The 57,467-nt window shown below is 43.2% G+C and carries 50 protein-coding genes and 1 tRNA gene; 34 read left to right on the top strand and 17 right to left on the bottom strand.

What is annotated here, in order from left to right; all coding sequences use genetic code 11:
* Positions 1-133: 133 nt before the first annotated feature.
* Positions 134-724: an RNA polymerase sigma-70 factor gene (locus tag NBH15_RS21080; protein WP_244051200.1), complete on the bottom strand. Its 591-nt coding sequence runs from the start codon at positions 722-724 to the stop codon at positions 134-136.
* Positions 725-1,806: 1,082 nt separating this feature from the next.
* On the opposite strand from NBH15_RS21080, the gene prmA reads away from it, so the two are divergent.
* From prmA to kdsA, 7 genes are all read left to right on the top strand, one after another.
* Positions 1,807-2,658, top strand: coding sequence for a 50S ribosomal protein L11 methyltransferase (prmA, locus tag NBH15_RS21075; RefSeq protein WP_250823464.1), 852 nt, complete (start codon positions 1,807-1,809; stop codon positions 2,656-2,658).
* An 88-nt stretch (positions 2,659-2,746) separates the two neighbouring features.
* Entirely contained in the window at positions 2,747-2,968 is a 222-nt protein-coding gene (locus NBH15_RS21070; protein WP_007652933.1) for a YtxH domain-containing protein, read from the top strand.
* 6 nt (positions 2,969-2,974) lie between these two features.
* Complete coding sequence (locus tag NBH15_RS21065; RefSeq protein WP_048317187.1) at positions 2,975-3,382, top strand: phage holin family protein; 408 nt, start codon at positions 2,975-2,977, stop codon at positions 3,380-3,382.
* A complete protein-coding gene (locus NBH15_RS21060; protein WP_233567493.1) occupies positions 3,327-3,707 on the top strand; it encodes a hypothetical protein in 381 nt (126 codons plus the stop codon). Before NBH15_RS21065 ends, NBH15_RS21060 begins: the two co-directional genes overlap by 56 nt.
* Before the next feature lie 235 nt (positions 3,708-3,942).
* Positions 3,943-4,944 carry a type I glyceraldehyde-3-phosphate dehydrogenase gene (gene gap, locus NBH15_RS21055; RefSeq protein WP_007652928.1) on the top strand — a complete coding sequence of 334 codons (1,002 nt, stop codon included), beginning with the start codon at positions 3,943-3,945 and terminating at the stop codon, positions 4,942-4,944.
* 72 nt (positions 4,945-5,016) lie between these two features.
* Positions 5,017-5,937 (top strand): tRNA (adenosine(37)-N6)-dimethylallyltransferase MiaA, encoded by a 921-nt coding sequence (miaA, locus tag NBH15_RS21050; RefSeq protein ID WP_250823463.1) that lies wholly within the window; start codon positions 5,017-5,019, stop codon positions 5,935-5,937.
* A gap of 323 nt (positions 5,938-6,260) precedes the next feature.
* The gene (gene kdsA / locus NBH15_RS21045) at positions 6,261-7,064 is read left to right on the top strand and encodes a 3-deoxy-8-phosphooctulonate synthase (protein ID WP_007652920.1); all 804 of its coding nucleotides are present in this window, start codon (positions 6,261-6,263) and stop codon (positions 7,062-7,064) included.
* A gap of 80 nt (positions 7,065-7,144) precedes the next feature.
* Here kdsA and NBH15_RS21040 read toward each other — a convergent pair whose 3' ends face one another.
* Complete coding sequence (locus NBH15_RS21040) at positions 7,145-7,783, bottom strand: Crp/Fnr family transcriptional regulator (RefSeq protein WP_154278289.1); 639 nt, start codon at positions 7,781-7,783, stop codon at positions 7,145-7,147.
* Positions 7,784-8,005: 222 nt separating this feature from the next.
* Between NBH15_RS21040 and NBH15_RS21035 the strand changes: the two genes are divergently transcribed.
* Complete coding sequence (locus tag NBH15_RS21035) at positions 8,006-10,186, top strand: DUF5686 family protein (RefSeq protein WP_250823462.1); 2,181 nt, start codon at positions 8,006-8,008, stop codon at positions 10,184-10,186.
* Here the strand turns inward: NBH15_RS21035 and NBH15_RS21030 are convergent.
* The 5 genes from NBH15_RS21030 to NBH15_RS21010 all read right to left on the bottom strand — a co-directional run bounded on the left by NBH15_RS21030 (position 10,183) and on the right by NBH15_RS21010 (position 17,127).
* Positions 10,183-11,034, bottom strand: a complete 852-nt coding sequence (locus tag NBH15_RS21030) for an N-acetylmuramoyl-L-alanine amidase-like domain-containing protein (RefSeq protein WP_250823461.1) — start codon at positions 11,032-11,034, stop codon at positions 10,183-10,185. The two genes, NBH15_RS21035 and NBH15_RS21030, sit on opposite strands and share 4 nt — an antisense overlap.
* A 401-nt stretch (positions 11,035-11,435) precedes the next feature.
* Positions 11,436-13,457, bottom strand: coding sequence for an excinuclease ABC subunit UvrB (gene uvrB, locus NBH15_RS21025; protein ID WP_128135295.1), 2,022 nt, complete (start codon positions 13,455-13,457; stop codon positions 11,436-11,438).
* Complete coding sequence (locus tag NBH15_RS21020; protein WP_128135296.1) at positions 13,457-13,663, bottom strand: PspC domain-containing protein; 207 nt, start codon at positions 13,661-13,663, stop codon at positions 13,457-13,459. Before NBH15_RS21020 ends, uvrB begins: the two co-directional genes overlap by 1 nt.
* Positions 13,664-13,723: 60 nt before the next feature.
* Positions 13,724-16,381, bottom strand: a complete 2,658-nt coding sequence (locus NBH15_RS21015; RefSeq protein WP_250823460.1) for a DUF5916 domain-containing protein — start codon at positions 16,379-16,381, stop codon at positions 13,724-13,726.
* Positions 16,382-16,389: 8 nt separating this feature from the next.
* Complete coding sequence (locus NBH15_RS21010) at positions 16,390-17,127, bottom strand: copper homeostasis protein CutC (RefSeq protein ID WP_044245777.1); 738 nt, start codon at positions 17,125-17,127, stop codon at positions 16,390-16,392.
* 198 nt (positions 17,128-17,325) lie between these two features.
* Between NBH15_RS21010 and NBH15_RS21005 the strand changes: the two genes are divergently transcribed.
* Entirely contained in the window at positions 17,326-18,207 is an 882-nt protein-coding gene (locus NBH15_RS21005) for a HEPN domain-containing protein (protein WP_244051201.1), read from the top strand.
* 124 nt (positions 18,208-18,331) lie between these two features.
* Here the strand turns inward: NBH15_RS21005 and NBH15_RS21000 are convergent, their stop codons facing one another.
* Entirely contained in the window at positions 18,332-18,580 is a 249-nt protein-coding gene (locus NBH15_RS21000; protein WP_128135300.1) for a hypothetical protein, read from the bottom strand.
* 365 nt (positions 18,581-18,945) lie between these two features.
* Here NBH15_RS21000 and NBH15_RS20995 point away from each other — a divergent pair, with 365 nt between their 5' ends.
* The 7 genes from NBH15_RS20995 (at position 18,946) to thrC (ending at position 28,794) form a co-directional block, all read left to right on the top strand.
* Entirely contained in the window at positions 18,946-19,869 is a 924-nt protein-coding gene (locus NBH15_RS20995) for a DMT family transporter (RefSeq protein WP_250823465.1), read from the top strand.
* Between the two features lie 91 nt (positions 19,870-19,960).
* Positions 19,961-20,980, top strand: coding sequence for an HlyD family secretion protein (locus NBH15_RS20990; protein WP_250823459.1), 1,020 nt, complete (start codon positions 19,961-19,963; stop codon positions 20,978-20,980).
* Positions 20,980-22,542 carry a DHA2 family efflux MFS transporter permease subunit gene (locus tag NBH15_RS20985; RefSeq protein WP_250823458.1) on the top strand — a complete coding sequence of 521 codons (1,563 nt, stop codon included), beginning with the start codon at positions 20,980-20,982 and terminating at the stop codon, positions 22,540-22,542. The genes NBH15_RS20990 and NBH15_RS20985 overlap by 1 nt, the downstream gene beginning before the upstream one ends.
* Positions 22,543-22,796: 254 nt before the next feature.
* Positions 22,797-23,090 (top strand): nucleotidyltransferase family protein, encoded by a 294-nt coding sequence (locus tag NBH15_RS20980; RefSeq protein ID WP_250823457.1) that lies wholly within the window; start codon positions 22,797-22,799, stop codon positions 23,088-23,090.
* Between the two features lie 355 nt (positions 23,091-23,445).
* Positions 23,446-25,887, top strand: coding sequence for a bifunctional aspartate kinase/homoserine dehydrogenase I (thrA, locus tag NBH15_RS20975; RefSeq protein WP_128135622.1), 2,442 nt, complete (start codon positions 23,446-23,448; stop codon positions 25,885-25,887).
* A 394-nt stretch (positions 25,888-26,281) separates the two neighbouring features.
* Positions 26,282-27,484: a cofactor-independent phosphoglycerate mutase gene (locus NBH15_RS20970; protein WP_250823456.1), complete on the top strand. Its 1,203-nt coding sequence runs from the start codon at positions 26,282-26,284 to the stop codon at positions 27,482-27,484.
* A complete protein-coding gene (gene thrC, locus NBH15_RS20965; protein WP_250823455.1) occupies positions 27,481-28,794 on the top strand; it encodes a threonine synthase in 1,314 nt (437 codons plus the stop codon). Before NBH15_RS20970 ends, thrC begins: the two co-directional genes overlap by 4 nt.
* Positions 28,795-28,962: 168 nt before the next feature.
* Here thrC and NBH15_RS20960 read toward each other — a convergent pair whose 3' ends face one another.
* A complete protein-coding gene (locus NBH15_RS20960) occupies positions 28,963-29,331 on the bottom strand; it encodes a DUF488 domain-containing protein (RefSeq protein ID WP_250823454.1) in 369 nt (122 codons plus the stop codon).
* A 144-nt stretch (positions 29,332-29,475) separates the two neighbouring features.
* On the opposite strand from NBH15_RS20960, the gene NBH15_RS20955 reads away from it, so the two are divergent.
* Together NBH15_RS20955 and NBH15_RS20950 are read left to right on the top strand one after the other, a co-directional pair.
* Positions 29,476-29,889, top strand: coding sequence for a DUF5856 family protein (locus NBH15_RS20955; RefSeq protein WP_186960565.1), 414 nt, complete (start codon positions 29,476-29,478; stop codon positions 29,887-29,889).
* A gap of 135 nt (positions 29,890-30,024) precedes the next feature.
* On the top strand, positions 30,025-31,338 hold the full coding sequence (locus NBH15_RS20950) for a MutS-related protein (protein ID WP_250823453.1): 1,314 nt from the start codon (positions 30,025-30,027) through the stop codon (positions 31,336-31,338).
* Here the strand turns inward: NBH15_RS20950 and NBH15_RS20945 are convergent.
* Positions 31,335-31,772, bottom strand: coding sequence for a DUF695 domain-containing protein (locus NBH15_RS20945; RefSeq protein ID WP_128135625.1), 438 nt, complete (start codon positions 31,770-31,772; stop codon positions 31,335-31,337). The two genes, NBH15_RS20950 and NBH15_RS20945, sit on opposite strands and share 4 nt — an antisense overlap.
* A 158-nt stretch (positions 31,773-31,930) precedes the next feature.
* Between NBH15_RS20945 and NBH15_RS20940 the strand changes: the two genes are divergently transcribed.
* A complete protein-coding gene (locus tag NBH15_RS20940) occupies positions 31,931-33,100 on the top strand; it encodes an acyltransferase (RefSeq protein WP_128135626.1) in 1,170 nt (389 codons plus the stop codon).
* 73 nt (positions 33,101-33,173) lie between these two features.
* On the opposite strand, the gene NBH15_RS20935 is transcribed toward NBH15_RS20940, so the two are convergent.
* The 5 genes from NBH15_RS20935 to NBH15_RS20915 form a co-directional block, all read right to left on the bottom strand.
* Positions 33,174-34,148 carry a transporter gene (locus tag NBH15_RS20935; protein WP_250823452.1) on the bottom strand — a complete coding sequence of 325 codons (975 nt, stop codon included), beginning with the start codon at positions 34,146-34,148 and terminating at the stop codon, positions 33,174-33,176.
* A 42-nt stretch (positions 34,149-34,190) separates the two neighbouring features.
* A complete protein-coding gene (locus NBH15_RS20930) occupies positions 34,191-37,256 on the bottom strand; it encodes an ATP-binding protein (protein ID WP_233567267.1) in 3,066 nt (1,021 codons plus the stop codon).
* 297 nt (positions 37,257-37,553) lie between these two features.
* Complete coding sequence (gene gcvT, locus NBH15_RS20925; protein ID WP_128134375.1) at positions 37,554-38,639, bottom strand: glycine cleavage system aminomethyltransferase GcvT; 1,086 nt, start codon at positions 38,637-38,639, stop codon at positions 37,554-37,556.
* A gap of 13 nt (positions 38,640-38,652) precedes the next feature.
* Positions 38,653-39,873, bottom strand: a complete 1,221-nt coding sequence (gene pepT / locus NBH15_RS20920) for a peptidase T (RefSeq protein ID WP_250823451.1) — start codon at positions 39,871-39,873, stop codon at positions 38,653-38,655.
* A gap of 158 nt (positions 39,874-40,031) precedes the next feature.
* Positions 40,032-41,435 carry an amidophosphoribosyltransferase gene (locus NBH15_RS20915; RefSeq protein WP_128134377.1) on the bottom strand — a complete coding sequence of 468 codons (1,404 nt, stop codon included), beginning with the start codon at positions 41,433-41,435 and terminating at the stop codon, positions 40,032-40,034.
* A 558-nt stretch (positions 41,436-41,993) separates the two neighbouring features.
* On the opposite strand from NBH15_RS20915, the gene NBH15_RS20910 reads away from it, so the two are divergent.
* From NBH15_RS20910 to NBH15_RS20880, 7 genes are all read left to right on the top strand, one after another.
* Positions 41,994-42,067: transfer RNA gene (locus NBH15_RS20910), tRNA-Thr, on the top strand.
* A 111-nt stretch (positions 42,068-42,178) separates the two neighbouring features.
* Entirely contained in the window at positions 42,179-42,709 is a 531-nt protein-coding gene (locus NBH15_RS20905; RefSeq protein ID WP_250823450.1) for a DUF4199 domain-containing protein, read from the top strand.
* Positions 42,710-42,727: 18 nt separating this feature from the next.
* Positions 42,728-43,678 (top strand): glycosyltransferase family 2 protein, encoded by a 951-nt coding sequence (locus NBH15_RS20900; RefSeq protein WP_250823449.1) that lies wholly within the window; start codon positions 42,728-42,730, stop codon positions 43,676-43,678.
* Positions 43,679-43,707: 29 nt separating this feature from the next.
* Entirely contained in the window at positions 43,708-44,271 is a 564-nt protein-coding gene (locus tag NBH15_RS20895; RefSeq protein WP_007652875.1) for a manganese efflux pump MntP, read from the top strand.
* A 14-nt stretch (positions 44,272-44,285) separates the two neighbouring features.
* On the top strand, positions 44,286-46,013 hold the full coding sequence (gene ilvD / locus NBH15_RS20890; RefSeq protein ID WP_250823448.1) for a dihydroxy-acid dehydratase: 1,728 nt from the start codon (positions 44,286-44,288) through the stop codon (positions 46,011-46,013).
* Between the two features lie 62 nt (positions 46,014-46,075).
* Positions 46,076-47,101, top strand: a complete 1,026-nt coding sequence (locus NBH15_RS20885; RefSeq protein ID WP_186960585.1) for an FAD:protein FMN transferase — start codon at positions 46,076-46,078, stop codon at positions 47,099-47,101.
* A 9-nt stretch (positions 47,102-47,110) separates the two neighbouring features.
* A complete protein-coding gene (locus NBH15_RS20880) occupies positions 47,111-47,488 on the top strand; it encodes a cyclic nucleotide-binding domain-containing protein (protein ID WP_250823447.1) in 378 nt (125 codons plus the stop codon).
* Between the two features lie 31 nt (positions 47,489-47,519).
* Here NBH15_RS20880 and lpxZ read toward each other — a convergent pair whose 3' ends face one another.
* Together lpxZ and rbp are read right to left on the bottom strand one after the other, a co-directional pair.
* Positions 47,520-48,773: an LpxZ family protein gene (gene lpxZ, locus NBH15_RS20875; protein WP_250823446.1), complete on the bottom strand. Its 1,254-nt coding sequence runs from the start codon at positions 48,771-48,773 to the stop codon at positions 47,520-47,522.
* A gap of 106 nt (positions 48,774-48,879) precedes the next feature.
* Positions 48,880-49,125 (bottom strand): RNA-binding regulator, encoded by a 246-nt coding sequence (gene rbp, locus NBH15_RS20870; protein WP_007652869.1) that lies wholly within the window; start codon positions 49,123-49,125, stop codon positions 48,880-48,882.
* A gap of 433 nt (positions 49,126-49,558) precedes the next feature.
* On the opposite strand from rbp, the gene NBH15_RS20865 reads away from it, so the two are divergent.
* The 8 genes from NBH15_RS20865 (at position 49,559) to NBH15_RS20830 (ending at position 57,349) form a co-directional block, all read left to right on the top strand.
* Positions 49,559-50,851, top strand: a complete 1,293-nt coding sequence (locus NBH15_RS20865; protein ID WP_007652868.1) for an inositol-3-phosphate synthase — start codon at positions 49,559-49,561, stop codon at positions 50,849-50,851.
* Between the two features lie 112 nt (positions 50,852-50,963).
* Complete coding sequence (locus tag NBH15_RS20860) at positions 50,964-51,665, top strand: nucleotidyltransferase family protein (protein ID WP_250823445.1); 702 nt, start codon at positions 50,964-50,966, stop codon at positions 51,663-51,665.
* A gap of 32 nt (positions 51,666-51,697) precedes the next feature.
* Entirely contained in the window at positions 51,698-52,555 is an 858-nt protein-coding gene (locus tag NBH15_RS20855) for an ATP-grasp domain-containing protein (RefSeq protein ID WP_250823444.1), read from the top strand.
* Positions 52,555-53,472 carry a CDP-alcohol phosphatidyltransferase family protein gene (locus tag NBH15_RS20850; RefSeq protein WP_250823443.1) on the top strand — a complete coding sequence of 306 codons (918 nt, stop codon included), beginning with the start codon at positions 52,555-52,557 and terminating at the stop codon, positions 53,470-53,472. Before NBH15_RS20855 ends, NBH15_RS20850 begins: the two co-directional genes overlap by 1 nt.
* A 4-nt stretch (positions 53,473-53,476) precedes the next feature.
* On the top strand, positions 53,477-54,199 hold the full coding sequence (locus NBH15_RS20845) for an HAD family hydrolase (protein WP_007652863.1): 723 nt from the start codon (positions 53,477-53,479) through the stop codon (positions 54,197-54,199).
* An 87-nt stretch (positions 54,200-54,286) separates the two neighbouring features.
* Positions 54,287-55,117, top strand: coding sequence for a metallophosphoesterase family protein (locus NBH15_RS20840; RefSeq protein ID WP_186960589.1), 831 nt, complete (start codon positions 54,287-54,289; stop codon positions 55,115-55,117).
* Entirely contained in the window at positions 55,098-55,769 is a 672-nt protein-coding gene (locus NBH15_RS20835) for a hypothetical protein (protein WP_250817689.1), read from the top strand. The genes NBH15_RS20840 and NBH15_RS20835 overlap by 20 nt, the downstream gene beginning before the upstream one ends.
* 470 nt (positions 55,770-56,239) lie before the next feature.
* The gene (locus NBH15_RS20830; protein ID WP_250823442.1) at positions 56,240-57,349 is read left to right on the top strand and encodes an MraY family glycosyltransferase; all 1,110 of its coding nucleotides are present in this window, start codon (positions 56,240-56,242) and stop codon (positions 57,347-57,349) included.
* The last annotated feature ends 118 nt before the right edge of the window (positions 57,350-57,467 follow it).

The following is a 57,467-nucleotide window of genomic DNA, read 5'->3' as shown; positions in this document are numbered from 1 at the left end:
AACATGAATCTTATTCCATTTTTTTACTGGTTCACTCTTTGTCTTCCTTTCTTTCAATGGTTTGACATATTACAAATCTATCTTTTTTATCTTATCGAAATTCTATCTGCCAAAACTAAGGTTTTTTTTAATTTCACTGACGAAAAAAATAAAGAAGAGATAATATATAGAAATCATTTTTAGATAAATGTGCCCTAAGATACTTAATAGCCAGGTAAATATGACTTTCTACCGTACGCTGTGGGATTTGGAGACGCTCGGATACTTCCTTTGCCTTTAAGCCTTCAATATAAGTAAGAATAAATACCTCACGCCGCTGGGTTGGCAATTTTTCTAGTAAATTATGTAGTTGCTCGTAAAAATCTTTTGAATAAATTTCTTCCAAGACAGACGCATCTGAACGTAACAGGACATTATACTCTTCCAGATATGCGCTCTCTATCTGAAGATTATATTTGTCGGCAGACTGTGTTTTTCTATAATAATCAATACAGCGGGTATAAGCCGACTGAAACAGATAAGAATGAAACCCTTCTCCGGCGTATAGCTTTTTTCGATTTTCCCAAACATGCAAGAAAACATCCTGAACGACATCTTCCGCTACTTCCTGTTCCACCATAGCTGCGACATACGCCATAACACGGGGATAGTAATGACGAAACAAGCTGTTGAAAGCCTCACGGTTCCCTTCTCTTAACTGACTTAATAAAGAAACATCAAACATAAATATATTCAATTTATAAAGAAAGCTCTAAGTTTGCAGTAGCGTGAAGCATACTGGATAATATATAACACTTCTACGTTTTTAGTACGCCTGACAAAGGTAATATCAAAATAAATAAAAATAAAGGTTGCATAAAAAATATTCAGAATCTGTTTTGAATTTATTGTCAGGTTTCATTGTAGAAAGATTTGGACTATCAAAACGTGTATTTCATGCAACTCTTCTTAAACTTACATCTCCCCAAAATATCAATTTGATCTATTAATCCACAACAATCTATCACAAAGTTCATTATATAGCCATTTCTATATCTGATGTATTTGATAGATTGATTGAATCAGGAAAAGAATAGTTACAATATTTAACACATTTACTATTAATATCAATTCCAAGATCTCGTTTTAAATAAATTTGAACTTCGTTTAAAACGAGATTATTTTCCTTTTAAACAAAATTGAGGTTCGTTTAAAAGGAAATTTTTGTTAATTACAGTTGAATTTAGCCGTTTTTGGATGGTTTTATCACTTGAAATGCATGTTTTTTAGCAGAATTATTTTCTGGAAGAGATAAAAACATACATACAATTCAAACAACACATTCACATGTATACAACTTCATTCACTCACTTTATCTATTTTATATCGATGAAACAAAGCAAAAAGGCACACCAAAATCATAAAAATCAAAATAAAGACACTTTCAATCTTCTTTAGAATCGAATAAAAAACAATATACCCAAGCCCTGATACATACAACCTGCTGGCGACAGAGGTAAAATGACATTTTGATAAACAGAGTCAAGGATGACGGTAAAGACAATTGAATCTGGATATAAAGGATATTATACAAAAGATCATTTAACCTATTAAGAAAAGACGATATTTGTCATAACAAAGAAAGATGATATGGAAAGAATTTCAGTTACTGATTTTGGGCCTATCCAACATGCGGAGATAAAGCCGTTCTGTATTTTGATTGGACATACTTCAAGTGGGAAAAGCACAATGGCCTTTCTTATCCTGATTATATTTTCTTAAATATATTCGATACCTTTGTCCCCAAACGAATAAAAAGCAAAGAATATGAATTATTACGAACTGAAATTCACCTATGAATCGCCTATCGAGGCAACAATCATCAGTGATGTACTGGCGTCCGAACTGGGCGAAATCGGTTTCGAGAGTTTTACCGAAGACGAAGACGGCTTGCTGGCTTATGTATCCGACCAATTATATAATGTAAAAGCATTACAGGATAAACTGAATGAATTTCCGCTGGAAAACGTAACCATCCGGTACACCGAACAACTGGTGGAAAGCAAGGACTGGAACGAAGAATGGGAAAAAAACTATTTCAAGCCCATCCGTATCGGTAACGACTGCATCATCCGCGCTTCTTTCCACGAACCGGAACCGGGCTATACATATAATATTATAATAGACCCGAAAATGGCTTTCGGTACAGGCAATCACGAAACGACTTACCTGATGATCAGCGAAATGCTGAAACTCGATCTGGAAGGCAAAGACCTGCTGGATATGGGATGCGGAACAGCCGTACTGGCCATCCTGGCAAAAATGAAACACGCCAATAAAGTAGTCGGAATCGACATCGACGAATGGGCTTACAACAACGCGCTGGAAAATACTCGGTTGAACCATACGGAAGATATACAGATTGCCTTGGGCGGCGCCGAACAAATCCCCGCATTCGGTACATTCGATATTGTATTCGCCAATATCAACCGCAACATCCTGCTGAACGATATTAACCGGTATGCCGCCTGCATGAAACCGGGAGCCACCCTTTTCATGAGCGGATTCTATACTGAAGACATTCCCGCCATCCAGGCAGAGTGCGAACGCAACGGATTGAAATTCACTTTCCACGCAGAGAAAAACAATTGGGTTGCCGTTAAGACACAGAAGCTATAACTTTATTTAACAGTAAAAGTTAACACAGAAGTAAACTATCATTCGAATAAAAGCGTTATTTTAGTAAACACATTTAAATGTAAGAGTTATGAAAAATGTAGATTCTAAATTATTACTAGGTTTGGTAGTTGGTGCAGCAGTTGGTGCAGCAGTTGGATATCTGGCAGCTACCGATAAGAGAGAACAGTTACTGGAAGAATTGAACGGTGTAGTTGGAAAAGTAAAAGAAGGCTTTAATTCCGCTCTCGCCAAGTACAAAGAAGGTAAAACTGAAGTTGTAAAAGCTACCGAAGAAATCGTAGCTGAATAATTATTTATGGAAAAAGATTCAGGAAAAATCTTTCGTGAGCTGAAAGATGATGTTTCAACTTACGTAGAATTAAAGCTTGAACTTTTAAAGTTAAGCACATACGAAAGAAGCGGCCAACTGATCGCCATTCTTTCGTATGGCCTAATTTTATTGTTTCTGGCTTTCTTTGCCATCCTGTTCATATTCCTGGCATTAGGGTTCTTTATGGGTGATATCTTCGGTTCGATGGGAACCGGCTTTGCTTTCGTGGCAGTGTTATATCTCCTATTGATCGGGCTCATTATAATGAATAAAGGCAGAATCTGCAACACGGTATTGAACGTAGTGATTGCAGCATTAAACGGTAATGACGAAAAAGATGATGCAACAGATACAAAACAAGCCACTGACGCCACTGGAGAAACTGATTTCTGACAAGGAAAGAATCCGGAAGCAATGTGTTATACAGGAACAAAAGCTGAATGACGACTTTTCTTATATCCAGGAAAATGCAGGCAGCCTTTTGATATCCGGTTTCACCACCTTACTATTTCCCAACACTAAATCAAAAAAAACAGAATCTACAGAAACAGCAACAGCCAGCCAGCCGGTAACCCCGATCGGTTTCTCGGATTATCTGAGTATCGCACAAGGCCTGCTGCCCGTAGCCTGGGATGTAATCCGCCCATTCTTGCTGACATGGGGAATCAGAAAGGCTCAAAGCTGGTTTACAAACCTTCTGTTTAAGAAAAAGAAATAACTCCTAACATTTAATTTATGTTAGAGGGCATATTTTTCTCACATTAATAAAGGTAGAATAAAAAAACATGACTAAATTTGCAGTCGTTAAAAACAAGGATAAAATGAAACGTAATTTGATTCTCTTTATGGCATTCACCGCAATGCTGACGATATTGGCTTCATGCGCAACTCCTTGTGGCTGTTAAATGGATTTTATGTAATATTTTTAATAAACCCATAAAAGTTTTATTACAATGATTAAAGTAGGTATTAACGGTTTCGGCCGTATCGGACGTATGGTGTTCCGCGCTGCAGTTAAAAACTTCGGCAATGATATTCAGATCGTAGGTATCAACGACTTGTTGGATGCTGATTACTTGGCATACATGCTGAAATATGACTCAGTACACGGTCGTTTCGATGGTACAGTTGCTGTAGAAGGTAACAACCTGGTTGTAAACGGTAACAAAATCCGTTTGACTGCAGAAATGGATCCTGCTAACCTGAAATGGGACGAAGTTGGTGCTGAAGTTGTAGTTGAATCTACAGGTTTCTTCCTGACAGACGAAACTGCTCGCAAACATATCCAGGCTGGTGCTAAGAAAGTTATCATGTCTGCTCCTTCTAAGGACGCTACTCCTATGTTCGTTTATGGTGTTAACCACACAACTTACGCAGGACAGGACATCATCTCTAACGCTTCTTGTACTACTAACTGCTTGGCTCCTATCGCTAAAGTATTGAACGACAAGTTCGGTATCGTTAAAGGTTTGATGACTACAGTTCACGCTGCTACTGCAACTCAGAAAACAGTAGACGGTCCTTCTAAGAAAGACTGGAGAGGTGGCCGTGGTATCCTTGAAAACATCATCCCTTCTTCTACAGGTGCTGCTAAGGCTGTAGGTAAAGTTCTGCCGGTATTGAACGGTAAACTGACTGGTATGGCTTTCCGCGTTCCGACTTCTGACGTTTCTGTTGTTGACCTGACAGTAGTTCTGGAAAAGGCTGCTACAATGGACGACATCAAAGCTGCTATGAAAGAAGCATCTGAAGGCGAATTGAAAGGTGTACTGGGTTACACAGAAGATGCAGTTGTTTCAACTGACTTCCGTGGTTGCTCTAACACTTCTATCTTCGACGCTAAAGCTGGTATCTCTTTGGATGACAACTTCGCTAAGATCGTTTCTTGGTATGACAACGAATGGGGTTATTCAAACAAAGTTTGTGAAATGGCTCGCGTTATCGCTGGTAAGTAATCAAATACAAATCAGTATATGGAAGCCGTCCTCCGCAAAGGGGACGGCTTTTTTTATTATCTTTGCTCCATAATGAGAACATATCAACTTATAACGATACTAGGCCCGACCGCTTCCGGTAAAACGCCTTTTGCCGCAGCGCTGGCCGACCGGCTGGATACGGAGATCATCAGTGCCGATTCACGCCAGATTTACCGTGGCATGGATATCGGTACCGGGAAAGACCTGGCCGATTATACAGTGAACGGTAAAGTAATCCCCTATCATCTGATCGATATCTGCGATCCGGGATATAAATATAATGTATTCGAATATCAGCATGACTTCTTCCGTGCTTACCAGAACGTACAAGAAAAAGGCAAGCTCCCTATCCTTTGCGGTGGAACCGGCATGTATATCGAAGCGGTATTGAAAGGATACAAGCTGCTGGATGTTCCCCAAAATCCGGAGTTAAGGGAGTCTTTGCAAGGCAAGTCGCTGGAAGAACTGGAAAAAATACTAGCCGGTTACAAAGTATTGCATAACAAGACAGACGTAGATTCCGCACAAAGGGCGATACGGGCCATCGAGATTGAAGAATATTATAAAACCGAGGCCCCCGATGCAAACGAATATGATCCGATCAACAGCCTGATCATTGGCATAAACATTGATCGGGAACTGCGACGCGAAAAAATATCCAGACGTCTGCGTGCCCGTCTGGAGGAAGGCATGGTAGACGAAGTAAAAGGCATCATTGCCTCCGGCGTCAAACCGGAAGACCTCATTTATTACGGATTGGAGTATAAATATCTCACACTATACATCATTGGTGAACTTTCTTACGAAGAAATGGTTTCCCAATTAGAAATAGCCATCCACCAGTTTGCCAAACGTCAGATGACCTGGTTCCGCGGAATGGAACGCCGGGGTTGCACGATCCATTGGATAGATGCCACATTGCCGACAGAGGAAAAGATCAGGCAGACATTAGAGTTGTTGGAACAGGGATAATTCTATTTTGGAAATAATTGAACCAATATGGCAATGTGACAATTTAGAAATAATTGAACTATCCAACTGTCAAAGTGACTCATCTGTTACAGGTTCATTTGCCGTCTGCTTTAGCTGACGGTTTACAAGCTGATTCTTTTTTGGCTTTAGCCACATTTCTCTCAGATAGAAAGCTTTAAGAAATGGGACTAAAGTCCAGAGAGATAGATTCTTTACTAGTCCGTCAGCTAAAGCAGACGGCAAATAGACCTGTAATAGTCAAGTGAGGTTGATGACAGGATAGTTCAAATTTGATAAATTTTGAAACATAAACTCAAACAATTATGATAACAGTTAACGATTTTAAGAATAAAGATAATTTCTTCCTGATGGCGGGTCCTTGTGTGATCGAAGGGGAAGACATGGCGCTACGTATCGCCGAAAAGGTTATCGGCATCACCGAGAAGCTGAATATTCCATATATCTTCAAAGGTTCATACCGCAAGGCAAACCGTTCCCGCCTCGATTCATTTACCGGGATCGGCGATGAGAAAGCCTTAAAGATTTTACGCAAAGTAAGCGAAACATTCAACGTCCCGACCGTTACAGATATACATGAAACCCATGAAGCTGCCATGGCTGCCGAATATGTAGATGTCTTGCAAATCCCGGCTTTCCTTTGCCGTCAAACGGACCTGCTTGTCGCCGCCGCACAAACCGGAAAGATCGTCAACATCAAGAAAGGACAGTTTCTTTCTCCCGGAGCCATGCAATTCGCCGTACAAAAGGTTGCCGATGCAGGAAATGACAACGTCATGATTACCGAGCGGGGAACCACATTCGGCTATACAGACCTGGTTGTCGATTACCGGGGCATCCCGCAAATGCAGGATTTCGGTTATCCGGTCATCATGGATGTAACCCACTCATTACAACAGCCCAACCAGACATCCGGCGTAACAGGCGGTCTGCCGGCATTGATAGAAACAATAGCCAAAGCCGCTATTGCTGTCGGCACCGACGGTCTCTTCATCGAAACCCATCCGGAACCGTCCAAAGCAAAATCCGATGGAGCCAATATGCTACAATTAGATTTGCTCGAAGGCTTACTGACACGTTTAGTTCGCATCCGTGAAGCAATCAAATAAATGTCATGACTTTTAAAAACAAAAGAAGGGACCTTCGTAACTGAAAGTCCCTTCTTTTGTTTTCAAAAGTCATATCTTCGTTATCCCATCTTACTTATCTTTCTCAGCTTATCCTCATCTATCAACTTGATCTTTCTACCGTCGATAGCAATGATACGCTCAGTTACAAATGTCGATAAGGTACGGATAGCATTGGAAGTAGTCATATTCGACAAGTTTGCCAAATCTTCACGAGACAGGTAAATACTCAATGTAGCCCCGTCTTCTTCCAGACCGTAACTATCTTTCAGGAATAATAAAGATTCCGCCAGACGACCCCGAATATGTTTCTGGGTAAGATTAACGGTACGTTCATCCGCCACTCCCAAATCAAACGATAACTGACGAATAAAAAACATTGCCAGATTGGGATTACCCATCAGCAAGTCCGTAACTATTGTCATCGGTATCAGACAAACAACAGATGCTTCAAATGCAGAGGCATTTGTCAGGTAATTCTCCTGAGCGAAATTAGCACGGTAACCGAAATACTGTACAGGTTTAATCATCCGGATGATCTGGCTGCGACCGCCGACACCTTCCTTAAAAATCTTTACCTTACCTCTCAGTAAGCACATCATGTCCCTTGGTTCGTCGCCCTCGCAATAGATCAACTCGTTACGTTTGAAATGCTGGATCGTCGAATTATTACGGAGAACTTCCCGCTCTTTGTCGGTCAGTACTCTCCATACTTCTGCTAAACTGGCCGATAGATCGACCTCTTCTTTTTGTTGCTTAACCACGACTGTTTTATAACATACTTATGAAGCACAAATGTACAACTTTTCTTTTGAAATAATAAAATGTTTAATACGATAAATTGTATTTATAATTACATTTTACTTTCTTTTACTACTAATTTGAATTTTATTCGTTACGTTTGCAGCAAAAGGGGTGATAATTTGTTGAAAAGATACGTTTTGATATTTGCTCTGATTTTATTGACTGTAAATGCTGCCGCCAAACAGGAAAGCACTTATAGAAGTAAAGTGTTGCCTGATTTAAAAGAAAAAACGGAATCGTCCGTAAAAGCGGATTCCATTATGAAAGAGGTAATTAAAAACGCCGAAAAATACCAGCATGTCCTTTCAAAGTACGAAGCGGAAATATATATAAAAGGGCGTACGGAAATACTGAAACAGAACTTTCTGATACGTTTCGCACATCATCTCTTCCCGGTCGACAGGAAAAACAAGGATATGATCTTCGAAATGGTAAGTGAATCGAAATTCAATGCCCCCAACAATTTCCTACACAACTTCCAGGCCGTAAACGGGAACAGTATCCCCAACAACAAGAAGCAGCAGGAAGCATTGAGTTTTCTGAACCTCAATGTCTATTCTTCCACCATATATAATGAAGGCATTATCACTCCTATGACCAACCAGGCTTCCAAATTCTATACATTCGACCTGGAAAGTGTCAGTGACACCAGCGGGCTCAGGATCTATAAGATACGGTTCATGCCTAAATTATGGAGCCAGAAGCTAATCTGCGGCGACCTGTATATCCGCGACCAATCCTGGATCATCGACAAGATAGATGTGAACGGACGTTTCGATTTTGCCGAATTCAACCTGATCATGACTTTCGGACGCGATTACCGCCGCTTTATCCTTCCGGATAAAGCCAGCCTGTATCTGCGCTACCATGTCCTGGGGAATGCCATTGCCACCAGCTACCATTCTTCTTTCAAATACAAAGCGGTGGAATGGGTGGAAGAAGATAACGAAACGCAAAGAAAAAGATCACTGGACCTGACCGGATATTATAAATTATCCTCAGATACGGTTCCCATCATTTCAGACACGACATTCTGGAACAAAGAACGCGATATTCCTTTGACAAAGGAAGAAGAGAGGTTATATCATGTCGCCAACAATACGAATGAACAGAAAATAGATTCTGCGAATATCACCAAATACCTGAAGCTGACAGAAAAGTTCACAAATACCATCAGCATGGACTATAAAACGACCCGCCTCAAATATTCAGGAATATTCAACCCGTTCCAACTGGGGTATTCAGGGCATAACGGAATAACGTACAGGCAACGTCTGCGCATCAGCAAGACTTTCGACAAAGACCGCCAGCTCCGTTTCCGCCCAGACGTCGGTTTCGTATTTAAGCGGAAAGAAATCTTTTTCACCGTGTCCGGAGACTGGGAATATCTGCCGGAGAAAAAAGGCATATTGAGCCTCTCGGTCGGTAATGGTAACCAGAGTTATTCTTCAGCCATTATGAAAGAGATAAACGAGCAGTTGAAAGATTCTACATTTAATTTCGATGACCTAAATCTGGAATATTTCAAACACTACTATGCTGAAATACGCAACAACATCGAACTGTTCAACGGATTCCAACTATGGACCGGCGTTTCCTACCACCGCCGGATACCGGTAAAAAAGAAAAGTGATATTTCAAATCCCGGAGAAGGGATAGAAGAAATCATCAACGATAACTATCATGATTTTACTCCCGTCGTCGGCTTTTCCTATACGCCACGCCAGTATTACTGGATGGACGGATATCGCAAAGAATATTTGTATTCCTATTATCCGACCATTTCAGTCGAATTTGCCCGTGCAATCCCCGGAGTAGGTAAAAGTTCCGGTGATTACGGACGGATCGAAGCGGATATTCACCAAAGCATTGCACTCGGTTTGTCCAGAAAACTCAATTATCACATCAGTGGAGGCATTTACCTGAATCCCAAATCTATTTACTTTGCCGATTTCCGTTATTTCTCACGCCGCCAGTTCCCTGAATCGTGGGGAGATGAATTCGGAGGAGTATTCAACCAACTAAGGAGTTTCTGGTTCAATGCATCCGACAAATATGTGCAAGGACATATTATGTACGAAAGCCCCTTCATCTTGTCACAACTTTTCAAGAAGAAAACATCTAAGTACATTCTGTCTGAACGCTTTTATTTCAGTCAACTGTGGACACCCGTTTTACCGAGTTACACAGAAGTAGGATATGGTTTCGGTAACCATATTTTCAACGTTGCCGCCTTTGCCGGATTCGATAGATGGAAATACCAGAATATCGGCCTCAAGTTCGCCTTCGAATTATTTTAATAGGACATTTGTGGGCGAACGATCATTATACCGCTGTTACGCTTGATACTTTCCACGTATTCCTGTAAAGGGGCTTCATTGACTATCACTTTCTTTTGCGTAGTAGATGCATGGATAAAGGTTAGTTTATCCCCTACCCGGCAAACGACACCGACATGGGATATATCTAGGCCTTTGATCGTTGTGACAAAACAAACGATATCTCCGTCTTTTATGCCTGTTGCGTTCCGGTTTATCTCGGTTTCCGGTATATAATAATAAGGACGGGCGTTGATCTCTTTCTCTTTCACGGCAATCCGGGCTGTCAATTCCGGATTTTCTTTCAATGGCTTATAACTATCGGGGTGCGTCGACATAAAAGAGACATTCACCGGCAGGGAGACGCCTCCGGCCGCTGAAGTAACATCCTCCACTATTCCTTTGCGCTGGTTCTCGAAAATCCAGTCGGTGGTATAATGCAAGCGATCGGTATAGTCATGAATCTCTCCATTCCGGTAACGAAGTGCCTGTAAATTCTTACAAAAGGTTTCAAACGAAGGGTTCTCACTTTGAATTGTCCGTGTCAAGGCAACTACATTCTCCACCAATGTCATGCAATCCATCTCACGCAGGTTTACAACCAACCTTTCCGGCTCCATCTCCAATGTTGCAGCCACATAAGGAGTGCCCAAAAAGAAACGGGCCGTTTTAACCATCAATTCACCGGTGGACAAAGATTTATTTGCTTTCATCTCTGAAACATACCGGTCAAAAACAACCCGGTCAGCCTCTGTATAAGAGACCTTATCCGCAGCCTGCCCCCGAAAAAAGAGAAAGCAGGAGAAAAAGAGTAGCCAACTTGTTTTCATAAATTCATTTATTAATCAGATGTGAGTGTTTGTTTATAGTAACTGGTTGTAACTGGCTCCCCTCTCGAGAGGGGGAAGGGGGTGTGTCATATCCTCGCCTATCAACTATCATAATCAGAGTCGCTTGACTATTACAGGTTCATTTGCCGTCTGCTTCAGCTGACGGTTTAAAGTTGTTTCTTTCTTTCGGCTTCAGCCACATTTCTCTTAGATAGAAACTTATAAGAAATGTGACTAAAGTCTGGAGAAATAGATAATTTACTAATCCGTCAGCTGAAGCAGACGGCAAATAAACCTGTAACAAAGTATGTTTTTATTGACTGGCTTTAACACACCCCCTGCCCCCTCTCAAGAGGGGAAGCTGTTACTCCCGTCACTATAAACAGATAGGTCAATTATTTCTACACTTTCGTTTTCAACAATTCCTCCAACTTAATCAACTCGTCCCTGAACTGAGCGGCCTCGATAAAATCTAGTTTCTTAGCAGCTTCCGTCATTTGCTTTTTGGTACGTTCGATTGCTTTTTCCAGCTGCGGACGATTCATATACTTAACAACAGGATCGGCAACCAGACTTGGTTCCGGTTCGACATAAGCATACGGTTCGGCTGTAGCCGGCTGTTTCTCACCCAAAAGAGAGACACTGGTCTTGATAACCTGCCGGGGAGTAATGCCATGCTTTTCGTTATAGGCAAGCTGCTTTTCTCTGCGACGGGTCGTTTCGTCCATTGTCAGTTGCATACTGGCGGTTATCTTATCCGCATAGAAAATAACCTTTCCATTCACATTACGGGCAGCACGTCCGGCTGTCTGCGTCAGGGAACGGTGAGAACGAAGGAACCCTTCTTTGTCTGCGTCCAGAATAGCCACCAGAGAGACTTCCGGTAAATCCAGTCCCTCACGAAGCAAGTTGACCCCGATCAGCACATCGAACAGACCTTTCCGCAAATCATCCATAATCTGGATACGTTCCAGAGTATCCACATCGCTATGGATATAATTACAACGTATTCCCATCCGGGTCAGATAAGCAGTCAACTCTTCCGCCATACGTTTAGTCAACGTCGTGACCAGGACACGTTCATCTTTAGCCGAACGCTGCGTTATCTCTTCCATCAGGTCATCGATCTGATTCAATGTCGGACGAACCTCGATAACCGGATCGAGCAATCCGGTCGGACGAATCACCTGGTCGACAACAATCCCCTCGCTCTTCTCCAGTTCGTAATCGGCCGGAGTCGCACTGACATAAATAGCCAACGGGGTCATCGATTCGAATTCATCAAACATTAGCGGACGGTTATCCATCGCCGCCGGCAGACGGAAACCATATTCCACCAGGTTCTTTTTACGGGAATAGTCTCCCCCGTACATGGCCCGTATCTGTGGAATCGTGACATGGCTTTCATCGACTACCAACATAAAATCTTTCGGGAAATAATCGAGCAGGCAGTAAGGACGTTCACCGGCCATCCGGCCGTCAAAATAACGGGAATAGTTTTCTATACCCGAGCAATGTCCCAACTCGCGAATCATCTCCAGGTCGAAGGTTACACGCTCATATAAACGTTTCGCCTCATAATGCTTGCCAATCTCTTTCAGGAAATTCACCTGCGTACCGAGGTCGACATCGATCTGGCCGATAGCCATATTTATACGTTCCTGGGTCGTGACAAATAAATTGGTCGGATAAATATTCAGTTCATCCTGCTCGTCAATCTCCTGTCCGGTCTTCGGGTCGAAAGAAGACAAACGATCTATTTCATCCCCCCAGAACTCAATACGGTAAGCCACTCCGTCAAACGATTCGATTGCCGGAAATATATCGACTGTATCTCCGTTTACCCGGAAACATCCACTGTTAAACTCTAACTTATTATTTACATATAAAGCATCGACAAAGCGCCGTAACAACTTGTCGCGGTCAATCTGCATTCCTTTTTCCAGATGGGTCACCTTTTCGGCAAATGCCGTCGGGTCGGCCATACCATACAGGCAGGATACGGAAGAAACAACAATCACATCCCTTCTACCCGACAACAAAGAAGCTGTCGTACGAAGACGAAGTTTATCTATCTCTTCATTAATCTGCAAATCCTTCTCGATATAGGTATCCGTAGTAGGCAGGTAAGCCTCCGGCTGATAATAATCGTAATAGGAAACGAAATATTCTACGGCATTATTTGGAAAGAAGGCTTTAAACTCGCTATACAACTGCGCAGCCAGCGTTTTGTTATGACTTAATATCAAAGTAGGACGCTGTACCTCCTTAATCACATTGGCAATAGTAAATGTCTTTCCCGAACCTGTTACTCCGAGGAGCGTCTGGAAAGGTACACCACTCTGGATGCCCTCCGAAAGAGCCGCTATTGCTTCCGGCTGATCTCCCGTCGGGCTGAATGGTGAAGATAACTCAAAATTCATTATTCGTATAGTCCTTTTTTAGGTATAACTATCCAGAGTATCAAATAAGCTATAACCCCGGAAAACACAGTAAATATACTCAGCAGTATATAGCCGACACGTACCAGTGTCGGGTCCCAACCAAAGTAATCCGCAATACCGCCGCATACTCCGGCAATCATTCCATTATTTGAACGATAAAGTCTTTTTGGTGCTTCTTCTTCCATGATGTCTTATTTTTGTTTTGTAAAGATAGTATATATATCTATATGGCAGAAGTAATCCGGTTACAAATTGAACCAGTAATTCATCTTCAGCATAAAAGTATTCGTTGCCGGAAGGCCGAACATACGGTCCAGGTTATTCCCCCAGCCTGTCACCCGGTGGTTGTCCTGATTGGACATGCGATGCTCCCAGACAAAATAGATCGTGGAACCCGGCAAATATTCCCAACGGGCCACCAGGTTGGAACGGAACTCATTAAAACTAAAGTCCGGATTTCTGAAAGATGCTTCCCTTCCCCCACTTTTTAGATGATAGCTTCCGTCCGAATAACCGATTTCATCCCCGGAAAAGACATGGAAACGTTTGTCATATGTACGGGATTCCGTATCCGCAGCCTCTTTAAAATCAGAGAACTTCGCAGTCGAGGTAAACGGGGAACCATAGAACTGTATGGAGATATCCGGAGTGAGATTGACCTGCAAACGCATTGTCAGGCCATACGTTTTCTGGTCCATATGTCCCATCAGATAGATCAGCGAAGGGTCGGTCTGAGCGGGAGATGCCGCTGCCGTTAATGTTCCGACATATTGCATATTGTCCGTATTCCAGGCATAATCCACCTGCCCCGACAAATACACATGGTTTCCTAAACGGAAAGTCAGGCTGGGCGACAACGTATTAAAACGGTTATACCCGTCCAGATTATGATTTCCTTCATATTTCAACATGAACATCATCCGCTTTGCCTTATCCGTATTCACTTTAACCGAAGTCTGGAAATAAGGATTCAACCGCATATCCCAGCCTCCGCGAAGCAAACGGCTATCCAGCCGGTTCCAGACGAAAGTTTCCTTCATATCCATTTCATAACGGCTCATTGTCATACTCTGCCAGCGAAGGGCGACATCGTTGCTGAAAGGAGTTCCCCCATAATTCCATTGGTTTTTCTGGGTAAGTGTAAAAGCATTATAACGGAATAACTTCCAGATATCCGTTTGGCGGTACACCACTTCCGTTTCATTCGTCCGGTTATCCGCTTCTTTCATATACCCCATGTCATTCAGGTCGAAACCGGGAGACGACCAGCTAAAGGTTTCCGAGAAAGCCCACTTGGCATTCCCCTTCCGTCCGACTTTCACATAACCGCCGGTTCCGTTCAGAGAACGGCGGTCTGGGTCCACTCCCAGATAACCGGATGCCGATGCACGCTGATAATAATGAACCGGACTGGTTTGCCGGACAGCTATCGCCTCTTTGCTTCCATTCAGGGAACTGAACATTCCCTTTACATCTATATAATAAAGACGGTTCTTGAAATACTGGGTAAAATCTATTCCTGCCGTAAAGGCGTTACGAACCATAAAGTCTTCCAGATAAGGCTGGTCCAATACCCGGTTGACGGATGTGACCATTCCTCCGAGCAGGCTATTTCCTTTCCAGTTTTTCTGTACGCGGGCTACTGTATAGTTTGTCAGCGGCTCCACTACTTCAACATCTTCAACCCCGTTACGGGTCACGTTGGCGGAAGAACGGGCCGTTACGCTCTGCACAACGCCTACTGTCACTCCGCGTCTGTTCGTCCCTGTCAGCTTCAGGGCACCGATGATAGGAACATTGTCTTTGCTGTCTGCAAAACTGTTGATATTGTCGATTCCCTGCGGAGTATATGACGGAGCGGCACCGATACGACGGGTATAAAACATCATGTCACTGCCATTGGCAAAATCAAGGATATGTTTTCCCTCCAGAAAGAAAGGACGTTTCTCGTCATAAAATGTTTCGTAAGCCGTCAGGTTCATCACCGAAGGGTCCAACTCCACCTGGCCGTAGTCCGGATTGACCGTCAGGTCCAGCGTAAAATCCGAAAGGGCGAACTTCGCATCCAGGCCGACATTTCCACCCCAGCTATGTCCTTTCTGGTAAGGGCTTCCGGCAACCTTCGGTTCATTCCGGTATTTTCCCATCACATATGGGAGAAATTCGATGCCACGAGGCTTCGGCAAATCGTCCATCCCGTGCATCTCTCCGAAAGAAAAGACGTGGCCGTTATTCTTCAGAGGAATCATGCTCCAGTTCTGAACCTCATTATTCTGACGTCTGATACGGCGGACATGAAGTCCCCAGATGCCATCATCGGAATGCTGGTTATATCGTAATTGGCTGAACGGGATACGCAATTCCGCCGTCCAACAGGAATCGGCCATGTCGATATAGGTCTTCCCTTCCCATACGGCATTCCAGCTTAAATTGACATTCAGCTTATCGGTCACGACCAGGTCAGTCTTGTTTCCCCCCAGATTGATATTAAACTCCGGAGCGGCCCGGTAATCATGATACGTATCAAAGGCTACACTGATAAGGTCGCCCATGCTGTTATCATCCCTGTTACCGATAAAGCGGTTCATCTTTTCCGGATGGCTTTCCTTACAATAGACACCGACATAGATATACTTATTGTCATAGAATAGTTTCACACGGGTAGGCGCATCCGGCATTTGCCGTTCATAAGGAATAATCTGGACAAAACGGTCGGACCATTCGCCCTGCTTCGTCCAGAAATCTTCATCCAGGCGCCCATCCATAACCGGCTTCGCCCCTGTCACTTTCGTTATATTATAAACACGTTTGTATGCCGCTTCAAAAGGGACAATAGAATCTTGTTGCGCCTTACCCAAGGCACAAGACAACAACAAGGCAACAAAGGACAATCGGTATTTCATCTCATCAGTTACAAATAAGCAGCCACTTTATTCCGGTCGGTTTCTACCGTTTCAAACTCCGAAGAGACAATACTGCTTCCCATCGGCACATTTTCATTCCGGTACTCCATTTTACTGTAAACGATGCTACGGGCGGAAGTATGAAACTCCTTCGCTCCTGTTTCCGCTTCGAGTTTCGCGATATTGTTTTCACGGACACCGCATCCCGGCATAATAATGATACGTCCGTCAGCACGCCTCACCAATTCCGCAATCAGAGGAATACCTTTAACGGCATCCGATTGCTGGCCGGAAGTCAGGATACGGTCGCATCCGAGTTCAATCAGTTGTTCCAGTGCCGCAAACGGGTCACGGCAGACATCAAATGCCCGGTGGCAGGTTACCGACAACGGTTTGGCAGCCTCCATCAGTCTGCGCATCAACGGAACATCTATATCTCCCTCTTTAGTGAGGCATCCGAAAACGACACCGTGTACTTTCAGTTGTTTACATAATTCAATATCCAGCAACATAGCATCTATCTCCGCCGGAGTATACAGAAAATCACCGCCGCGCGGACGGATAATGACATTTATATCAATAGTAGAAGTCAATGCCTGCGCTGTTTTAATCTCACCATAACTGGGAGTCGTTCCCCCTTCCGGAATGCCGGCACAAAGTTCTACACGCTTAGCTCCCCCTGCCTCTGCTTCCACACAGCTTTGTGCCGAGTTGGCACATATCTCGATTATACGGGTTGGTTTCATAGGTTTGTCTTTATGTTTGTTTTCTTCCATACATTAATATAATGATACAAAGGTACGATAATTTCATAAGACGATTGGTTTTGTAGGTGTCATTATTTATCCTGAAACAACTCCCCACCATAAATACCAGCAACGGGAATAAGAAAAGAAAAAATCGCGTATCTTTACCGATGTATAACATAAAACTTGGAGTGTCTAATGAAAACATCTTGTTCCCATTTACCCGAATACGCTAAGAACGATTTGAAACAGATCGTCAACTTAGTACTGGAAAAAGTACCTCATTGCGAAATGATTATCCTATACGGGAGTTATGCCAGGGGTACATTTGTGGAATATGATGAACGGGATGAATTCGGTATCCTTACTTCATTTATGAGTGACTACGATCTGTTGGTAGTTACCAGCAATGAAGATGTACGAGAGGTGGGACATATACTGGATACTGTGGACGACAAATATTACAAACGCCCTGACAACCAAGTCCCTATTCAATTTATCAACGATGATATAGAGAAGCTGAACTCAGACCTGTCGGAAGGAAGATATTTCTATACAAGCATCCAAAAACAAGGAATTATGCTATACGATAGTGGAAATTACAAACTGGAACAACCCCGAAAACTAAACTTTGAGGAGATTAGACAGCAGGCACAAGAATATTTTAACGAAAGTTTCAATAGTGCGAATGAGTTCTTCGAAAACGCAAAATTCAACTACTCAAAGGAGTGGTATAAAAAAGCATCTTTCATGCTGCACCAAGCCTGTGAGAATTACTTCTATGCGTTACGCTTAGTTCACACCCTGAAAAATAGCAAACAACACAATTTATCTAAATTATTGGGCTCTACTCACAAATATTCACCCGAACTGCAAAAGACCTTCCCTCGAAACACAAAGGAAGAAAAACGATTATTTGAACTACTCCGGCTTGCCTATGTAGAAGCTAGATATAATTCTAAATTCGTTGTGACTAAAGAAGATATAGATGCTTTGTTTCCTAAAATAGAGAGACTACGTGACATAACCGAACAAATCTGCCAGTCTCAAATCGAAGCGTATCGGCAGATGGATAAGTAGAATAAAGTCACTCCTTTCCTTCGCAAGAAGCCTATAAACAAACCTCCCCCTTAACCAGCTCATATAATGAACAGGTTAAGAGGGAAAAATGACAAAGCGTTATTTTATCACTATGCCAGATGAATCATATCATTTTATCTATTATCAGATCAGCCTCATCTTCCTTAATACCGATCCCTGCTATTGCATCTGACTCTGTTTGTTCGAGTCGTTGTTTTACCTCCTCCAGCGTATAGGAACAAGGAACATTTTCACTAACGGATAGCCATTTACGAAGTTCTCGCCGTACTCTATCCAATACTTCACTATTATCAATGTTAAGTATTTCCCGGATAAGTTCAGTTTTACGAGCTTCCAATTCAAATGCTGTCATATTCAATCCTCCTGCTTTTTAGATAGATACAAAGATAGTTTTTTGCATCTAACAACAAACATTTTCCTTCTTAATTACAGGTAAGGGGCATATACTGATTTACAAGTTCAAAGACTACGCCCAATAATTATTTTTCGTTTGAAAGTAACATCATGATCATTTTCGGTAAAGATAGCAGAATGTTCCATTGCAGGGGTATTATAGAGATATATGTAGTTGATAGAATCCGGAAGATATGTTTTCTATCAAACTACAGTTAGTATTTTGTTTTTGGCGTCCTCATAAATATTAATGAGGCCCTCGTGAACAGAAAACTACCGAATAAGTCCTATCTTTACTACCAGAAACAAATTGAAAATAAAAGAATGCTTAACGGAGAGAAGCTGAAAGGGCATATACTCATTCTGATAACAAATATATTGTTTGCTATCAATATGCCCATATCCAAATATCTGTTACCTTCCCATGTGCAACCCGAGGCACTTACCATCATGCGGATGGGGTCTGCCTGCCTGTTGTTTTGGTTAACTTCGTTATTTATCAAACGGGAAAAGGTGACGATAAAAGATCTGGGACTGCTTTTTATCTGCGCCATGTGCGGGGTAGGCATCAATCAGGGACTGTTTATTGTAGGGCTGAACCGTACCTCGCCGGTGGATGCTTCCATCATCGCAACAGGCGTCCCTATCTTCGTCATGCTACTGGCAGCCGTTATCCTGAAAGAGCCGATCACCAAGATGAAAGCCTTCGGCGTATTGATGGGATGCACCGGAGGGATTTCTTTGATCCTGGCATCCACCCATGCTACGGGGCAAGCCAGTAGTCTGGAAGGTAATCTGATGATCATCGTCAGTGCTTTCGTATATTCCATCTACCTCGTTTTATCCAAGCCATTGAGTTTACGTTATTCAGCGGTAACGATGATGAAATGGATGTTTCTTTTTTCCACGTTGGTATTATTGCCTTTTACCTACCGACATGTCCTTGACACACCCGCTTTCCAGCGGGAGACACTCAATATGCAAGAGCTTGGAGCCATCAGTTTCGTACTGATCGGTGCGACATTCATTCCTTATTTATTAATACCTATGTCGCTGAAACGCATCCGCCCGACAACGGTGAGCATGTATAATTATATACAACCGATTATCGCTTCACTGATTGCGGTCATGGTAGGGCAAGATACTTTCTCTTTACAAAAGGTATTATCGGCAGCCCTTGTTTTTGCCGGTGTTTATCTGGTTACACAAAGTAAAAGCCGGGCAGATTTGGAAAAGGAAAGCCGTTGAAAAAGCTATTGTACAAACTTGTTAATCACCTTTATAGCCAGAACCTTTATATATTTTATTTGTTTTAAGCAGAAAAATATACGTCACAACTATGGATAGTGTAAGTACCTCTAACAAAACACCCAACAAAAGTATGATATGGCTTATTGCCATATTGGTTATCGCCGTCATTATTGCCTTTCTATGGTGGTGGAACTATCGCAAATATATTTCGACCGATGACGCCAACCTCGACAGTTACCGGGTAAGCGTCGCATCACAGGTCATGGGACCGATGGTCAGGCAATATGCCTGGGAAGGCGATACGGTCAAAGCCGGCATGCTCCTTGCCGAACTTGACAGCAGCAGTATCGTTGCAGAGTTACAGGAAACCATTGCCCGCCGTGAACAGACGATAGCCAACCTGAAACTGGAAAAAGAGAATCTCAACACAGCCATCAAGAACCTCCAACTGGCAGAAATCGCTTACCATCAGGCAGAAGTGAACTACCAACGCGACAAAAAACTATACAGCACCAGTGCCGTTTCGCAGGAAACATTCCTGGATGCGGAAGACTCCTGGAAAAGTACAGGCATAAAAGTAGAAGTAGCCAAAGATCAGATCAAGGTCTCACGGGCACAGATCGCATCCGGTGAAGCGGCAATTGCCTCAGCTGATGCAGCGATAGAATCCACCCGTGTTTCATTGGGATATTATCGCATCACAGCTCCGGTCGACGGCGTGATTGCCAAACGGTGGTCGCTTCCGGGTGACATGATTCAACCCGGGCAGACACTCTTTACAATCAATGAAGGAAAAGACCTTTGGGTAGCCGTTTATCTGGAAGAAACCAAGTTCCGGACGCTCCGCCTCGGACAGAAAGCCGATTTCACGCTGGACGCCTACCCCGGACTCTCCTTTTCCGGAAAGATATTCTATATAGGTACAAACACAGCCTCGGAGTTTTCATTGATCCCTCCTAATAATGCTTCCGGCAATTATACCAAAGTTGCCCAGCGCATCCCGATAAAAGTCTCCGTCGACCAGGTAAAAAAAGGAAAAGAAAATACCCGAATGCCGAAACTGGTATCAGGCATGTCTGCAACCGTTAAAATTATCAAGGAGCAATAATGGGTAAGAACGGAAATACAAATGATAATGCCTACAAATGGCTGGTGTTGGGCAACATCATGATCGGGACATTTATGGCCGTGCTCGACTCCACCGTCGTGAACACCGGACTTCCGGCCATCATGGGGACGCTCGGTGCCAGTATCAACACTGCCGAATGGGTTCTGACAGGATATATGCTGGCTATTGCGAGCATCCTTCCCGCGGCCGCCTGGCTGTCCGACCGGTTCGGATACAAACGGATTTATTTCCTTTCTTTATTGGTATTTACCTTCGGTTCGTTCATGTGCGGAAACTCCACCTCAATCGAAGAACTTATTTTCTGGCGTGTAATCGAAGGCCTTGGATGCGGAGCAATCATGCCTGTCGGAATGGCGATTGTCAGCAATGTTTTTCCTCCGGAGCAGCGGGGAACGGCACTCGGTTTCTGGGCCATCGCTTCGGCAGCATCCGTCTCGTTCGGTCCTTCCATCGGCGGTTATCTGGTCGATAATCTGAACTGGAACTATATATTTTATGTAAATGTACCGGTCGGGGCTATCGCTCTCTTTGTAACAGCCATCCTGCAAAAAGAATATAAGGCGGAGACTGTACAGCCTTTCGATATTCCGGGATTCATCACTTCCGGCATCTTCCTGCCTCTGTTCATGTACGGGTTGTCGGAAGTCAATTCATCTACCAACACACAAGGCTGGAACAGTCCTGTCGTATTAGGTTCGATGTGGATTTCCGCACTTATGTTCATACTCTTTATTTATATCGAACTGACGGTGAAGCATCCGTTAATCAACCTGCGTATATTCAAAGACCGCAATTTCACCCTGGCAAACGTGATGATGTTCATCTTCGGGGTCGGCATGTTCGGAAGCACTTTCCTTATCCCCCTTTATTTACAGAATAATCTGGGATATTCAGCCCTCCAGGCCGGCATGTTCTTTATTCCCGTAGGAATCATCCAGAGATTTTGTTCTCCCACCGCCGGAGCACTGGGGCAAAAGATAAACCCTAAAATTCTGATTGCAGGCGGACTGATTCTGATGGCACTCAGTTTCTATCTCAACATCTTCCTCTCCTTCCTGACCGAAAAATGGTATATCATGATGAGCCTCTATCTTCGCGGCATCGGCATGGGAATACTTTTCACCCCATTATTAACTTTATCATTAGCTCGTATCAGTGTCGTACAGATGGCACAAGCATCGAGTATCACCAATATCGTCCGCCAGATGGGTGGCAGTTTCGGTGTCGCCATCTTCAGCCATATGCTTACCCAACGCACCAGCTACCACACCCAACGCTACAGCGAAGCATTAAATTATACCGGTGAAGTCTACCAACAAACCATCGACCACTTGAGCTCCTTCGCTCAACAGACCGCCGGGGCAACCGGTCATATGGCAAAATCGCTGGCCGAACAGTTAATCATCAAACGGCTCGAACTGGAAGCGTACATAGGCGGCATCAACGATGATTTCTACATCGCGTTCATAGTTACCTTACTTTGTCTGCTCCCGGTGTTCTGGTTACGACAAGTAAAAAAACGAAATAACACTTCAAGTTAGAAAGATTTGAGCTATCTGCTAATTATAGGATGAGCCAGTTGGCGACGGTGTCTTCAGGCTGTAAGCCTGTAACAAATTAGCCCAGGGTTCTAACCCTGGGTCCCCTTGAATCCTTCTCTTCCAGAGGCACCCTGTAGGGGTGCGACAAGGTAGAAAGGGTTGATATTTATCTTGTTCCGCCCCTACAGGGCGGACTTTCTTTTATCCAAACTAAATCATACCTTTGTTTACACAAACGCAAATAGATTGTCAAAATGGAAACTACCCAGGAAATCCTCAATAAACTACGCGACTTCAAAGCCGCTTTTGCTGAGAAATACGGGATCGAACGTCTCGGCCTGTTTAATAGTTGTGCCCGTGGTGAACAAGATGACCGAAGCGACATCGATGTAGTAATTAAAATGCAAAAACCTAGTTATTTCACACACTTCTATATCCAAGAAGAACTTGAAAAAATTTTCCATCGTAAAGTTGATATCATAAGTTTACACGAAAATCAAACCCCTGCTTTTCGTAAAAATGTAGAACAAGATGCGATCTATATCTAAAATGTAATCCCAAGTAACCATTTTCCTATCAAGTTTCCACTATTTTATCACTTTCTACTGAAAAAATGCTTGCATTTGAAAAATAATGTGTAATATTGCCCCTGCAATAAGATATGAAAACTAGAAAAGTAAAAGAATGATTGCAGGTATAGCATATTATACATGGGCATTGATGACCCCTTGGGGGGTTAGAATTTACAAATAAACAAGAGCAGCGGCCACGTCCTGCATTGTTGCAATCATTTGTATTGCATCCTTTATGCCGGTTCTTTCCGGTTCTTTTTATCAATTAATTTAGTTACAAATATATTGTCAGTTGTCAACCGTCAGCTGTCAATTAAAATAATACATACCGATGAAAGTATTGAAATTCGGCGGAACATCCGTAGGTTCCGTGAATAGTATTTTGAGTGTTAAGAAGATAGTAGAGGCCATTGAAGAGCCTGTAATCGTTGTCGTATCTGCATTGGGCGGCATCACGGATAAGTTGCTGGCAACCTCATCCATGGCTGCCAAAGGGGATGTCGGATACGAAAGGGAGTTCTCCGAAATCATAACACGTCACCTGGATGTGATTCAGGGTGTTATCCCCGATAAGATGCAGCGCATCGAAGTGCAGAAAAAGGTCATGAGCCTGCTGGACGAACTGGGTAATATCTTCAAAGGTGTGTACCTTATCAACGACCTGTCTGCCAAGACTTCCGACACAATCGTCAGTTACGGCGAACGCATTTCTTCACTCATCGTGTCGAATGTCATTGAAGATGCCAAGCTGTTCGATTCCCGTAAGTTTATCAAAACGCTCAAGCAGTTCAACAAACATATCGTTGATTTCGAACAGACAAACCAGCTCATCAAAGAGACTTTCAACCCGCTACCTAAAGTATCGCTGGTTCCCGGCTTTATCTCTTCCAGTACGGAAAACGGAGAAGTAACGAACCTGGGACGTGGCGGTTCCGACTATACTGCCTCTATCCTGGCTACTGCGCTCGATGCCAACGTTTTGGAAATATGGACGGACGTAGACGGTTTCATGACTGCCGACCCGCGCGTCATCAGTTCAGCCTATGTAATCGACCGGCTGACGTTTACCGAAGCGATGGAGTTGTGTAACTTCGGAGCCAAGGTCATCTATCCGCCGACAATTTATCCGGTATATCATAAGAATATTCCTATCCGTATCCTGAACACATTCAATCCGGAAGCGCCGGGAACTTATATCTCCAAGGAAAAGGTAAAAGAAGAAGGAAAAGCCATCATCAAAGGTATTTCCTCTATCAACGACACCTGCCTGATTACCGTTCAGGGACTGGGCATGGTTGGTGTGATCGGTGTAAACTACCGTATCTTTAAGACATTGGCAAAAAGCGGTATCAGCGTATTTATGGTATCACAGGCCAGTTCCGAAAACAATACGACTTTCGCTGTCCGCAACGCTGACGCCGACCTGGCTGTGCAAGTGCTGGATGAAGAGTTCGCATTGGAACGTGCCCAGGGTGATATGAACGATACGGTTGCCGAAAAAGACCTGGCAACAGTCGCCATCGTCGGTGAAAATATGAAACGTACGCCGGGTATTGCCGGCAGGTTGTTCGGTACGCTGGGCAGTGCCGGTATCAGCGTGATTGCTTGTGCACAAGGTGCTTCCGAAACAAACATATCATTTGTTATCAAGCTCAAATATCTGCGCAAGGCTCTGAACTCTATCCATGATTCATTTTTTCTGTCACAATATAAGGTGTTGAACCTGTTCATTGCTGGTGTCGGAACGGTAGGCGGTAACTTACTGGAACAAATTCGCATCCAGCAACCTAAACTGATGGAACAAAACGGCCTGAAACTAAATGTTGTCGGTATCGCCAACAGCAAACGTGCTCTTTTCCTGCGTGAAGGACTAAACCTGGAAAACTGTATCGACGAACTGAAAAAGAACGGCGAAGAGAGTTCTCCCGAACATCTGAAAGAAGAGATTCTGAAAATGAATATCTTCAACTCCGTATTTGTGGATTGTACGGCAACCCCGGCTGTCTCCGACCTGTATGAAACGCTGCTCAACAACAACGTTTCAGTGGTAGCCGCCAATAAAGTAGCCGCCTCATCCTCTTACAGCAATTATATCAAACTAAAAGAAACGGCCCGCCATCGTGGCGTCAAGTTCCTGTTCGAAACGAACGTCGGAGCCGGACTGCCTATCATCAATACGATGAACGACCTGAGAAACAGTGGCGACCATATCCTGAAACTGGAAGCTGTTCTTTCCGGTACATTAAATTATATATTCAATACGCTCAGTGCCGATATACCTTTCAGCAAGGCAATCCTGATGGCAAAAGAGGAAGGTTACTCGGAACCCGACCCCCGCATCGACCTGAGTGGAAAAGACGTATTGCGTAAACTCGTCATCCTGGCGCGTGAAGCAGGTTACAAGGTAGAGCAGGAAGATGTAAAACGCAACCTGTTCGTGCCGGATAAATATTTTGAAGGTTCGCTCGACGATTTCTGGTGCAAGGTGAAAGAACTGGATGCCGAATTCGAAAACAAACGCCAGCAACTGGAAGCCGAAGGCAAACGTTTCCGCTTCGTTGCCAAAATGGATAAAGGTGTTTGCGAAATCGGCCTGCAAACAGTCGACAGCCATCACCCGTTCTACGAACTGGAAGGCAGCAACAACATCATCATGATTTCCACCGAAAGATACCACGAGTATCCCATGATAATAAAAGGCTACGGAGCCGGAGCCGATGTAACGGCCGCAGGCGTATTCGCCGATATAATCTCTATAGCCAATATTCGGTAAGAAAAGGAATGACTGGTTGTAACCGATTCCCCTCTCGAGAGGGGGTAGGGGGTGTGTTAAAGCCAGTCAATAAAAACAGACTTTGTTACAGGTTTATTTGCCGTCTGCTTCAGCTGACGGATTAGTCAATTATCTATTTCTCCAGACTTTAGTCACATTTCTTATAAGTTTCTATCTAAGAGAAATGTGGCTGAAGCCAAAAGAAAGAAACAACTTTAAACCGTCAGCTGAAGCAGACGGCAAATAAACCTGTAATAGTCAAGTAACTCTGATTATGATAGTTGATAGGCGAGGATATGACACACCCCCTTCCCCCTCTCAAGAGGGGAATCGGTTACAACCAGCTACTATAAACAGACTCACTCCTATAAAAAATGAATTAAGTTAATACGAAATGAAAAGTATAATAATCCTGGGCGACGGCATGGCCGATGAACCCATTGAGGCACTTGGAGGTAAGACTCCCATGCAATATGCAGATACCCCTTATATGGATAAGCTGGCTGCATTGGGTGTTACCGGACAAATGAAAACTGTTGCCGACGGGTTCCATCCGGGCAGCGAAGTTGCCAACATGGCCGTATTAGGATACGACCTGCCGAAAGTTTATGAAGGACGTGGCGTACTGGAAGCTGCAAGCATCGGTGTCACCCTTCAACTGGGTGAGATGGCGATGCGCTGCAACCTCATTTGTGTCGAAGGAGATATCCTGAAAAACCATTCGGCCGGCCATATCTCCACCGAAGAGGCCGACGAGTTAATACAATTCCTCAACGAGAAATTAGGCTCCGACAAAGTAAAATTCTACACCGGCGTCTCCTACCGTCACCTTTTGGTTATCAAAGGAGGCGATAAACGGCTGGATTGCACGCCACCTCACGACGTCCCCCTCCACCCCTTCCGCCCGCTGATGGTCAAACCGGAAGTACCGGAAGCACAAGAGACTGCCGACCTGTTGAACGACCTGATTCTGAAATCCCAGGAAATATTGAAAGACCATCCCGTCAACCGGAAACGTATGGCAGCCGGAAAAGACCCGGCAAACAGTATCTGGCCCTGGTCGCCCGGTTATCGTCCTGCCATGCAGACCATGCAGGAGATGTACGGTTTCAATAAAGGTGCCGTTATTTCGGCCGTCGACCTGATTCGCGGCATCGGTGTTTATGCCGGTCTAGAAGTAATCAGCGTGGAAGGCGCCACCGGATTATATGATACCAACTACGAAGGCAAAGCGCATGCCGCCCTCGAAGCACTGAAAACAAATGATTTCGTCTACCTCCACGTCGAAGCCAGCGATGAGGCCGGGCACGAAGGAGACGTAGACCTCAAAATAAGAACAATCGAATACCTGGATAAACGGGCCATCCGCATTATCTATGAAGAGTTGCAGACATGGGACGAACCGGTTGCCATTGCCGTACTTCCCGACCACCCGACTCCCTGTTCGATTCGTACACACACCAATACCCCCGTCCCCTTTCTGATCTACAAACCCGGACAGGAGCCGGATGCAGTGACCTGCTTCGACGAATTCAGTGTCCTGAACGGTAAATATGGAGTATTGGAAAAAGATGAATTTATAAAAGAATTATTATGAAATATTACAGCACGAACAAACAAGCTCCCCTCGCCACTCTGGAAGAAGCCGTAGTAAAAGGCCTTGCCGGTGACAAGGGATTGTATATGCCCGAACGTATCGTCCGTCTGGATGAGGGCACAATCAACAATATGAAAAATCAGTCTTTCCACGAAATAGCCTGTACGGTTGCACAGGCTTTCTTCGGTGAAGACATCGAAACGGAAACGTTGAATGAAATCGTAAAAGATACTTTATCGTTCGATACTCCTGTGGTAAACGTCTCTGAAAATATTTACAGCCTTGAACTTTTCCACGGTCCGACACTGGCCTTTAAGGATGTCGGCGGACGCTTCATGGCTCGCCTGCTGGGATATTTCATCCAAAAAGAAGGACTGAAACAGGTTAACGTATTGGTTGCCACTTCGGGAGATACGGGAAGTGCCGTTGCCAACGGTTTTCTAGGTGTACCGGGTATCCACGTGTATGTCCTTTATCCCAAAGGAAAAGTCAGTCCCATCCAAGAATGCCAGTTCACAACACTGGGGCAGAATATCACCGCCCTTGAGATTGACGGGACTTTCGACGATTGCCAGGCTCTGGTAAAATCAGCCTTCATGGATGACGAACTGAACCGCCACATGAAACTGACATCAGCCAACTCCATCAACGTGGCCCGCTTCCTCCCGCAATCATTCTATTATTTCAATGCCTACGCACAGCTGGATAAGCTCGGCAAAGCCGATAACCTGGTCATCTCCGTCCCCAGCGGGAACTTCGGAAATATCACCGCCGGTCTTTTTGCCAACTGGATGGGACTGCCCGTTAAACGCTTCATCGCTGCCAACAACCGCAACGACGTATTCCTTGAATATCTAAGAACAGGCGTTTACAGCCCGCGTCCTTCCGTAGCCACGATAGCTAATGCGATGGATGTCGGCGACCCGAGCAATTTTGCCCGCATCATGGATTTATTCGATATCTACGGCGACAAACACCATGAAATATGCCAGCACATCACCGGCTACCGTTTTACCGACGAAGAAATCGAATACACCATCAGATATGTATATGAAAACGACGGCTATCTACTTGACCCGCACGGTGCCTGCGGCTATCAGGCTTTGATACAATATGCACTCGAATCTGACGAAACCGGCCTCTTCCTCGAAACCGCCCATCCGGCGAAGTTCAAAGGAACAGTAGACCGTATCCTCAATGCAGACATTGAAATTCCGGCCAAGTTGCAAGCCTTTATGAAAGGGACGAAACAAAGTGTCGAACTCTGCAAAGATTTCGATGCTTTCAAATCTTATTTAATGGAACAATAACCCACTTCTTGAAGTCCCAGCGGAAGCTCTTTGAAGCTTCGACGGACACTTCCTGAAGTCTCGGAGGAAACCTCTTGAAGTCACGACGGCGACTTCTTCATCTCACGAAGCTGAGTTCTTCATCTCGCGGCAGCGACTTCTTCATCTCACAAAGCCGAGTTCTTGAGCTCAGCTTTGTGAGTTTATTTTCTCATCTAAAAAAGTCTTCAGAATAAGCGCATGATTATGGTCCGGACTCTTAGAAGCATAGAGTAACGTGATGACCGGATATTGTCCAATCTTCTCCACAAATGCCATTGCTGCCTCCGAACCGTTCAGTTCCTTTCGATACAATACAGCAAACTCATTCCATCTTTCATCGGGTGCCTGATGAAACCATCCGCGTAACTCTGGAGAAGGAGTTATATCTTTTTCCCACAAATCGAAATGTACAGCTTCCTTTTTCATTCCTCTGGGCCATAAGCGATCTACAAATATCCTGTAGCCATCCGTTGGTTCCGGATCTTCATATATCCGTTTCAATTTTATCTGTGTCATAATTTTCTATCTATATTCCTTATATAAACAACATTTATGACCACATTGTTACCATACATCTTCTCCACATTTTTTCTTATATTCCTGTAAACTTTCCTGTTGTTCATGGTGTTTATTCAGTACGAAACATAAAGAAACAAAATTATGAGTACAACAGTAAAATCAGAACAAAAAGAAAAAGCGGCCCATACTTCAAACAAAGAGATCGCAGCATTTATCGGAGAACTTTTCTCATTCAACAGCAGTCTCAAACTTTTTCACTGGAGCGTAACCGGAACCGGCAGTTATGCCAAACATATGGCACTCGATGAAGCCATCGCCTCCTTGCTGGACGTGATCGACCGAATCACCGAAACAACATACGCCATGGTAGGCGACCTTCAAATTTCTATCCCGGAAACAAAAACTCCGAAAGACATCGTTAAGCATGCATCGGATTTCTACAACTACGTAGAAAAACACAGAGACCTGTTCCCTGAAGCATTCTCACAATCCATTATCGACGACTATCAGGAAGCAATCCAGCAATTGCTTTACAGATTAGTCAGATTGCAATAGCATTACCTGGTGATCTGCCAGTTATTTTTTAGGGTTTATATATTTACACGGAGGAGTTGTTTTCAAAGACAACTCCTTTTATATTTTTTTACTCCGGAGTATCTTTAGTTTCATAAACAAAACTATCTTTGTCCAATGGGACAGACAGGAACAAAGAAACTCGAAACAGATATACAGACCCGTAATGACTTATGTGTTACGCAAAATCCCTACGGAGAATTTGATCTGACCGGTATTTATACCGAGACTCAGTCTAAAGGCGGCCGTAACGTACTCCAAAACTGGGTTACCCATCCCGTTAACAATATCCAAACACTCCATTACCGCATCGAATCCATTCGCGCCGGTGGAATACCCAGCTTCGAAATAGACGGGAACACCCTGGACTTCATCGAATATTACCTAAATTATAATGAACCGTCCCCCACAACCGTATTAGGCGTCCTCTCCTACTACCAATGGTTAAAAAACAAATTGCAGAAAAATCCGTGGAACTATATTAAAAGCCGTGGATGCCTATATTTATGCGAATTGATCCGGGAATTACGCCAGATCTCATCTCCCATAGAAGAGTCCGCACAACCGGACATTATCAAGCAAACGCTCCGGATGATACGCTCCTATGTGGACAGCAATGTTTTCGCTTCAATCCCGAACAGGGAAACCAGATTAACTTGTTACGAAATTGACCAGTTCGACTACATTTTCCGCAATAGGGGAAAAATCGCTGTACGGGGGATACTTGATATTGTATACGAATTGGACGCCTTTCGTTCCGCGCATCAAATAGCTAAAGAGAAAGGATTTTGTTACCCGGAATTACATTCCGGCGACACAGAGTTGGTCATACACAACTTTTTCCATCCGGCTTTGCCGCAAGCCGTACGTAATGACTGGCATTTGGAGGAAAAACATATCAATATTTTCACAGGTTCCAATATGGCTGGCAAATCGACAACTCTGAAAGCGTTGTCGTCGGTTATTTGGTTGGCTCACGCCGGATTACCGGTACCGGCAACTTATATGCGTTGCCCGGTATATAAGGGTATTTTTACTTCCATCAATTTACCGGATTCTTTAAAAAGAGGAGAAAGCCATTTCTATGCGGAAGTATTACGTATCAAAAGCATACTGGAAAAAGTAAAGGAGGAAGATGCTTATTTCATCGTGTTCGACGAACTCTTCCGGGGAACAAATGCCCGCGATGCCTATGAGGCTTCGGTCATCGTTCTCAATCTGCTGAAAAAATATCCGCAAAGCAAATTCCTTCTTTCCACCCATATCATAGAACTTGCGGAAACCTTTTATACAGAAAAAACATGTCAGTTCAACTACATGGAATCTGAAATAAAAGACGACCGTTTCATTTGTAGCTATCGGTTGAAAGAAGGAATTTCCGAATCGCGCATCGGCAGCTGGTTAGTCAGAAAAGAGCTAAACACGCCTTAATCGAGAGCCCACTGCTTCATCTCATACATATCCAGATACTCTTCCCATTCGGGATCGACTTCCGTATAAATAGAAATAGGTAACAGGTCGAACGGAGCGAGTGCCTCGTTCAGACGTTCGCCGAAAACGCGGACTGTACGGGTGTAGAAAACCCATATCTTCTCTCCTGCCCCGGTATAAACAGCGGTAAGGATGGAGAGTTTATCTTTTTCCATGGCTTTGCGTAAAGTTTCCTGTACAGTCTCCATCTGTTCGGCAAGTACGTCTATGGGCATTCCTTTCTCATCCCCTTCATATTTCCAGGTTATTTCAACACGCTCCTTGAATTTACCGGACTGGATAAATTCCGTCAGTTCATCGCGTCCGCTTACTGTTACCAAATGCCCGTCTTCATCTTCCGACAAGGCTGTGAACCATTCATTACTTAATCTCATATATTTTATTCTTTGTTATTCATATTTTATACGATTACAAAGATAGATAAAGTATTTCATACTGGTCTGACTGATTATTACAATAAAATGACTTAAATTCAGATAGGGCATAAACCTTTTAATCCTACTTTTGTTGCACATAAAAAAAAGAACATCACATGATCAAAAATCCTGCTGCCGATAATCGGCTTGTCTGGCTTGACGTTATTCGTTGTGTAGCCATGTTAATGGTGATCGGTGTACACTGCATCGACCCTTTTTACATTTCACCAACCATGAGGGCGATCCCGGAGTACACACACTGGGCTGCTGTCTACGGCTCGCTTTTCCGGCCTTCCGTACCTTTATTCGTTATGATGACCGGATTATTATTGTTACCGGTAAAAGAGCAACCACTAGGAACCTTCTATAAGAAAAGGATATTTCGCGTATTATTCCCATTTCTCATCTGGTCGGTACTATACAGCATGTTCCCCTGGTTTACGGGAGTACTTGGCTTACCTAAAGAGATCATCGGTGATTTCTTCTGCTATACACAGGGCCATGAATCACAGAACCTAATGGATTCATTAAAGGATGTCGCCATGATTCCTTTCAACTTTAGCCATAAGGAAAATCATATGTGGTATATTTACCTGTTGATCGGACTTTATCTTTACATGCCTTTCTTCTCCGGCTGGATCGGGAAAAATAACCGGAAGACACAACAAGCATTTCTGCTTATCTGGGTCATCTCTTTATTTATCCCCTACCTGAGAGAATATGTATCCAACTGGCTTTTCAACAGAGACGGATACTTGTTCGGTACAGATACCTGGAATGAATTCGGCATGTTCTATTACTTCGCAGGGTTCATCGGTTTTCTTCTGCTGGGCCATTATGTGAAAGAAGGGAACAACTGGAGTCTTCCGAAAACACTCCTGATCTGCGCCGTTATGTTTATTGCCGGCTACTATATAACATATACTGGGTTCAGCACTACTGCCGAAAATCCGAATGCAACGGAAACGGAGATGGAGTTATATTTTACATTCTGTAGTCCGAATGTCTTACTGCTGACTTTATCTATGTTTTTACTATTACAGAAAGTGGTAATCAATAACCCGATAGTCATCAAGGCTTTGGCTAATATGACAAAATGCGGATTCGGGATTTATATGGTACACTATTTTCTGGTAGGGCCATTTTTCCTGTTGATCGGGCCGTCTTCATTACCGATTCCTTTGCAGGTACCTCTTATGGCTGTACTTATCTTCCTTTGCAGTTGGGCATTCACAGCTCTGGTATACAAGATCGCTCCTAAAAAGGCACATATTATTATGGGGTAATTGAAGCGAGGCCGCAAAAGAATAGACTATATCAACCGGATGTTTATACGGCCTATTCTTTTGCGATCCCGTGTCAAGCACGGGAACGGGACACTTCTGACATAGCTTCATTTTTCCGTTTCTTCCACAGCTGCCAGCTATTAAATATATTCTGCCACAACACATAAGAACCCGGACCGACCGAAGAAACCGGGTCGAGATAAGTATAAGACATCCAGATGGCGAGCACCGTATTCTTTTGTCCCAGGGCCTGACCGGCACTGATACGATCTTTATAAATAGTTCCGATCCGTTTTCCGAGAAAGAATTGCAGGGCGCAAGTAATAAAACCAGCCAATGCGATCAATATCTCGACCTCTACCGGAATCGTACTATGGGCAAGCGATTTCACGGTCTGAGCCGTTACGATGGCCAGCGCCATCCCCCACATATAAAAAGCCAGGTCATGGAAACCTAACAAAAAATGATGTATCTTCGGAAGGCAATACCGGAAAAACAATGCCAGAAAAAACGGGAAAAGCAACAACGGAAACACTTTACTCAAAATCTTCAGAAAAGCGGTGAAGAAAGTAACGTCCGTATGAGGCTCGACCAAAGGAAAGATCAATGGCACAGCTACCGCCGCCAGAATATTCGATAACAGGGTATAAGTAGTCAGACTGGAGGCACTCCCGCCCAACTTACCCGTAATAACTGCCGCCGCTGTCGCCGTCGGACAGATCAGGCAAACCATCGCTGCCTCAAAAACCTCCCGATAGGAACCTCCCATAGGAACAAAAATCAACAGGGCAGCCAGGGCACATGAAGAAACAATCTGAAACAGCAACAACCATCCGTGCCACGGAGACGGCATCAACTCCCGCCAATCCACTTTACAAAAAGTAAGTAATAACTGACCAAAAATCAAGAAAGGAGTAAGATACGCAACAAGCGTATTCATAAACGGTTTTGTCGGCTCCAGAAAGGTGAAGTTGGCAAACATCAAATAACCTAATACACCGGTCAGCATTGCAACAGGCAATGTCCAGTTCTTCAGAAAGTTCAACATGAGACCTATCTTTATATTTTCGGTGCAAAGATATACATTATATCATATCAGAAGTACTCTTTTTTTCAACAAATCCCCCATCTGACGTTTTAACACCTGTGCATTTAATGGCTTGGAAGCATAAGCATCGAAACCACTGTTCATGATCCGGTCTTCATCTGAAGCAAAAGCATAAGCCGTCACGGCAATAATTGGAACTTCAGGAGAGATTTTACGAATTTCTTCAGTGGCTTCGTACCCGTTCATTTCCGGCATATTGATGTCCATAAGAATAATATGAGGCCGATGTTTTCTGAACAGTTCAATGGCCTCTTTACCGTTCCAGGCATGAACAATCGTATAATCCTGTTTCAGGATAGATTCGAACAGTTTGAAATTCCCGGCATTGTCTTCGGCTATAAGTACCTTCAGGTTTTCTTTTTCTATCCGTTTTTTCTCGAAGTTACCTTCTTCCCGTTCTTGCATAACGGCAGGTTCATAAGGAAAAGTAAACCAGAACGTTGTTCCCTTTCCTTCCTCCGATTCAAGCCACATTTCACCCCCCAAATGTTCAACAATCATCCGACAAATAGAAAGTCCCAGCCCTGTTCCCTGGGCAAAAGCATTCAATTTGACAAAACGTTCGAATATGCTTTTTTGTTTCTCCGGCGGGATACCACATCCCGTATCAGCCACATAAATGCTCAACATATTGTTACTTTGAATGAAGTATCCGAAACGGATGCTACCTTCTTCCGTAAACTTGATGGCGTTGGTTATTAGGTTTATAATAACTTGCATAAACCGGTTCTTCACTATAGAAACGAAACAGTCCCCTTGTTTTTGTTCGAAAATCAATTTTACATTATTCGTTATACGGCTCTGCATCGACATTTCCAATTCGCGAAGTATGCCATTTATGTTGGCATCCGAATAAACAAAATCCAACGTACCGGCCTCTATCTTCGATAAATCCAGAATATCATTAATAAGTTGCAACAACAAGGTATTATTGTTTTCAATAATCTGAACATATTCTTCCTTCTCGTCCACATCATCCGCCATAGCAAGGATATTGGAAAAGCCGACAATTGCATTCAACGGAGTACGTATTTCATGACTCATATTGGCTAAGAATGCAGATTTCAGCCTGTTGGATTCTTCCGCTTTATTCTTGGCTTCCATCAATTCTGATTCTGCTTTCTTACGATCGGTAATAGTCATCAGGGAACCTATCAGAGCTATCGGCTTTCCATCGTCATCTCTTTTTTCTATTGTGGCATAAGTCTCAACCCATTCCAGTTCATGCACTCCCTTTTCCGGATGATAAATGCGATATTCTTCTTTTACTTTATCGACGTGTCCCTGTATAAGTGCTTCATAGGCCTTTTCCACTTTTCCCCGGTCCTCCTTGTATATCTTCGCAAAATATTGGTCAGCCGGAACTGTCAGCTGATTTTCATCGAACAACCCAGAGAAACTCGCACTCACTGCCGTATTCACATCGCAAAGGATAGTCTGCCGGACCAAATCCCATTTCCAGGGAATAACATTTGCCACATTCAGGGACATGGATAACTTTTTATTTACAGTGCGCAATACCTGCTGTGTCTTAACCACCTCCGTTACGTCTGACATGAAGATATCGATACAATCCGATGTGCAGGATGAAATTATCAGAACATTCAAATAACGGTCGGACGGTTCATGGTAATATTGAACACTAATCTTCTTGTTCTGCATTAAAACAAAAGAGCAGGTCTGCATATACTGTGTCAGACGGGAATGAGACAATTCCGAGCCTTTCTTGTTGATGAAAACTTCTTTCTTATCGAATAGATGTTCAAATTCAGGATTAACTTCGATAATCATATAATCGGTAGCTTTACCTTCCTTATATAATATACGCTGTTTCATATAAGAAATAGGCATACTGTTAATCAACCGGCTATAATTTTTCATAAAAGCGATTTCTTTTGCCTGGAATGTCCGTTGCCTGTTCAAGGATTTAATCCGGAAACATAGAAACGCAATAAAGACAAAAAGGCCCCCACTGCCTGCAAAAACATGAGTATGATATTGCTCCCAGAATGTCGGAGGCTTCATATAAAGAAGGGTACCGGAAGATAAATCAGAATCCGGAATATGCTTTTGTTCCAGAATGGGATAATTCAACACAGGGCATGGCCGCCCGGGAGTAATAATGGCATGCATTCTTTCCCCTTTCAGTATATTAGTGACTGCCGTAACCAACATGCTGGAGATATTAGCTGCCGGATAGAAAAAACCTCCAACCATTCCATTTTCTACAATATCCATGTCATTCAAGGTAAAGATCGGAACATCCGTGTAAGAACTAAGCATCCGGTAAGTATCGGAACTGATAATCGTACGATTTCCCTGCTGGTTCAAAAGAATCCATGAATAATATAAAATACACGTCCGCTTATCCACATTTCCCAATATCGTTATAAGTTTATCCGTACTGGTCTCTCCGGCAGTGATCAGTTCCAGTTTGACATCCGGGAAATCACTTTCCATGACCTGTTGGACGAAACTCTTATTCTGCGCACTGACATAACGCTTATCAGCCAGGAATACGAGCCGGTTCATATCAGGTTTCAGTTTCTTCATCAGCGCAATGGTTTCAGAAATATATCCAGGAACATGCAGAATAGTCAGATTATGGAATGTTTTTACCATCTCCGAAAATTTAACCTGCAAATCTTCCGGACAAGCTTCTTTAGACAAATAATATTCACGGGGAGCTATAAAATCATTCTCTGCACAAACCAGAAACGGAATATCTTTACCCCAGCGGTGTTTTAATTCATCTCGCAGTAACGCATAAGAACTATTACCTAATAAAATAACCAAAGAGGGAGGAGCTTCTGTATATTTCTGAGATAAATAAGTTATAAAATTTTCGACATCAGCCTCTGTTTTCATCAACATTACATCCATGTTTTCAGTATAGACTGTCCATTTCTCATTACCAATAGCCATTTGTTCATAGATCGGCGCTGTGAAAATACGGCTCCAGGGAGTAGACTCTGTATAAGAGTTGATAATGAGTACATACTTGTTTTCCCCTTCATTCTGAGAAGCCATAGAATGAAAAGATGTCATTATTAAAAAAATTATTATTAAGAAATAATTTTTCAGGCAATATCTGTATTTCATACTTGTATTATTTTAGCCCTTACGTCAAAATAGATTGAGAATCAAAAGATGTTTCTCAATTTTTTTTCAAAGATAAGAAAAATAATACACCAGATATGTTTTTTAGATTTATATCCATCAAATATCGGTATTTGCACAATCCCTCAATATCAAGGTCTCTCATTTTAGTATCTTCTTAATAAAAAAGAGCTTCATCCTATGACGAACGAGGCTCTCTTTTATTAATCCTTATGATCGGAAATCTTATTTTCTGAACGGAGCTTTCACCACCAGGGCTTTCAAGTTTCTGTTACGTACTTTCACAAAGAATTCTGAGCCGGCTTTTGCATATTCGGGCTTCACATATCCCATACCGATACCTTTCTTCAACACCGGCGACATCGTTCCGGATGTTACAACACCGATGACCTGATCCTCAGCATCCACGATTTCATAACCATGGCGGGGAATACCCTTGTCTACCAACTCAAACGCACACAACTTACGGGTAACACCTTCTTTCTTCTGGCGTTCCAGTTCTGCACGGTTTGTAAATTCTTTCCCGTCCGCAAACTTAGTGATCCAACCCAATCCGGCTTCGATCGGAGAAGTCGTATCATCCAGATCATTGCCATACAGGCAGAATCCCATTTCCAGGCGAAGTGTGTCGCGGGCACCTAAACCAATCGGCTTGATACCTTCCGGTTTGCCGGCTTCAAAGATTGCATTCCAGATAGTCATTGCATCATCCGGATAGAAATACAATTCGAAACCACCTGCACCGGTATAACCCGTATTGGAAATGATTACATTCTTACAACCGGCAAACTCTCCGGTCACAAAAGAATAATAAGGAATAGACGAAAGATCGACCGGAGTCAGGCGTTGCAGCACTTCAGTTGCTTTCGGTCCCTGGATAGCCAGCTGGGCAGTACGGTCGGAAGAATTTTCAAGCTCTGCTCCCACTGTGTTGTGACTGACACACCAATCCCAGTCTTTTGCAATATTTCCTGCATTTACGACCAACAGATATTTTTCCGGTTCATAGTGATAAACCAGCAGGTCATCCACAATACCACCTTTATCATTCGGGAAGCAAGTATATTGCGCCTTGCCCAAAGGCAAAACAGATGCATCATTGGAAGTGATACCCTGGATAAAAGCCAGCGCATTCGGGCCTTTTACCCAAAACTCTCCCATATGAGATACATCGAATACACCTACACCATTCACAACGGTCATGTGTTCATCGATTATGCCGGTATATTCGATCGGCATATTATAACCTGCAAATTCATGCATTTTTGCTCCCAATGCGATATGTACATCGGTAAACGGAGTCGTTTTCATGTTATTATTACGTTTAAGATTTTTGAGCCAGAAGCTCGGTTATTTTTATAATTGTTTGCATACTCTTTTCCAATGAGTTGACCGGAAGGAACTCATAACGTCCGTGGAAGTTCAACCCGCCGGCAAATATATTCGGGCAGGGTAATCCCATAAATGACAAACGGGCGCCATCCGTTCCGCCGCGAATCGGTTTAACCAGCGGTTTAACACCGGCAGCTTCCATTGCCTCAAAGGCCAGGTCTACGATATACTTTTTCGGCTCAACCACTTCACGCATATTATAATATTGGTCGCGAAGTTCCAGCGTCGTACTGCCCGGATGGATTTCGTTCATACGTTTTACCCACATCTTCAACTGTGCTTTCTTTTCTTCGAACAAAGTGCGCACATGGTCGCGGATGATATAGGACAAAGAGGCTTCCTCTACCGTACCCGACATATTGGTCAGATGATAGAAACCTTCGTACCCCTGCGTATGTTCCGGACGTTGTGAAGCCGGCAGCCACGAAGCGAACTCGATAGCCAGCAACGAAGCATTCAACATCTTGTTCTTCGCATAACCCGGATGAACGTTCAGGCCTTTAAAAGTTATTTTGGCTACTGCCGCATTGAAGTTTTCATATTCCAGTTCGCCGATCTGTCCGCCGTCGATCGTATAAGCCCATTCACAGCCGAATTTCTCCACGTCAAAATGGTTGGCCCCTTCCCCGATCTCCTCGTCCAGGGTAAAACCGATACGTATCTTGCCATGTTCGATTTCCGGGTGATCCTTCAGATATTTCATAGCAGCGATGATGGCTGCCACACCGCCTTTATCGTCGGCTCCCAGCAAGGTCTTACCGTTGGTTACGATAATATCCTGGTCTTTATAATCATTCAGTTCAGGAAACATCTGGGGAGAAAGAACTACATTCTCTTCAGCGCACAAGACGATATCTCCGCCTTTATAATTTACAATCCGTGGAGTCACATCTTTTCCCGACATATCCGGACTGGTATCCAGATGAGCGATAAAGCCGATAGCCGGAATCTTCTTACCGGTATTTGCCGGAAGTGTTGCCATCAGATAACTGTTTTCATCCAGCGTAATGTCTTCCAGACCGATTTCTTCCAGTTCCTTTACCAATTCTTCTGCAAACACCCGCTGTCCCGGAGTACTTGGTGTCGTCCCGGTCTCTTCACTCGATTGTGTTTCAAACGTTACATACTTTAAAAATCTATCTAATACTGTCATAAGGTATACTTTTATATTTAAAGCATAAAAGTAGGTAAAGAGCGACGAATAACAAAATAATAAAGAGAAATAATTACCCAACGATTGTTTTGTAATTATTTCTCTTTTTATCAGATATGAACTATCCGATTATTGACCGGTTGTACCTGGCTCCCCTCTTAAAAACAGCCATTGCCATTATAACAATGTGTACAAACACATTCCTTCGGCAGGCCGATCGAAGCGATCAGGTCTTCTACTGTATTGAATTTAAGTGTAGTGATATTCAGCTGCTCACGGATACGTTCCACCAACATATTATATTGCTCGGTACCTGTTGTAGCATATTTATCCAGATCTTTTGCATCATCCCCTTCCAGTTCCTTGACAATCCGGCGGGCAATCAGCTCCAGGTGGGACTTGGATGCAGAGAAACCGACAAACGGACAAGCATGCAGGATGGGAGGACATCCGATTCTCATATGCACCTCTTTCGCTCCATATCCATATAATATATTTACATTATCGCGAAGCTGTGTTCCGCGAACAATCGAATCGTCACAGAAAATCACCCGTTTCCCTTTCAGAAGGGCACGGTTCGGGATCAGTTTCATTTTAGCAACCAGGTCACGCACAGACTGATTGGCCGGGGTAAAGCTACGAGGCCATGTCGGCGTATATTTAACGATAGCACGACGGTAAGGAATCCCTTTACCTTCAGCATATCCCAACGCCATACCAATACCGGAGTCAGGGATACCCGATACGAAATCAGCATCCACCTCATCCTTCTTCGCCATAGCCATACCACTCGCATAGCGGGATGCATCCACATTCACCCCTTCATATTCAGAGACCGGATAACCATAGTACACCCATAAGAAAGAACAAACCTGCATTTTCTTATTCGGCTTACGCAACTGCGTCATCTTGTCTGCCGTAAGCATAACCACTTCGCCCGGTCCTACATTATAATCTATTTCATATCCCAGATTCGGGAAGCTACAAGGTTCGCTTGATGCTGCATAGGCACCATCTTTCTTACCGATCAGCACCGGGGTACGTCCCCATTTGTCGCGGGCGGCAATAATGCCCTCCTCAGTCAGAATAAGCATCGAGCAGGAACCTTTTATCTTTTCAAAAACAATTTCCACACCTTCAACAAACGTCTTACCCTGAGAGATCAGTAATGAAATCAATTCAGTCTGATTGATCTGGCCGGAACTCATTTCAGAAAAGTGACACCCTTTATCCAGCAGTTCAACCTGAAGTTCCTCCAGATTGTTCACCTTTGCTACGGTCACAACAGCATATTTACCTAAGTGAGAGTTAATAAAGATTGGTTGAGGATCTGTATCGCTGATGATACCTATACCTGAATTTCCCTGGAATTTCTCCAGTTCACTTTCAAAACGAGTACGGAAATAAGAATTTTCCAGATTATGGATAGAGCGTTTGAAGACGCCTTCGTGTAGGGTTGCCATACCGCCTCTGCGGGTTCCCAGGTGAGAATTGTAGTCTGTGCCGTAAAATAAGTCAGTTGCACAAGACGATTTAGAAATAGTTCCGAAAAAACCACCCATTGTTCTTAGTGTTTTTGATTTTTGAATTAGGGTACAAATGTACAAGAATATTTAGACTATGCCAATACTGCAAAGTATTCTGTCAAAAAAATCCTATGATTGTTTTAAGTTCGGATAATCGCCCGATCAAAACAGTTAGTGCACTATCAAAATGATAGTAGTATACCATGTAAATCGGATTAATATACCGGGTAAAATAAAATACCCAACCGGGTAATATTTTTTAACGTATCTATTTTTAAGCAGGAAACAGAAAAGAGAAGCAAATTGTCAAAATAGAAAATCATTAAAAAGTCAACGGCTCGATGATAAAAAGTCACATTCCCGGAAGAGAGAATTTGGTTATACATTTTTTAACCATATTGAAAAGAAAAGGTTTACAGCCACTTAGAAACAAATATCACCTGTAATGCATAAAAACGCTTGCATTGTAAAAAATAATATCTACTTTTGCACCCGGGTAAGTCCTACACGGCATGCTCCCTCGGAATCCCCCAGGGCTTGACCGCAGCAAGGGTACTTGGTTGTAGCGGCGCGATGTAGTAAGCTTACCCACCTGCCTCTTTAGCTCAGTTGGCCAGAGCACGTGATTTGTAATCTCGGGGTCGTTGGTTCGAATCCGACAAGAGGCTCAGAAATGAGGAAGTTTATTCAGTTAAACTTCCTCTTTTTTATTGTTATACATTGCATATTATAACAAAAGGATTAATTTTGCTGATAGAAACTTTAAAACAGCAGCACAAATGGAAGAAAATAAAGGTCTACTATTAAAAAGCGCGATGACTTATGGTTTAGCCATGGGAATTTTTTGGGTGATCAAGTACCTGTTCTTTATTTTCAGCAATACGGTTCCTGCCCTAAACATTATATATATAGTGCTTACACTGACAGTACCGTTCATCGCCTATTATCTGACAAAACGATACAAACAGGACATCGGCGGAAAGATCAGTTTCTTTCATGCCTGGCGCTTCGGCACAATGCTTTACTTTTTTGCCGCATTGATCGTCGCCCTCGAACATTTCGTGTTCTTCCAGTTTATCGCTCCGGCCGATTTTCTGACAAACTCCGTGAACCAGATGATTGAAGTACTGAAAGACTCACAGGTAAGCACCGAAGTCATGGAAGCAATCGGAAAAACCAATTTCACCCCTATCCATATGGCTATTCAGGGTGTTTTCAATAATATATTTTATGGTATTATACTTTCGATACCGGTAGCAGCCATTCTGTGCAGGAACAATGAAACCGGTGCGATCAGACAAGAACAATAAGGAGAAACAATACAAATAATGGATATATCAGTAGTTATTCCGTTGTACAACGAAGCCGAGTCTCTACCGGAACTGGAAGCATGGATAGAGCGGGTGATGAAAGAACATAACTTTACTTACGAAATTATATTTGTAAACGACGGCAGTACGGACAATTCATGGGAAGTGATCGAGGGTTTACAGCAAAAGAATCCTTGTATCAGAGCCATCAAGTTCCGCCGCAATTACGGTAAATCACCCGGACTGCATTGCGGTTTCGAGCGTGCCCAGGGAGATGTCGTCATCACCATGGATGCCGACCTCCAGGACAGTCCGGACGAAATCCCGGAACTCTTCCGCATGATCACGGAAGACGGATACGACCTCGTTTCAGGATGGAAAAAGAAACGGTACGACCCGTTATCCAAGACGATTCCGACAAAGCTATTCAATGCCACGGCCCGCAAATTCTCCGGCATAGACAACCTGCACGATTTCAATTGCGGCCTGAAGGCTTACAAAAATGTCGTTATCAAAAATATCGAAGTGTACAACGATATGCACCGGTATATTCCATACCTGGCAAAGATTGCCGGTTTCCATAAGATCGGTGAAAAAGTCGTACAGCATCAGGCACGCAAATACGGAACAACCAAATTCGGGCTAAACCGTTTTGTCAACGGTTATCTGGATTTGATCACGTTATGGTTTACTTCCAAATTCGGAAAAAAGCCGATGCATTTCTTCGGTCTGTGGGGGAGCGTGATGTTCTTTATCGGTTTTATCGCATTGGTAGTCGTATTAAGCATGAAACTGATCTCCATGTTCTCCGGCGATTTACGTCCGTTGGTAACAAACTCTCCATATTTCTATATATCGCTTACAGCGATGATCCTCGGAACGCAAATGTTCTTAGCCGGATTCATCGGCGAGTTGATTTCCAGGAATTCATCCAATAGAAACAACTATAAGATAGAATCAGAAATATGAGTACACCTGGGGTGGAAACTTTTTAATTTATGTCAATTATAGAAATAGTGTTACTAGCCATCGGATTATCGATGGATAGTTTGGCCGTGTCCGTAACCGGCGGAGCAGTAATCCGGAATTGCACCGTATGCAATATGGTTAAGATCGGCTCTTTTATGGGTATCACACAGGCCACAATGACAGTTCTGGGCTATCTGGCCGGTGTCGGATTCCAGAAATACATTACAGCCTTCGACCACTGGATCGCTTTCGTCCTGTTGCTTTACCTGGGAGGTAAAATGATATACGACAGTACGCAGGAAGAAGATGAGGACTGCAAAACAAATCCGCTCTGCAACAAAACATTGTTCGGGCTGTCCATAGCAACAAGCATCGACGCACTGGCTATCGGTATCTCGCTGGCTATCCTGAAATCGGATATCATCATCCAGGCTTCCCTGATCGGAATCATCACATTCCTTATGTCTGTTTCAGGCGTTTATTTCGGAAGTCGTTTCGGACGTAAGGTGGATTTGAAACTCGACCTGATCGGCGGACTGATACTGATCGGTATCGGAGCAAAAATATTGATAGAACACCTGTTCTTCTGCTAATAAAATAAGTATATATGAAAAGTCAGGAATTACGTAAATTGGCACCGGAACTCGATTCACTCCGCCTCGGTAGTGGTTGGAGCATTGAAGATCTCAGCAAACCGCAAATCATCGTTGAGAGCAGTTACGGACACAGCCACCCCGGGAGTGCCCATCTGAACAAGCTGGTGGAAGAAGCCGGCAAAGGTATCAGCGATGCCGGAGGACGGGCTGCCAATTACTACGTCACTGACATTTGCGACGGCGAAGCACAGGGCCACGACGGAATGAACTATTCGCTCGTATCCCGCGATATCATGGCAGCCATGATGGAGATACACGTAAAAGCAACGCCTTTCGATGCGGGAATATTCATTACCAGTTGCGACAAATCGGTCCCTGCCCACCTGATGGCGATCGCCCGGCTGAATATGCCGGCCCTGCTCCTGCCGGGAGGTATTATGAAAGCCGGTCCCAACCTGCTGACTTTAGAACAAATCGGAACATACAGTGCACAATACGAACGGAAAGAGATAAGCGAAGAACAATTCCTCGCTTATAAAAAAGACGCCTGCCCGGCTTGCGGAGCCTGTTCATTTATGGGAACAGCCTCGACAATGCAGGTAATGGCCGAAGCGCTGGGTATCGCACTGCCGGGTTCGGCCTTAATCCCTACGCACGTACATTATATAAAAGAGATATCCCGGTATGCCGGCCAGCGTTCCGTTGAATTAGGGAAAGAAGAGTTACTGCCTTCCGATATCCTGACAATCGACGCTTTCAGAAATGCTATCATGGTGCATGCCGCGATAGCCGGCTCCAGCAACAGCCTGCTACATCTGCCGGCCATTGCGCATGAACTAGGCATCGACCTTCTGCCTGAATTATTTGATGAAATCCATCGCCAAATTCCTTTTTTACTGAATATCCGTCCAAGCGGATTCTGGCCGGGCGAATATTTCTGGTATGCCGGCGGCGTTCCCGCCATTCTGGAAGAACTGAAAGACGTGCTTAACCTGGACGTCCGGACAGTAACCGGAAAAAGCCTGGGAGAAAATCTTGAAACATTCCGCACAAACGGATTTTATGAAGGATGCCGCAAATACTTGTCCCCGCTTGGAGTAAAAGTCAGCGACATTATCAAACCGTTTAAAAGTCCGATCCGGAAACAAGGAGCGATTGCCATATTAAAAGGGAATCTCGCCCCGGAAGGAGCCGTTGTCAAACATGCCGCCATCTCCCCCAACCTGATGCAGGCAACATTGACGGCCCGTGTATTCGATAGCGAAGAAGAAGCATTGCAAGCTGTATTGCAGAAAAATATCCATCCGGGAGAAGCTGTCTTTATTCGTTACGAAGGCCCGAAAGGCAGCGGAATGCCGGAAATGTTTTACACGACCGAAGCCATCGCCTCCGACCCGGAACTGGCAGAAAGTATTGCCCTCATTACCGACGGACGTTTTTCCGGAGCCACCCGTGGCCCGGCCATCGGACACGTCTCCCCGGAAGCATACGACGGCGGTCCTATCGCCCTGGTTAAAGACAATGATCTGATCCATATCGACATTCCTGCCCGTAAGCTCGAGATCATCGGAACCAACGGCTTCCAACAATCACCGGAGGAAATAGACCGGATTCTGTCGGAGCGTCGTAAACAATGGACACAGCCTGTATCCCGCCATAGCCGCGGTATCCTGGATATTTTTACACGCAACTGCGCATCTCCCATGAAAGGGGCTTATATGGAAAACAAAAAGGCTTGACAACTGACATTGATTGAATTACAATAAATTTTAGTATCTTTGCTGCGCTAAAATTTAAAGAGATGTACAAGAAGATCATTCTGGCGGCCGGTTTATGGATACTTATGTTCACTGCCTGTACAAAACAGAAACAATATTTCGAAGAAAGCGGTTCCGTTTTTCATACTATCTATCATATTAAATATGAAGGTTCTGAAATACTGACAGAAAAGATTGATGCCGAATTTCAAAAGTTCAATCTTTCGTTAAACCCGTTCAATCCGAACTCTATCATATCAAAAGTGAACCGGAATGAGCCGGTCGAAGTAGATGACTGGTTTATCGAGGTGTTCAACAGGGCGAAAGAAGTGTCCGACCATTCGGAAGGCATTTTCGATATCACCTGTGCTCCTTTGGTCAATCTCTGGGGATTCGGTTTCAGCAAAATGGACAGCGTGACCCCTCAAATGATCGACAGTATCAAGCAATTTGTCGGTTATCAGAAAATCAGATTGGACGGACGGAAAGTCGTAAAAGACGATTCCCGCATCCTGCTGAATTGCTCCGCAATCGCCAAAGGATATGCAAGCGATGTCATAGCACGTCTGCTCGAACGTGAAGGCATTGAAAATTACATGGTCGAAATTGGTGGCGAAGTAACGATGAAAGGCGTCAACCAGAACGGGAAATGCTGGCGCATAGGAATCAATAAACCGGAAGACGATTCAACCGGAGTAAAAAACGATATAGAAGAAGTAGTCCAGTTATGTAAAAAAGGAGGCGTTGCCACATCCGGCAACTACCGTAACTACTACGTCAAAGATGGAAAAAAGTACGCTCATACGATTGACCCGCGTACCGGATACCCATCCGAACAAAGCATATTAAGCGCAACAATTGTAGCTGAAGATTGTATCACCGCCGATGCTTATGCAACAGCCTTCATGGCGATGGGGCTGGAAAAAGCACGCGAAGCGGCAAAAAATATTCCCGGTATTGAATATTATGTAATCTACTCCGATGAAAACGGTAAACATCAGATAGAATACTCTACCGGTATGCTTCAATATCTGCCAAACAGGCCGATTGAAGCAATGCTGAACGAGTAGCAATTTTTTATGAAGAATTTTATTAATCAATTTGAATGCAAAGAAGTAAAAGCCGGTGAAGTAGTATATGACACAGAACAAATGGGAAACATATTACTTTTTGTCACTACAGGCAAACTTCTCATCTGTTCGAAAACGGCAACCCCGGTAGTAGAAGTCGATGAAGGGTATTTCGTTTTATTGCCTACGGAAAAACGTCATATCATAACGGCTATCACAGATGCACAGACAGTACTCATGCATGCGGGAACTTTATCCACAATGATCACGGAAGATCCGGAGTGGAATCCGGAACTCCCGGTCGTTCTACCAACTTTCCCGTCATTAGCAAAAACACTATTTTTGCTTGAATCCTATCAGAAAGAAAAAAGGTCTAATATAAATTAGACCTTTATTTACTTTCAGTATTTTCTCCTTTTTAAAACTGCTTGATCAGGAACGATGGATTGATCCGAAAATAAATCCCTGCCGAAAAACTGGTAGCGCTGCCGGATTTACCGACTTCACCAGCACCCGGTCCAAACTTATCAACAGACAGATGCTGATATACATCCACATCTACCCCCAGGGAAAAACCTTTCCCAAAACTCTTTGAGTATTCCAACCCCAGATAAACCATATTTTGCCCGTCAAAAGAAACATCTTCATCCGATGTCGATACCGCCCCATAAAACGGACTGCCGAACATGGAGATGAATTTATTACTGTTCCAATAAGATGTTTTCACCCTAAAATCGTAAATATCCGCAGATGCCCGAACATAAAAACCGGAGCCGCTGCCATATGGCCATAACTTACCGGCCTGCTGATAATAACCAGCGACATCAAATTCAAGATTTACATTCCGGAATATCGGATTACCTGTGTTCCAAACCGTACCGACTCCCACAGCGCCATTCATCAAAGTCTGTACAGAGTTAGTAAATATCGTATCGATCTCCCCTCCCCGATGTTGGGCCAATCCCTGCACCGGTGCATAAAAATGAAAACGCGCATCCGGATCATTCAGTTTATAACGCCCCGACAACCCGACAGTAAAAGCCTCCTGATGCGTATCTTCCCGGAAAATAAAACTTTCCCAGTTCACCCAAACATCCAGATCAAACCTGCGGGAGTCATACAACAACTGAAGTCCGGCTTCCGGATCAGCCGTCAGGTTCAACTCCGGATTATATAAAGGTTCGATCAGGTTATGATTAGCACCGCCATAAATATCGCCAAGAACAATATTCACATGATCGGACAAAGCCATCTGCGCCCGAAAAAAAGGAAGGACATGGAAACCATGCTGATACTGGTCGCCTTTCCATTCGGCAATATCCTGATAAGCCAGGCTCGGATATTTCTTTGCCCCCCAATAACGGAGCATATGCACCCCCAACTCAAGTTTTATATTACCCAGCGGATAAAAAACAGCCTTCGGTTGTATCCAGAATCCCGGCAAAGAATATCCTTTCATAATCGAACCGGTATATTCATTATCTTTAAAGAAACTTATATTATCCAGCTCGACAGATAATTGCCCTTTCTTTTCCGGATCGATCCGATGGTCCGACTTAAACACCCGGTCGGAAATTTGTGCCCGGACCGGACATACAACAAATAGATTTGCAATCAGAAAGCAGAGACCCGGCAGAAGCAGACGGGCAGATTTCAAGGGAAGAGTTTTCATTTATTTCAAAATTTGCAGCAAACGTAAGAAATTATCAGCAATAAAAAAAGGGATACGGATGTTTAACTTCCGTACCCCTTCTCTTATACTATTTGTTAAAACTAACTCAACGTCTTGGAGTAGCTTCTTTAACAACCATCTGACGGCCTTCGTATTCAGCACCGTTCAATTCATTGATTGCATTTCTTGCTTCGCTTTCATTTGTAAATTCTGCGAATGCAAAACCTTTTGATCTGTTAGTGTCGCGATCAATGATCAACTTTACTGATTCTACAACTCCATACTCTTCTAAAACCTGCTGTAAGTCAGATTCTCTAACCCGATAGTTCAGGTTACCAATGTAAATATTCATACAAAAATGATATAAAATAATTAATAAAAAAACTGTAACAAATAATCTTGGAAAGGTCCATTACTACAAAATAAATTCACTTGTTGAATATTACATCGGAGATAAAAGAGCAATTTCTGAAAACTATGTTGTTCACATGCCACAAAGGAAAGTATTTTTATTCGATAAACAACTATATTCGTCAAAATTATTTGTGAAACCAATCTATTTTTATAGTTTTGTAACAAAATAGTTCAAGAGATAGATATTTTTTATCTCACGCACAACTCAAAAAAACAAGCCTTTAGTACGAAGAGAATAGTACTTTTGTACAGAAAGACTGGCAAGTTATTGGAAAATATAGTATTTTTGACCAATTATATCGCATATTTATCCTTTTTAATTCAATTAAGAAGGCCTAAATTTGCACAATTATTTTTGAACTTAAATTGACATGGAAAAAATCGAAGTAAAAGAAGCTAAAGGGAAACTTGGCATTCTCGTTGTGGGTGTAGGTGGAGCAGTATCAACCACCATGATTACAGGTACTCTGGCTGCTCGTAAAGGAGTAGCGAAACCAATTGGCTCAATCGCCCAGATGGCGACTATGCGGTTGGAGAGCGGAGAAGAGAAAGCAATCAAAGACATTGTGCCTTTGGCTGATCTGAACGATATTGTATTCGGCGGTTGGGATATATTCCCCGATAATGCATACGAAGCTGCCATGTATGCTGAAGTATTAAAGGAAAAAGACCTGAACAATGTGAAAGAAGAATTGCAGGCCATCAAACCGATGCCGGCTGCATTCGATCACAACTGGGCTAAACGCTTAAACGGAACGCACATCAAACAGGCTGCCACCCGTTGGGAAATGGTAGAACAACTGCGCCAGGACATCCGCGATTTCAAGGCTGCCAACAACTGCGAACGTATCGCCGTTTTATGGGCTGCAAGTACTGAAATCTACATTCCTCTGTCAGATGAACACATGTCGCTTGCCGCATTGGAAAAAGCGATGAAGGAAAACAATACGGAAGCTGTTTCCCCGAGTATGTGTTATGCTTACGCTGCTATCGCAGAAGGCGCTCCGTTCATTATGGGTGCTCCTAACCTGTGTGTAGACACGCCGGCTATGTGGGAATTCTCCAAACAGATGAATGTACCTATCTCCGGAAAGGACTTCAAGAGCGGACAGACATTAATGAAGACTGTATTGGCTCCGATGTTCAAAACACGTATGCTGGGTGTAAGCGGCTGGTTCTCCACCAACATCTTAGGAAACCGCGACGGCGAAGTATTGGATGATCCTGCAAACTTCAAGACAAAAGAAGTTAGTAAACTGTCTGTGATCGACAATATCTTCGAACCTGAAAAATATCCGGACCTTTATGGTGACGTATATCATAAGGTACGTATCAACTATTATCCTCCCCGCAAGGATAATAAGGAAGCATGGGACAACATCGACATCTTCGGATGGATGGGCTATCCGATGGAAATCAAGGTAAACTTCCTTTGCCGTGACTCTATCCTCGCCGCTCCTATCGCTCTCGACCTAGTATTGTTCAGCGACTTGGCTATGCGTGCCGGTATGTCCGGTATCCAGACTTGGTTGTCATTCTTCTGCAAGAGCCCGATGCACGATTTCGAACACCAGCCTGTTCACGACCTGTTCCAGCAATGGAGAATGGTTAAACAGACTTTGCGTGATATGATCGGAGAAAAAGCACCTAGCTATCTGGATTAATACACACATATAAAAAGACTTCTTCTATCCGTCCAAAAACGATTTTTTCCTCGGATAGAAGAATTTCTTTTTCATATATCAATCATCTTAATTCAATTAGTTTCTAACAAATATGGATTATGCAATCATTGCAGCTGGCGAGGGTTCCCGCTTGGTGCAAGAAGGAGTAAAATGGCCCAAACCACTGGTACAACTAAACGGTACGGCGTTAATTGATCGTTTAATCAATGTTTTTCTGAAAAACGATGCGTCATCTATCAGTATTATTGTAAATGAAGAAATGACGGAAGTGCAAGAGCACTTGCGAAAACTGGAACTGCCTGTTCCTTTTTATCTGCTGGTTAAATCCACGCCCAGTTCCATGCATAGCTTTTATGAGCTTAGCCATCATTTGGACAGCGATCATATCTGCCTGACAACCGTCGACACGATTTTCAAAGAAGAAGAGTTTGGCGGATACATCCAGGCGTTCCTGAAAGAAAGTCAATTGGACGGGTTAATGGCAGTAACCGACTTTATAGATGACGAAAAACCTTTATACGTAGATACAGACAACGATTTAATAATCCGGGGCTTTCTGGATAAACAAGGAGAACCGGCATGTTCTTATATCTCCGGCGGTATTTACTGCCTGCGGCGCTCCGGACTGAAAGTTCTGAATAATGCAATCGGACAAGGCATGTCACGTATGCGCAACTACCAACGTCAGCTTATTGCTGAAGGATTGAAACTGAAGGCTTATCCATTCAGCAAAATCGTAGACGTCGATCATGCCGAAGATATCAAAAAGGCCGAAGATTTTTTAAACAGTTGATAGTTGACAAGTGACAACTAAATAAAAAAGTAATGAGTAAACTAACAATAGCAGGCATCCGCCGGGAAAATCAATTTTCCCCCAACCATATCGGTAACGATGCCGCCATCTTCTCTCTGACCGTCCAACATCTGCGCGATCTGGGATGTGAAGTAAACGAATACATAGAATCAGATCTGATAATCCATAACTTTGAAGAGACAGCCATCTTCAATATGGTCAGAAACTGGACTTCTATCCATAAACTACAGCAGATGGAAGATCAGGGTTATACCGTTATCAACTCCGGCTATGGAATAGAAAACTGTACGCGCGAGAAAATGACCCGCCTGTTAATGTCGAACAACATCTCCCATCCGGCCAGCTTGATCCTTCCCACCGATGAAGACCCGACAGCCGCACTGGAAAATGCCGGATTTTATAACAGCTGGATCAAACGGGGTGACTTTCACGCCATCCACCGGGAAGATGTCACCTATGTGAGGAATCCGGAAGAAGCCAAAACAATCCTGAAAGAATACGCTATCCGCGGAATCAAGACTGCCGTAGTCAACGAACACCTGGTAGGCGACCTGGTTAAGTTCTATGGCGTGACCGGAACTGATTTCTTTTATTGGTTCTACCCCTCCAACCAACATCATAGTAAATTCGGGCTGGAACAGATAAACGGAACGGCCAAAGGCATTCCGTTTGACGATTCAAAGTTGCAGCAACTTTGCAGTCAGGCGGCAGAAGTACTGAACATTCATATTTACGGTGGTGACTGTATTATTTCAGATGACGGATCGATCCGGCTGATCGACTTCAATGACTGGCCCAGTTTTGCTCCTTGCCGGGACGAAGCTGCTCCCCTGATTGCCCGCCGCATCTATAATTTAATCAGCAAGTAATGGAAGAAACAAAAAAGAAACCCGATATAGAGTCTACACTCAAATCCCTGGATACCGAAGAGTTCATCGATATCCACTTCTATCGCCCGATCGGTTATCGTTGGGCGTTATTCTTCAATAAGCTGGGAGTATCCCCCAATGCAATTACCGTAGCCAGTATATTTATAGGTATTGCAGCCGGTATTTGTTTCTATTACCAGAGCCTGACAATAAATATCATCGGTATGTTATTGCTTATCTGGGCAAACTCATACGACAGTGCCGACGGACAGCTGGCCCGCATGACAGGTAAGAAAACACCATTGGGCCGTATTCTGGACGGAACAGCCGGTGACTGCTGGTTTATTGCTATCTATGCCGCCATCTGCCTCCGCCTGACACCGGAATGGGGTATCTGGATCTGGATATTTGCTGCTATCACCGGATTTTTCCATAGCAAACAAGCCGCCATGGCTGATTATTACCGGAATATCCACCTGTTATTCCTGAAAGGAAAAGCCGGAAGCGAACTCTCCCACTCTCCCGCCCTGAAAGAGAAATATAAGACGATGAGTTGGAAAAAAGATTTTATCTACAAACTTTTTGAAACATTTTATATCAACTATACCGTCGGGCAGGAAGCATTGTCGCCGAAGTTTCAGAAAATGATGAACATCATCCGGACCAAGTATCACGACGAAGCTCCGGAATGGTTCCGGAAAGCCTTCCGTGAAAAGAGCCTTCCGATGATGAAATACACGAATATGTTGTCATTCAACACACGTGTCATTGCTTTATTCGTCAGTCTTTTCATCGATATGCCCTGGTTGTATTTCGTATTTGAAATGACGATATTGAATATCATGCTGGCATATATGATCGCAACACACGAACGTTTCTGTGCCCAATTCACTAAAGAACTCGAATCAAAATCATAAATATATGTTCGAATCAGACAAGATAAAAGGAATCATATTCGATTATGGCGGTACCATCGACAGCAATGGCATGCACTGGGCCGAAGTGATCTGGATGGCTTACCAGGCCGAAGAAGTACCGGTGAGCAAAGAGATCTTCCGGAATGCCTATGTGCACGGCGAACGGACGTTAGGTAAAAATCCGATCGTAAAGCCCCATCACACTTTCCTCGATATGCTACGCCTGAAGACAGACATACAGATCGAATGGCTCAAAGCCGGCGATTTTATCCCCGAAGCGTATGCCACTCCCGGATTAAAACAGCGGCTGGCCGACTGGTGCTATGCTTATGCACGGAAGTCGATCGACACAGCCCGTCCCATACTGGAGGCATTGTCTCAAAAATACCCGCTGGTACTGGTCTCCAATTTCTACGGGAACATCGAATCCGTACTAAAAGATTTTCATCTGGATACTTATTTTAAATCGATTGTCGAATCAGCAGTTGTCGGTATCCGCAAACCCGATCCGGCTATATTCGGGTTAGGTGTAAAAGAATTATCATTGCCGGCAGAAACGATCGTCGTAATCGGAGATTCTCACGATAAAGACATTATCCCCGCTACGTCTATCGGCTGCAAAACAATCTGGCTGAAAAGCATCGGCTGGAGTGATTACCGAGGGGATGAATCAGCCGACCTGGTTATTACCGATTTCACAGAACTGGAACAGGCATTCAGCCTATAGACTTTCTGACCATCAATAATTCAATAGAAACCTTTCCTAAAATAAATGTTGCCCTATCTTTGCAAACAAAAAAGATAGGGCTTTATTATGATAAAGAAATATGCGTTATTACTATTCGTACTATTCACATCGTGTGATCTGATAGATTACCATCCGTATGACGGAAGAATCACGAACAAAGAGGATAAAGATATCAATGAAACGAATATTTTTAAAATCCGGAACGCCTGCCAGGATAAAGACACCATCCGTTTTATCTTTACAGGCGACACCCAGCGCTGGCTGGATGAAACGAATGACTTCGTGAAGCATGTCAACCAACGGGACTCTATCGATTTTGTCATTCACGGAGGTGACCTGACCGATTTTGGTATCAAAAAAGAATATATCTGGCAACATTCAATTTTATCCAAGCTAAAAATACCCTATGTTGCCCTGATCGGCAATCATGATATTATCGGCAACGGGGAATTGGTATACGAGGATATGTACGGTCCTAAAAACTTCTCGTTCAGCGTCGGCCCCTCACAGTATTATGGCGGAGGTGGTGCAATCCGTTTCATCTGCCTGAATACAAATGCGCTTGAATACGATTACTCCATTCCTGTACCCGATTTCTCCTTTATAAAGAGTGAACTGAACGGTACAACAGAAGATGATAAATGCACGATCTTTGTTATGCATGTGCCACCCGGAAGCGAGCAATTCAATAACAATGTGGCAGATATCTTCCAGGAAAAGATACGGGAATTTCCCAATCCTCTTTTCTGCCTGCATGCCCACGATCATAACTTTGCCGCCCGCGATCTGTTCGATGACGGGATCATTTATTATTGCTGCGACAATATTGGCAAACGTACTTATTTACTCTTTACCGTAACACCTGATGACTACTCATATGAAATCGTTAAATTTTAAATTACTACTGCTCTTAACCTTGCTTTTTCCGTTTCATATAAATGCTCAGGACAGTATCCCTGCCCCGACTTTGTATGACAGACATATAGAAAGATACACTTCACTATGGGAAAATCTTATCCCCCGGTACAGTAAAATACAATTTGCCGGCTCCATGGGTATGTTCTCTTTCGGCATCGGATGGGACTACTACCGCCATCACTGGGAAACAGACCTTCTCTTCGGGTTTGTTCCCAAAACCACCCGTAACCTGAATGCAGAAAGTTCAAAAAAACGTCACACCATGGCGACATTCACGGCAAAGCAGAATTATATCCCCTGGAGAGTTCCTTTGCATAAAAACATTGATTTTGAACCGTTAACAACAGGGTTATACATTAACACCCTGCTTGACAGAGATTTTTGGGTACAAAGCCCTGACAAATATCCTAAAGGCTATTACTTCTTTTCAACAAGAGTACGGACCCACATTTTTCTTGGCGAACGTGTCACCTTTAAATTCAATAATCCGGGAAGATGGCATAAATCAGTCACGCTGTTTTACGAACTCAGTTCATGCGATCTGTATATCCTAAACAAATTCGGGAACAAATATCTGAAGCCTAAAGACTATCTCAGCCTGTCATTTGGCCTGAAGTTTCAGATATTGTGATAAGAAATATTACACTTCCATAAGAGATTACTCATCACTACATTATAATAAATACAAATATTTGTATATGCTACAGACTACATATGTTATTTTTAACCAGTAACCACACACCCGTTATTGTACTATTTAACACATAAAAACAGTCTTTCCAAAACATCAAAACAAAAGTTTCAACCGCCTTTCAAAACACACAATAACAAACTATAAACCACAGATATACAAGTAAAAACTATGACTAAAAAAAACGATCGTTTTTTTTAGTCACCGCAAAGGTAGGCATTTTATTCATATCTACAACAAAGAAAAAATATATAGATTTTAATTTTCAAAACTTATATAGAAAGTGCTTCAATTGTTAAAACAAACAGAATAATGACTAGTTAAAACGATCGTTTTAGCTAGTCATTGTTTTTCGTGAGCTCACATCTGTGACTGACGAACTTTGTTGTGTCAATACCTTATAGTTTGTTATGATTTATATATTCATTGCTATTTCTCTATTTATATCAATAGTTCTATCAGCGCTTATTATTCCAAGGATTCTCGTTGTAGCTTTCCGAAAAAAGTTATTCGACATCCCCGACGAACGAAAAGTCCATAGCGGAATAATTCCCCGTCTGGGCGGCATATCATTTGTCCCCACCATCCTATTTTCATTGGCTTTCACCACCGGATTAAGGTATCTTATCGGTTATGAAATCGCCATTGATAACCTTCATTTCATAGTTCCTGAATTTTATTTCTTAGTCTGTGGCTTAACGTTATTGTATTTATCAGGTATAAAAGATGACTTAGTTGGACTGCGTTACCGAAGTAAATTCGTTGTACAGATCATAGCAGCCACCCTTATCCCCCTGTCCGGCCTATGGATCAACAACCTGTATGGCCTTTTCGGAATTGAGGAACTGACTCCCTGGTTAGGAATCCCTTTTACAATCCTATTAACTGTATTCATTGTTAATGCGATCAATCTAATTGATGGTATTGATGGATTAGCGTCCGGGTTAAGTAGTATATCACTGTTAACTCTCGGCAGCTTATATATCTATTATGGCCAGTGGATTTATGCCATGCTCGCATTTTCTACATTGGGAGTACTACTTCCCTTCTTCTATTATAATGTTTTTGGTAATGTAGATCGCTGTAAAAAGATATTTATGGGTGATACTGGGAGTTTGACACTAGGATATATATTAGCTTTTTTAGCTATCTCCTATACCAATAACAATCCTGAAAGAGCCCCATATTCAGAGGGAGCTATCGTTATTGCATTCTCGACCTTGATAGTCCCTATGTTCGATGTGATCCGAGTAATATTGGTGCGTGCCCAAAACCATAAAGGGTTATTCAATGCAGACAGAAACCATATACATCATAAATTTTTGGATATGGGTTTCAGTCCACGCAAAGCAATGATCAGCATATTGACGATGGCATTGTCTTTCAGTGTCATTAATATGACATTAATATCCTATGTAAATAACAATGTTTTGTTCATAATGGATATCGTTGTTTGGGTTGGATTGAATTTGTGGTTCGATAAGATCAGAGATAAAAGATTTATAGAGTTAAATAAATAATGCGAATCAGGAGTTGAAAACAGCTTCTGATTCAGGTTTTAAAAATTTATAATTCAGTTAATTATCTCATTGTTTTATTTTATATTCTCCTTGAAAATCAATATATTAGAGTAATAAT

This window comes from Parabacteroides caeci (assembly GCF_023656795.1).
GTDB lineage: Bacteria > Bacteroidota > Bacteroidia > Bacteroidales > Tannerellaceae > Parabacteroides > Parabacteroides segnis.
Note: the sequence above shows the minus strand (reverse complement) of the source record. Positions and strands in the feature narration are given on the sequence as shown.

Bases quoted from the DNA above. Each gene is read 5' to 3' on its own strand.
- NBH15_RS21080 (WP_244051200.1), bottom strand. From the start codon at position 724: ATGTTTGATGTTTCTTTATTAAGTCAGTTAAGAGAAGGGAACCGTGAG.
- prmA (WP_250823464.1), top strand. From the start codon at position 1,807: ATGAATTATTACGAACTGAAATTCACCTATGAATCGCCTATCGAGGCA.
- NBH15_RS21070 (WP_007652933.1), top strand. From the start codon at position 2,747: ATGAAAAATGTAGATTCTAAATTATTACTAGGTTTGGTAGTTGGTGCA.
- NBH15_RS21065 (WP_048317187.1), top strand. From the start codon at position 2,975: ATGGAAAAAGATTCAGGAAAAATCTTTCGTGAGCTGAAAGATGATGTT.
- NBH15_RS21060 (WP_233567493.1), top strand. From the start codon at position 3,327: ATGATGCAACAGATACAAAACAAGCCACTGACGCCACTGGAGAAACTG.
- gap (WP_007652928.1), top strand. From the start codon at position 3,943: ATGATTAAAGTAGGTATTAACGGTTTCGGCCGTATCGGACGTATGGTG.
- miaA (WP_250823463.1), top strand. From the start codon at position 5,017: ATGAGAACATATCAACTTATAACGATACTAGGCCCGACCGCTTCCGGT.
- kdsA (WP_007652920.1), top strand. From the start codon at position 6,261: ATGATAACAGTTAACGATTTTAAGAATAAAGATAATTTCTTCCTGATG.
- NBH15_RS21030 (WP_250823461.1), bottom strand. From the start codon at position 11,034: ATGAAAACAAGTTGGCTACTCTTTTTCTCCTGCTTTCTCTTTTTTCGG.
- uvrB (WP_128135295.1), bottom strand. From the start codon at position 13,457: ATGAATTTTGAGTTATCTTCACCATTCAGCCCGACGGGAGATCAGCCG.
- NBH15_RS21020 (WP_128135296.1), bottom strand. From the start codon at position 13,663: ATGGAAGAAGAAGCACCAAAAAGACTTTATCGTTCAAATAATGGAATG.
- NBH15_RS21015 (WP_250823460.1), bottom strand. From the start codon at position 16,381: ATGAAATACCGATTGTCCTTTGTTGCCTTGTTGTTGTCTTGTGCCTTG.
- NBH15_RS21010 (WP_044245777.1), bottom strand. From the start codon at position 17,127: ATGAAACCAACCCGTATAATCGAGATATGTGCCAACTCGGCACAAAGC.
- NBH15_RS21005 (WP_244051201.1), top strand. From the start codon at position 17,326: ATGAAAACATCTTGTTCCCATTTACCCGAATACGCTAAGAACGATTTG.
- NBH15_RS21000 (WP_128135300.1), bottom strand. From the start codon at position 18,580: ATGACAGCATTTGAATTGGAAGCTCGTAAAACTGAACTTATCCGGGAA.
- NBH15_RS20995 (WP_250823465.1), top strand. From the start codon at position 18,946: ATGCTTAACGGAGAGAAGCTGAAAGGGCATATACTCATTCTGATAACA.
- NBH15_RS20990 (WP_250823459.1), top strand. From the start codon at position 19,961: ATGGATAGTGTAAGTACCTCTAACAAAACACCCAACAAAAGTATGATA.
- NBH15_RS20985 (WP_250823458.1), top strand. From the start codon at position 20,980: ATGGGTAAGAACGGAAATACAAATGATAATGCCTACAAATGGCTGGTG.
- NBH15_RS20980 (WP_250823457.1), top strand. From the start codon at position 22,797: ATGGAAACTACCCAGGAAATCCTCAATAAACTACGCGACTTCAAAGCC.
- thrA (WP_128135622.1), top strand. From the start codon at position 23,446: ATGAAAGTATTGAAATTCGGCGGAACATCCGTAGGTTCCGTGAATAGT.
- NBH15_RS20970 (WP_250823456.1), top strand. From the start codon at position 26,282: ATGAAAAGTATAATAATCCTGGGCGACGGCATGGCCGATGAACCCATT.
- thrC (WP_250823455.1), top strand. From the start codon at position 27,481: ATGAAATATTACAGCACGAACAAACAAGCTCCCCTCGCCACTCTGGAA.
- NBH15_RS20960 (WP_250823454.1), bottom strand. From the start codon at position 29,331: ATGACACAGATAAAATTGAAACGGATATATGAAGATCCGGAACCAACG.
- NBH15_RS20955 (WP_186960565.1), top strand. From the start codon at position 29,476: ATGAGTACAACAGTAAAATCAGAACAAAAAGAAAAAGCGGCCCATACT.
- NBH15_RS20950 (WP_250823453.1), top strand. From the start codon at position 30,025: ATGGGACAGACAGGAACAAAGAAACTCGAAACAGATATACAGACCCGT.
- NBH15_RS20945 (WP_128135625.1), bottom strand. From the start codon at position 31,772: ATGAGATTAAGTAATGAATGGTTCACAGCCTTGTCGGAAGATGAAGAC.
- NBH15_RS20940 (WP_128135626.1), top strand. From the start codon at position 31,931: ATGATCAAAAATCCTGCTGCCGATAATCGGCTTGTCTGGCTTGACGTT.
- NBH15_RS20935 (WP_250823452.1), bottom strand. From the start codon at position 34,148: ATGTTGAACTTTCTGAAGAACTGGACATTGCCTGTTGCAATGCTGACC.
- NBH15_RS20930 (WP_233567267.1), bottom strand. From the start codon at position 37,256: ATGACATCTTTTCATTCTATGGCTTCTCAGAATGAAGGGGAAAACAAG.
- gcvT (WP_128134375.1), bottom strand. From the start codon at position 38,639: ATGAAAACGACTCCGTTTACCGATGTACATATCGCATTGGGAGCAAAA.
- pepT (WP_250823451.1), bottom strand. From the start codon at position 39,873: ATGACAGTATTAGATAGATTTTTAAAGTATGTAACGTTTGAAACACAA.
- NBH15_RS20915 (WP_128134377.1), bottom strand. From the start codon at position 41,435: ATGGGTGGTTTTTTCGGAACTATTTCTAAATCGTCTTGTGCAACTGAC.
- NBH15_RS20905 (WP_250823450.1), top strand. From the start codon at position 42,179: ATGGAAGAAAATAAAGGTCTACTATTAAAAAGCGCGATGACTTATGGT.
- NBH15_RS20900 (WP_250823449.1), top strand. From the start codon at position 42,728: ATGGATATATCAGTAGTTATTCCGTTGTACAACGAAGCCGAGTCTCTA.
- NBH15_RS20895 (WP_007652875.1), top strand. From the start codon at position 43,708: ATGTCAATTATAGAAATAGTGTTACTAGCCATCGGATTATCGATGGAT.
- ilvD (WP_250823448.1), top strand. From the start codon at position 44,286: ATGAAAAGTCAGGAATTACGTAAATTGGCACCGGAACTCGATTCACTC.
- NBH15_RS20885 (WP_186960585.1), top strand. From the start codon at position 46,076: ATGTACAAGAAGATCATTCTGGCGGCCGGTTTATGGATACTTATGTTC.
- NBH15_RS20880 (WP_250823447.1), top strand. From the start codon at position 47,111: ATGAAGAATTTTATTAATCAATTTGAATGCAAAGAAGTAAAAGCCGGT.
- lpxZ (WP_250823446.1), bottom strand. From the start codon at position 48,773: ATGAAAACTCTTCCCTTGAAATCTGCCCGTCTGCTTCTGCCGGGTCTC.
- rbp (WP_007652869.1), bottom strand. From the start codon at position 49,125: ATGAATATTTACATTGGTAACCTGAACTATCGGGTTAGAGAATCTGAC.
- NBH15_RS20865 (WP_007652868.1), top strand. From the start codon at position 49,559: ATGGAAAAAATCGAAGTAAAAGAAGCTAAAGGGAAACTTGGCATTCTC.
- NBH15_RS20860 (WP_250823445.1), top strand. From the start codon at position 50,964: ATGGATTATGCAATCATTGCAGCTGGCGAGGGTTCCCGCTTGGTGCAA.
- NBH15_RS20855 (WP_250823444.1), top strand. From the start codon at position 51,698: ATGAGTAAACTAACAATAGCAGGCATCCGCCGGGAAAATCAATTTTCC.
- NBH15_RS20850 (WP_250823443.1), top strand. From the start codon at position 52,555: ATGGAAGAAACAAAAAAGAAACCCGATATAGAGTCTACACTCAAATCC.
- NBH15_RS20845 (WP_007652863.1), top strand. From the start codon at position 53,477: ATGTTCGAATCAGACAAGATAAAAGGAATCATATTCGATTATGGCGGT.
- NBH15_RS20840 (WP_186960589.1), top strand. From the start codon at position 54,287: ATGATAAAGAAATATGCGTTATTACTATTCGTACTATTCACATCGTGT.
- NBH15_RS20835 (WP_250817689.1), top strand. From the start codon at position 55,098: ATGAAATCGTTAAATTTTAAATTACTACTGCTCTTAACCTTGCTTTTT.
- NBH15_RS20830 (WP_250823442.1), top strand. From the start codon at position 56,240: ATGATTTATATATTCATTGCTATTTCTCTATTTATATCAATAGTTCTA.